The organism is Acidomonas methanolica (genome assembly GCF_004346035.1).
GTDB classification, from domain to species: domain Bacteria; phylum Pseudomonadota; class Alphaproteobacteria; order Acetobacterales; family Acetobacteraceae; genus Acidomonas; species Acidomonas methanolica.
Genome location: NZ_SLZN01000015.1, coordinates 1 through 55,592 on the forward strand (window position 1 = coordinate 1; position 55,592 = coordinate 55,592).

The window sequence follows — 55,592 nt, forward strand, 5'->3', positions numbered from 1 at the left end:
CCGAGGCCGAGGCCAACTACTATGCAGCCCTTCAGATCATCAATATGGCTGCGTGACTCAAACCAATTAGCCTCCGGGAAACCCGGGACGCTTCAATATGAATTCATTTGCCAGCAGTGGGAAAAAGAACCATCACGGTTCATACATAATCCGCACCATCAAATCATGGGACTAAACATCAATCGGTCGGAGATCAAAGGCGACCTCGTCGCCCCGGCATCAGCGATGGGGCTCAGTGCCGACGGCGCTTTCCAGATAAAGCCTCAGCACTGTACCCGCTTCTCCGTCCTGGGCGGATTGAGGGGACGATCCGTCCTGCGGCAGGGCGAAGATCGCCTTGACCAGATGCAGCAGCATCACCGCCCGTTCGTCATGCGGCCCCGGCATGCCGCCGAGCCGTGACAGTAGCCGGCTCATGCGCGCGATCAGCGCCGCGCGGAGTGGTTCCACCCCGCTCTGCCATACGATTCCTCTGTCGATAAGAGAGAGGACGACCGACCGTTCCGTCCGCAGACGCTGAATGATGCCCAGCAACCCGTTTGCCGCGTCTGCCGGCGACAGCGGCGGATCACGGTCGATCAACGCGTCCAGAGCGGCCAGCAACCGTTCCCCGTAGCGTTCGAGCAACGCGGCGGCCAGGACCTCCTTGGTCGGGAAGAAGCGGTAGAGCGAACCGATCGCGGTGTTGGAGCGGGCGGCGATCTCGGTCATCGTCGCCGCCTCGTAAGACTTCTCGGCGAAAAGCGCCGTCGCCGCCTCGAAGATCGCCGTGACGCGATCTCGTCCGCGCTGCCGTTTGGGGGTGAGCGGCGAGGAACGGGGAGGGCTTGACATAATGCGAGGATATCCTCAACTTGTAGTTATGCGAGACCATCCTCGTATAACCGATTTTGCGCGGCCGGTCGATGTTCGATCTGGCCGTGCCATTGTTCCCTCTATCCAGTGAGGTTCCGTTCCATGACCGCATTCGATCCGCGCACCACCGCGCTCGTCCTCATCGACCTGCAAAGTGGTATTCTTGCCTTGCCGACCGCCCCGAAACCATCCTCCCAGGTGCTGGAGGGCGGCAGATCCCTGGCCAGCCGCTTCCGCGCCGCGGGCGCGGCGGTGGTTCTGGTTCGCGTCGCGTTCGCACCCGATTACGCCGACGCCCCGCCGGGTGCCGTCGATCAGCCCCTCGGAGGCTCGAATGGCGGCCTTCCGGCGGATTGGGCGCGCCTCGCGGAGGGGCTGGAGGCGCCTGGCGATATCGTCATCACCAAGCGTCAGTGGGGCGCGTTCACCGGCACCGAACTGGACCTGCAACTTCACAGGCGGGGTATCCGGACGATCGTTCTTGGCGGCATCGCCACCAATTTCGGGGTGGAATCCACGGCGCGACATGCGTGGGAACTCGGCTACAACGTCGTCATCGCCGAGGATCTTTGCACCAGCCTGTCGGCAGAGCTTCACGACGTCGCCATCCGTTCCATCTTCCCGCGGATCGCCCGCGTGTTGGATTCGGACGCCATTGCGTTCGATTGCTGAGGCGTGTCGAGGGCCGAACGATCCGCATGACCGCTGGGGCGTAGTGGTGCGGCTTTCTTTGGTCTTCGCTACTCTACTGCTGGCCTTCCACCTGCCGATCGAGCGACCCCATTTTCTGCTGGTCGTTGCCGATGCCGTAAAGCGAATTTCGTTACGCAGATAACAGCTTAGTGCGATGTGGGAGTCTGGACTGTCTCTTCGCCTTTGGGGGAAGCAAGGGCGAAGGAAAGCACGGGAGGTCCCCAATACTTAATCGCGCGGGGCTGGAAATACATTGAGTGTGCCCACATACCCGTAACAAAAGGTAATCTCCTTACCTGGGCTTTCCCTCCACAAGAACGAAAGCTGTGGATCATGTCATTCTCATCTTCTACAAGAAAATGATCATCGTCATCGACGTTAAGCCAAAGTACTTCGGATTCATTGATTCGCCCCAGTCTGCAGAACGCATATAATAGACTCGTTTTGTCCATAAGGTGATATGTCTGATCGAATGAGGTTGAAATTGTTGATCCCATGCCAGGGGAAAGGACCACCTTACGAACAGTCATATCCTTTTCAATATTTCTGAATCGCAATACCTCAGGCCCTCCACCTGAGTGTCCGATAAGAAGCACGCGTGAGCGATCAATGTTTGAGTGTTTGGTATAATAATCCAATACGACTGCGATCTGAGCGGCCGCATTGGACGTCATGGACCAGAAATCGGTTAACCCGGTATGAGAATCCGTCAAATGTGGATCGGCGGCCACTCCGCCGCTATTTCCATACCCGCTTTTGAGGAACGACACTGCTTCATAGCCGTGATCAAGGAACCAACGGATCCAGGAACTGTTGCATAGCTGCAATTTTTGTCTGGAGCGCCCGTATGTGGACGTGGTGTATCCGTGCACGAAAAGCATCAAGGGCAGCGGACCCCTCGTATTTGCGGGGCGGCACATCCTTGCATGTAATTCGATGTGATCTCCTGCCGGATCTATGGCCGGTATAAAGTCTTCGGATATTTTTACAGGATCACTCTCGGCACATCCCGATAGAAAGAGAAACATGAACAATATAAATTTAATGATATGCTTTCCTGGCGGAAGAATCAGAAATTCTGTATTTTTTTGAATGCATGCCATCAGCATAAATCCGACAGATATATATATGATATTAAATTATATAGGGCACGACTTTGACTGTTTAAGTGATATTAACTCACAACATAAACATAAAGGTATGCGCCAATACGCAAGGCATCGATATGTTTCTAAAAAATATAAATAAATCTATATAGATATGTATATCAATATTTTATATTGGGATTGGAAGTGGAAGAAAACTCATATACGGTATTGTTATTTCCGAACAATGTGGCTTTCTGCTGTGTATTGCCTCCATCTATTCCTGTGAAGTAAATATCATCCGAATTTGATGTAATTGATTGATTTTGACCGGAATAGGAAATTGACGACATCACGATGATCAAATCATAAATATTATGAAACGCCACAACGTGGTATTACGATATAATTCCTAAATAGGATAATATATTAAATATTGTTTTAATTTATTTAGCTATGATTGACCCGCTTTGAGATACGCACAGGCGCTGGATCGACTTCATTCTGATCGCCAGGTAACTGAAATCACTCGCGCGCGGTATCGCCCGGACGATCTGGAGGCAAAACCGCCGTGGCCTGAATGGTCGTCAGGCAGTGGCGCAACGCGGACCGGAATGGAAGACGAAGGGGCCCGTCGATCGGTGTGAGCAGGCGGGACCGGACGGGAAAAAGGCGTTTCGCTACAAAAATGGTGTTCGGCGGCCCGCGTAGCCTTGCCAGACTGGGCGCTTTCGCATTTGCTGGCGTCAATCGGCACGATCATCGCGTGCCCTCTCACCGAGTCCGGAGCATCGTACCCCGTGTCCAGCCTTCGCCTTCATGCCCTGTTTGCGTTCGTCCTCGCGAGCGCGCCCGCCTTAGCGGCCCAGCCGCATCCCGAAGCGTCGCCCCTCCCCGTCCCCTTGCCGAAGCCGCTGGACAAGCCGTTTCCCGGCGTGGTGCGGCTGGATGTGGACGCCACGGATCTGCACCGTCATGTCATGACGGTGCATGAGACCATCCCGATCCCGCCCGAGGCGCGAAAAGCGGGCGATTTCGTGGTGCTCTACCCGAAATGGCTTCCCGGCAACCATTCCCCCAGCGGCCCGCTTCCGCAACTGGCTGGGATCATGATCAAATCGGGGGACCGCACGTTGGACTGGCTGCGCGATCCCGTGGATGTCTATGCGTTCCACATCCCCGTCGGAAAGGACGACAAGAGCGTCGATCTCACCTTCCAGTTCCTCTCCGCCGTCACGGATACGGAGGGGCGCGTGGTGATGACGCCTCATATCGTCAATGTGCAGTGGAATGCCGTCTCGCTCTACCCGGCGGGATATTATTCGCACGATATCGCAGTGAACGCATCCGTCACCTTGCCCACGGGCTGGCAGATCGGCACCGCACTGCGTCCCGTTGGGCCGCCTTCAAACTCGGCGACCGGCACGACGACCCGTTTCGGCCTCGTGACCTACAACACGCTGGTGGATTCACCGCTCTTCGCGGGCGCGTATTTCAAGCGGGTGACTCTCTCCAAACCCGGCGCGACGCCCGTCTCGCTGAACATGGTGGCCGACAAGCCGAGCGATCTCGTCTATACGGATGAAGAGATGCAGGCGCATCGCAATCTGGTGGCGCAGGCGATCAAGACTTTCGGCTCGCAGCATTACGATCATTACGATTTCCTGCTGGCCCTGAGCGATGAACTGGGTGGCATCGGGCTCGAACATCACCGCTCCAGCGAGGACGGCGTCAGCCAGGATTATTTCACCGACTGGGCGCATTCCTACCCGCAGCGCGACCTGCTGGCGCATGAATACACCCATTCCTGGAACGGCAAATACCGCCGCCCCGCCGACCTCTACGGCCCCACCTTCAACGACGTCCAGCGCGGCTCCCTGCTCTGGGTCTATGAGGGCCAGACCCAGTACTGGGGCAATGTACTGGCTGCGCGCTCCGGGCTCGTGACCAAGGCGCAGGGCTTCGAGGCGCTCGCCCTTCAGGCCGCGAGCTACGCGCAGCAGGCGGGGCGCGTCTGGCGTCCGGTCGAGGACACCACCAACGATCCCACCATCGCCCAGCGCCGCCCCAAATCCTGGCGCGACTATCAGCGCTCGGAAGACTATTACGTGGAGGGTCAGCTCGTCTGGCTCGACGCCGACACGCTGATCCGCAAGCTGACCGGAGAAAAGAAATCGCTCGACGATTTCGCCCGTGCCTTCTTCGGCACCAATGACGGCAGCTTCGTCACCAGCACCTATGAGTTCGACGACGTCGTCAAGACGCTCAACAGCGTCGTCCCCTATGACTGGGCGCGCTTCCTGCGCGACCGCATCTATACGGTGCGTCCGCAGGCGCCGCTCGACGGGCTGGCGACCGGCGGCTATCGCCTCGTCTTCAACGACAAGCCCAACGAGTTCATGGTGCTGGGCGCCAAGCACCGGCATTACGTGAATTTCCTCTTCTCGCTGGGGTTCGACATCTCGGAGAAGGGTGAACTCAAGCTGGTTCACTGGGGCGGCCCGGCCTGGAACGCCGGACTGGCGATTCATGACGAGATCGTGGCCGTGAACGGGGACGCCTTCTCAATCGAGGGGCTGACCGAGGCGATCAAGGCGGCGGCGATGCCCGGCGCCGAGCCGATCGTCCTGATCGTCAAGAGCGGCGGCCATCTGCGGACCGTGACGGTTCCCTATGGCGGCGGAATGCGCTTCCCTCATCTGGAGCGCGTCGACGGCACGCCAGACCGGCTGAGCGCCATCTACGCGCCGCGTTGATCCGCGAGAACCGTCCCGGCATGCGCGCTTCTCCTCCCTTGCCCCCGGCGCGCGCGAAAACGCGCTGCGACGCGCTCGGCGTCGCCCCGTTCAGCGATCGCGCCGGGAGCCTGTTCCGTCCCTGGCTCGGTCCCGCCCATCGCGCGACGCTGGAGCAGGTGGCCGTCTGGATGCGAGAGGCGGGGATGACCGTGGCCGTCGATCAGGCCGCGAACATCGTCGGGCATTATCCCGGCCTGACGCGGGACGCGCCGGTGCTGCTGCTCGGCTCGCATCTGGACAGCGTGGAGAATGCGGGGCGCTATGACGGGGCACTCGGCGTCATGCTGGGGATCGAGGCGGTGGCGCATTTCCACGCGGCGGGCCGGCGCTTCCCCTTCGCCATCGACGTGATCGGCTTCGGCGACGAGGAGGGCTCGCGCTTTCCGACGTATATGATCGGCTCGCGCGCCGTGGCCGGATGCCTGCTGCCCGTCGATCCCTCGTTGCGGGACGCGGCGGGCGTCACCCTCGCCGAGGCGCTGGCGGAATGGGGGCAGACGATCGAGACGCTGCCCCTCGCGCGGCGGGGGCGCATCGCCGCCTATGTCGAGGCGCATATCGAGCAGGCGCCGCATCTCGAACGCGCGGGGCAGGCCCTCGGCGTCGTGCGCGGCATCGCCTCGCAATTGCGGTACCGCGTGCGCGTCACAGGGCAGGCCGCTCATGCGGGCACCGCGATGGGGGAGCGGCAGGATGCGCTCGCGGCGTCGGCGGAGGGGATTCTGGCGATCGAGCGCATCGGCGCGTCCGGGCCGCCCGATCTCGTCACCACGGTCGGCGTGCTGACCGTGGCCGGCGGCGCGCCGAACGTCGTGGCGGGAGACGCCGTGTTCAGCCTCGATATCCGCGCGCTCGACCCCACCATACGGGACGGCGCGGCGCGGGAGATCGTCGAGGCGCTCGACGGCGTCGCGGTCAGGCGCGGGGTGACGGTGACGTTCGAGCGGGAGCAGGATCTGTCCGGCGCGCGCTGCGACGCGGCGCTCGCGGCGGCGCTCGCCGAGGCGGCGGAGCGTGTCACGGGACAGATCCCGCCGTCCCTTGTCAGCCAGGCGGGGCATGACGCCATGGTCATGGCCCATGCCGCGCCCATGGTCATGCTCTTCATCCGCTGTGCGGGCGGCATCAGCCACAATCCGGCGGAATCGGTCGCGCCGGAGGATGTGGACGCCGCCCGCGACACGTTGATCGGATTTATCGAGCGTTTCGGAGTTCCGGCATGAGCGCCCTTCCGGCGGATTTCTTCGGCGAGATCGACCCGCCCCAGCGCCTGCTGATGGGGCCGGGCCCCGCCAACGTGCATCCCCGCGTCCTGCGCGCGATGAGCGCCGACGTGCTTGGGCAGTTCGATCCGGAAATGACCGCATACATGAACCAGACCATGGCGCTCTATCGCCGGGTGTTCATGACGGAGAACCGCTGGACCTTCCTGATCGACGGCACCGCGCGCGCGGGGATCGAGGCGGCGCTGGCCTCGCTGATCGAGCCCGGCGCGCGGGTGCTGATCCTGCGCGCCGGGCGGTTCGGCATGCTGCTCTCCGAAATCGCGGAGCGGCTGGACGCCGATATCCGCGTCATCGATGTCGAATGGGGGCAGATCGCGACGCTCGGACAGATCGAGGCGGGGCTCGCGGCGCATCGTCCTGCCGTCTTCGCGGCCATTCACGGCGACACCTCGACCACCACCGCCCAGCCGCTGGACGGTGTGGGCGCGCTCTGCGCCAGATATGGCGCGCTTTCCTATATCGACGCGACGGCGACGCTCGGCGGCATGCCGGTCAGGACGGATGAATGGGGCGTGGACGTCGTCTCGGGCGGGTTGCAGAAATGCATGGGCGGGCCGCCCGGCTGCGCGCCGATCACGATTTCCGATCGCGCGGCCGCGTTCATCTTCTCCCGGCGCAAGGTCGAATCCGGCATCAGGCGCGACGACCTCGCCGATGGGGCGCGTCCGGCGATCCGCTCGAATTATTTCGATCTCTCCATGATCATGGAATACTGGTCGGAGAAGCGCCTCAACCATCATACCGAGGCGACGTCGATGCTCTACGCCGCGCGGGAATGCGCGCGCGTGATGTTGCAGGAAGGGCTCGACGCCCGCTTCGCTCGCCATGAGGCCGCCGGGCGCGCGATGGTCGAGGGGCTGCGGGCGATGGGGCTGACCGTCTATGGGCAGGACGCTTATCGCATGACCAACGTCACCGGCGTCCATATTCCGGACGGGGTGGATGGCGAGCGCGTGCGGCGGCGGATGCGCGAGGAGCATCAGATCGAGATCGGCTCCGCCTTTGGCCCGCTCGCCGGGAAGATCTGGCGCATCGGCGCGATGGGCTACAATGCGGAGCCCGACAAGGTGCGCCGCACGCTCGCCGCGCTGCGCGATGTGCTGGACGGGGCGTAATGCGGGGTTGATTGGGGGTCTTCTTCTGAAGAAAAAGAAGCAAAAAGACTTTTGATCGCTGGGCCGCGGAGTTTCCCGATAAGACTCCGCGGCTCTGGCGAGGTGAAACGGCCGTGCCTGTTTATTCCGGCGCGTGAATCAATTTGTGGTTGATGAATTCCTCGATGCCGTAGGTCGAGAGTTCGCGGCCATAGCCCGAATTCTTGACGCCGCCGAAGGGCAGGTCCGGGGCTGTGCCGGTCACGTCGTTGATGTAGACCATGCCCGTCTCGATGCGTTCCGCCAGCCTGCGTCCGCGCGCAACGTCGCTCGTATGCACCGAACCGCCGAGGCCGAAGGGGGAATCGTTGGCCAGAGCGACCGCCGAATCCTCATCCTTCACCGGATAGATGATGGCGGCGGGGCCGAATATTTCTTCATAGAAGATAGGGTTGGTCTTGGTCACGTCGGTCAGGATCGCGGCTTCCATGAAGAAGCCGTCACGCGCGAGGCGCTGCCCGCCCGTGACGAGCGTGGCCCCGTGATCGACGGCTTTGCGAATCTGCCCCAGCGCGCGCGTCATCGCATCCTCGCTGCTCATCGGGCCGTGCGTAACGCCCTGCTCCAGCGGGTCGCCATAACGGAACGCCCCGATCGCCTCCTTGAGACGGGCGGTGAAGTCGGCGGCCAGGGAGTCATGCACGATCATGCGCTTCGCCGCCGTGCAGACCTGCCCGTTATTGGACATGCGCCCGGCGACCGCGCGGGGAATGACCTCGTCGAGATCGGCGTCGTCCAGCACGATGAACGCGTCGGAGCCGCCGAGTTCCAGCGTGCTCTTCTTGAGCGCCTTGCCCGCCTGCGCCGCCACGATGGACCCCGCGCGCTCGCTGCCCGTCAGCGCCACGCCGCGCACTTCGGAGCGGGCGATCAGTTTTTCCGAAACGTCGTTGTCGATGAAGAGATTGGTGTAAGCGCCTTCCGGCGCGCCGGCCTCGCGAAACAGCGCCTCGAAGGCCAGCGCGCATTGCGGCACGCCCGGCGCATGCTTGGCCAGCACGACATTGCCCGCCATGAGATTCGGACCGGCCACGCGGGCGAGCTGATAATAGGGGAAATTCCAGGGCTCAATGCAATAGATCACGCCCAGAGGCTGGCTGAGCACGGTGGCGCGGCCCGACGCGATCTTCAGTTCCCGCGGGGCGAGGAACGTCTCGGCATGATCGGCGTAATAGGCGAGGATATCAGCGGCCAGCGCCGTCTCCCCGATGGCCTCGGGGAGAATCTTGCCCATCTCGATCGAGATCAGGCGGGCATATTTCTCCTTGTTGTCGCGCAGGATCTGCGCCGCCTTGCCGATGACGGCGCGGCGTTGGGCGAAGCTGCGATGCCGCCAGTCGTCCTGATAGAGCCGGTGCGCGGTCGCCAGCTTGGCCAGCATCTGGGGCTCGGTTTCAAGGTCGAAGACCTTCTCCGTTTTCCCGGTGCTGGGATTGACGGTGCGATAGCTGCTCAAACCGCTCATTGGCGCGATCTCCCTGTTCGAATGTGACGCACCCGCCGCAATGGAAGCGGCAGCGGTCGGTATTCGGGAGAAAAAAGGGAAGAAGCCGGGAAGAGTTTCGGTTTTTTCCGCTTCATGGGCTGTTTGTCACGCGAATAACGTCGCCAGACCATCCTCCAACGAACGCGGCGTGACGCCGAGCACTGTCCGCATGGGGGTGATGTCGAACGCCTTGTCCTCCATCAGGCGGCGGATTTCCTCCCGTCCGATGCGTGGCAGGCCGGGCAGGCGCGCGGCGAGCGGGGCGACCGCCATCAGCAGCGCGGCGGGCAGGGGCAGGACCGGGCGCGGACGCAGTCGCGCCGCGCGGGCGACGGCGGCCGCGAAATCGCGGTAGCGGATCGCCTCGGGCCCGGCGACGACCAGCGCGCGCGGCGTGGCGAGCGCGCCGCCGCGGGCCAGATCGAGCGCCGCGAGCAGGGCGTCCGTCACATCCGCCTGATGGATCGGCTGCACCAGCGTCCGTCCGCCGCCGGGCAGGGGAATGACGGGCAGGCGCTTCAGCAGGGCGGCGAGACGCTGCACGTTGTCCTCGCCCTGTGCGCCGTAGATCATCGTCGGGTGCAGGATCATCCCGGCGCGTCCGGACTCCAGCAGGGCGCGTTCTCCCGCCAGTACGCCGTTGCCGTGATCGTCCGGCCAGCGGGTGAATTTCCGCGTCGAGCCCAGTCCGATCAGCGTGGCGGCGGGGTCGGCCGCAGAGAGAATCGCGGGAAGATGACGCGCATGAGCGGTGGTGACGATGTGACGCGCATCCGCGAGCGCCCCGGCCAGCGCCGATTCCGGCCCCGTCAGATCGGCGAGTCGGGCGGGTCTGGCCGCCGCGGCGATATCGGCGGCGAGGCGCGACGGATCGCGCAAAACGGGCACGACGGGGATGCCGCGCGCGAGCAGGGCGCGGCACAATGCCGCGCCGGAACGTCCGCTCGCGCCGATGACATGAACGGCTGGGCCGAGGTTCATCTGTGTCCTCCCTCTGATTGCGGGAAGAAATAGATACGCGAGGCAGGCGCGCGCGTCATGAGCCGCAGTCTCTATTAAAGCAAAGGGTTTCCAAAGGGCGACCGTCCTTTGGCGGGTGCGAGGCGGAGCCCTGCATGGCTGCGTCGAAACGCGAGCCGGACACGCGGCCCCCGCGTCACGGTCACAATGTGGTATTATAATACCGACATCCGGAAAGCGGCGGATTTCCGGGCCGGATGCAAGGTCAACGCACGCAGAAACCGCTTGACGCGCCCGCGCGCACCCCTCATAAGGCGCCCCCACACGCCAACACTCGTTGCTGGAAATTGTCCACCATGAAGACCACAGTTTCGTTGAAGCCCGCCGAGGTGACGAAAGGCTGGGTGCTGATCGACGCCGAAGGGCTCGTTCTCGGCCGCCTCGCCGTCATCATCGCCAATCGTCTGCGCGGCAAGCACAAGCCTCAGTTCACCCCGCATGTCGATTGCGGTGACAATGTCGTTGTCATCAATGCGGAGAAGATCGCCCTGACCGGCAACAAGGTCGGCCAGAAGCTCTTCCATTACCACACCGGTCATCCCGGCGGGATCAAGGAGCGCACCATCACGCAGCGCCTGGAGGGCAAGAACCCGGGCAGCGTGGTCGAGAAGGCGGTCGAGCGCATGATCACGCGCGGTCCGTTGCAGCGCCGGCAGATGAAGCATCTGTACGTCTACGCGGGCGACAAGCATCCGCATGAGGGGCAGCAGCCGGTCAAGCTCGACATCGCCGCCATGAACCGCAAGAACGCCACCACTTCGATCGGGGCCTGAGATCCATGTCTGAAACCCAAGAGCGCACGGGCTCGTTGCAGGATTTGGCGGCACTCGCCCCCGTCACGCAGGACGCCCCCGTCCATGAGGTCAAGCGCGACGCGCAGGGCCGTTCCTACGCGACCGGCCGCCGCAAGGATGCCGTGGCCCGCGTCTGGATTAAGCCCGGCAAGGGTGAGATCGTCGTGAACGGCCGTCCGGTCGGCCAGTATTTCGCGCGCCCCGTGCTGCGGATGCTGATCACCCAGCCGTTCCTGATCACGGACCGCTACAACAGCTTCGACGTGTTCTGCACGGTGAAGGGCGGCGGTCTCTCCGGTCAGGCCGGCGCAGTGCGTCACGGCATCTCGCGTGCGCTGACCCATTACGAGCCCACCCTGCGCGGCATCCTCAAGGTGGCCGGCTTCCTCACCCGCGACAGCCGCGTGGTCGAGCGCAAGAAATACGGTCGCGCCAAGGCCCGTCGCTCCTTCCAGTTCTCCAAGCGCTGATCCCGTACGCGGCTCCGGCCGCGTCACATCGGCAAGACAAACCCCGGTCCGCTCTCAGCGGCCGGGGTTTTTTGTGTTTGCGCTATGTTTTGACTTTTGGGGGAGCAGTTGGTCGGTTCTTTTTTGAAAAAAAGAAGAGCGGCACGCTCACCGAGCCACCATGACTGATGCCCTCAACCCCCCTGCTTTCCCAGCCCCAGCACCGGGAGCGTCTGGCTCCCGAGAATCGTCGCGGGCAATTGGCCGTTCCAGCGGCGGGCCTGCTCGTACTGCACGTAGTTCGGCGACGCGCCCAGTGACGATGCCTGGGCGCGGATCGCATCCGCCTCGGCCTCGCCCTTGACGCGGGTGGCGGCGGCCTCGGCCTCGGCCTGGAGGCGGAGCGCCTCGGCCTTGCCGCGCGCCTCGGCGATCGCGGCATCGGAATTGCCCTTGGCGGCGATCTGCTGCCGTTCGGCATCCTTCACGGCCTGCTGGCGCAACTGCTCCGCCTTCGTCACCTCGGCCTTCGCGCGCGTCATCTGGTCGATCGCCTCACGGAAGGCGCGGGAATAATCGAGATCGGTGATCTGGATCTCGGTCACATGCACGCCGTAGAGGTGCAGCGCGTTCGCCGCGACGGCCTGGAGAATCTCCGCCTCGATCTGCGAGCGGTTGCTCGGCACATCGGCCACCAGCCGCGTGCCGAACGCGATCTTCATCCGGTCATTGGCGAGGGTGTAAATCCGCTGCTGATAGGACGGGAAACGCTCATAGAGCAATTTCACATCCTCGGGCGGCACGTCGTACTGCACCAGCATCGTGACGCCGATGGCCTGATTATCGGCCGTGAAGACTTCCGACTTGCGGATTTCGAGCTGCTGGGTCGCCGTGGGGAAGGTCGTCACGCTCTCGATATAAGGCAGCTTGAAGTTCAGCCCCGGCGTGGCGATGCGGGAAAACGCGCCGAAACGCGAAATCACCGCGACTTCCTGCTGTTCCACCTGCACGTAGCAGCCGAACACGACTCCGAGCACCAGCAAAGCCAGCACGCCCAGCGCGACGGCCTGCATCATGAAGCGGGGCGTCAGACGGTGGATATCGGGGAGTTTCTTGTCGTTCCACATAAGCATGACTTTCAGGACGGACCGAAGGGCAGACGATACCCGTCGAAGCAGAATGTCTCCCACAGGTTCAATGTCGGGCGGGTCAGCGTCACGCGCCCGGAGTCGTTGCGATCACAGCACAGATACGCGCCGTCGCGAAACAGCCCGAATCCTGCGCCCGGCGCGCTGACCAGGGTAAAGGCCGTTGCGTCGTCGAACGCGGCCACGGGCGCGAAACCCGTCGCCGAGACCAGTCTCAGCCATGCGCCGTCCTCGCCCGTCGCGCGCAGGCGCACCTCCGTCCCGCGCACACGCAGCGCGATGCGCGGGAGATGCGTCACGTCGGCGCGCCCGAGCACGTGCCCCGCCGCGGCGTCGAAGCGGAGCGCGAAAGCCTGCGCCGCCCGGCACTGCCAGTCCGGGCCGCATGACAGGCCCGGCCGTTCATCCTGCCTCAGCGCCGCCAGCTCGGCACGCAGAAGGGCCAGTTCCTCATCATTGCGCGCGGCCGGGCGGAAGAGCGGCTCATGCTTCACACGATCGAAAATCTGCTTGTTTTCGAGCAGCGCCTGCTCGTCGACGGGTTTCTCGATCTCATGGATGGTCAGCGGGCTGCGGATCAGGAAGGGGCGCAATTCCTGATGCGCCGCATCCACCACCCCGCCGAAGCCCGCCGTGATCATCCGCCGCGTGTGTTCGATATGCTCGAACCCGTATTTGCGGAACCGCGTGTCCATGAAGCCCACCAGATCCAGCGCCGCGCCGGAAAACGCGCTGCACTGCCCGGTGAGCAGCGAGGAAACGAACGGATTTTCCACCGTGCCTGTCCCGTCATGAGCGGCGGCGTCCCAGTGATCCGGCCAGACATTGACGTGCCCGTAGCGCAATGCGGCTTCGATCCAGGGTTCCTCCCACCGCGCTTGCGTCGGGATCGTATCGTCCTCGATCAGGATCACCACATCGCATTGCCGGACGCAGCGCAACTGGAACAGCGCGCGGTTCTTGTTCCAGGCGATGCCGCGATTCGACGCGCTGACATGCGGAATGTCGAGCCGGGTCAGCAGGGCCGGCGTATCGTCCGTCGAGCCGTCATCCGCCACGAAATACTCGACGGGCCGTGCCGTGTAGGACCGGAGCACCGGGATCAGCGTCTCAAGGAACGCCGCGCGATTATAGGTCGTCACGCCGATCCCGACCCTTGTTTCCGTCACGATGCGCCCCTTGCCGTTGAGGACGGAAGTCTAGCTGAAACATTCGGGCAACGGAAATGAGCCTCGGCCGGGTTGCGGCATGCGGGGCGTCGCCCGCGACCGGCCAGAAGGGGATCAGCCTTGCGTGACGCCGATCTGCTTGATGGCGTGGAACGCGAGATCGGGCGTCATCTCCGTCGTCCGCCGCATCATGAAGGCGGAGCTTGCGAGAAAGACCGGATCGCCGTCCAGATCGTCCGCCATGGCGGAGCGGTTGGCCATGCAGAACGCCTCGATCTTCGCCCTGTCCCCCGTGATCCAGCGCGCCAGCGAAAAGGGCGTGGATTCGAAACCGATCGCCACGCCGTATTCGCCCTGAAGCCGCGATTGCAGCACGTCGAGCTGGAGCGTGCCGACCACGCCGACGATGGGGGGCAGCCCGTCCTGCGGGCGGAACAGCTGCACCACGCCTTCCTCGGCCAGTTCGACCAACGCCTGGCGCAACTTCTTGGCCTTCATGGCGTCGTCCAGCCGCACGCGGCGCAGGATTTCCGGCGCGAAATGCGGCACGCCGGTGAAGCGCAGATCCTCGTTTTCCGTCAGCGTGTCGCCGATGCGCAGCGTGCCGTGATTCGGAATGCCCACCACGTCGCCGCCGAACGCCTCCTCGGCCAGCTGGCGGTCCCGCGCGAAGAAGAATTGCGGCGTGTGCAGCGCGAACGGCTTGCCCGTCCGCACGTGTTTCAGCCGCATCCCGCGCGTCAGCCGCCCGGAGCAGACGCGCGCGAAAGCCATGCGGTCGCGGTGATTCGGGTCCATATTCGCCTGGATCTTGAAGATCAGCGCCGTCACCTGATCCTCGTCCGCCCTGACGGCGCGTGACTCCGAGGGCTGCGCGCGCGGGGCCGGACCATAGGCCACCAGCGCGTCCAGCAGATCGGTCACGCCGATCTCTTTCATCGCGCTGCCGAAGAAGACGGGTGTCAGATGCCCGGCATCGAAGGACTCGCGCTCGAATTCCGGCAGTGCCGCCTGCACGAGTTCCAACTCCTCGGAAAGCTGGACCATCCGCGCATCCGATTGCGGCAACTCCGCCGCCGCGCCATGCAGCGCCTTCGTCCGCAGGTCGTAGGTTCCCGCGAACTGCGCCGCGCGCCCCACCGGCCATGTGGCGGGCGAGGTGTCGAGCGCCAGGGTCGAGGAAATCTCGTCGAGCAGGGCGAAGCAGTCCTGCGCCTCGCGGTCCATCTTGTTGATGAAGGTGACGATCGGGATGTCGCGCAGGCGGCAGATCTCGAAGAGCTTGCGCGTGCGGTCCTCGATGCCCTTCGCCGCGTCGATCACCATGACGGCGCAATCGACGGCCGTCAGCGTGCGATACGTGTCCTCGGAGAAATCCTCATGGCCCGGCGTGTCGAGAAGGTTGAAGACGCAACCGCCATATTCGAACGTCATGACCGAGGTGACGACCGAGATGCCGCGATCGCGCTCGATGCCCATCCAGTCCGAGCGCGTGCGCCGGCGCTCGCCCTTGGCGCGCACGTTGCCCGCCATCTGGATCGCGCCGCCCGCGCGCAGGATACGCTCGGTCAGCGTGGTCTTGCCGGCGTCCGGATGGGAGATGATCGCGAATGTCCGCCGCCGCGCGATCTCGCCCGTGATCCGTGCGGTGTCGGACATTCGTCATCATCTCCCGGAAAGACAAAATGCGGGGCGCCGCCCCGCATGGCCGTCAGGGAGTCGTGCTCCCTGCTCCCTATACTCATCGGCCGCCGAAAACCGCCGGCCTTTGGCGAAGGGGTCGGGGGGCGGCAGCCCCCCGAGGCGATATCAGCGCGAGTAGAACTCGACCACGAGGTTCGGTTCCATCTGCACCGGATAGGGCACGTCCGACAGACGCGCGGTGCGCAGGTACTTGCCCTTCATGTGCCGATGATCGACTTCCATGTATTCCGGAACGTCACGCTCGCCGCTCTGCGCGGCGTCGAGGACGACGGCGAGCTGCTTGGACTTCTCGCGGACCTCGATCACGTCGCCGTCCCGCACGAGGAAGGACGGGATGTTGACCTTGTGGCCATTGACCGTGACATGGCCATGGCTGACGAACTGGCGGGCGGCGAACGGCGTGATCGCGAACTTCATGCGGTAGATCACCGCGTCGAGGCGGCGCTCCAGCAGGTCGATCAGGTTCTCCGAGGTGTCGCCCTTGCGGCGGACGGCTTCCTCGTAATATTTGCGGAACTGCTTCTCGCTGATATTGCCGTAATAGCCCTTCAGCTTCTGCTTGGCCATGAGCTGGACCGAGAAGTCGGACGGCTTCTGCTTGCGGCGCTGGCCATGCTGGCCGGGGCCATATTCGCGGCGGTTGACCGGGGACTTCGCACGGCCCCACAAATTCACGCCCAGACGGCGATTGATCTTGTACTTGCTTTCCTGGCGCTTGCTCATTGCAAGAACACACCTTACGAATCCGCTCCGCCCGATGCTGCATGGCGATGCGTCTGTGGCACCGGTAGGCCACTCTCCGGATTGAGAGCGACGGGCGCGCACCCGAAACCGCGGCCCCGGGGCGCAGAACCCGCCTTCGGCCACGGCCGGTACGTCCACGTTCCCGGCAATGGCGCGCCTCCTACCGCCACGTGCGGCGAATGTCAATGTAAACCGCGCTCCGGTCGTGTTCCGCCTGGACGTTCGGAGCCGAGTTTCGGCGCTCCGCCCTGTCGTTCAATCGACCTGAAGAGCGCCGAACCGCGCCACGGCGCTGGCCGCGGCCGCATCGTCGACGCTGTCTCCGGCCAGAGCGGCGGACAAATCGGCGATCAGCTTCTGGTGCCGCGCCGTCAACGGCGCGTCGGGGGTGAGGTGAATCCTTTCCCACACGTCGAGTCTCTCGGCGTTGACATGGGCGGTGCCCCCTGTCTCGGCGGGAGGCAGGCAGAGATACGTGCCTTTCACCGGGTGCCGCAAGGCGACCATGCCCTGTGCGACTGGCACCAGATCGAAAGACAGGACGGGAGACGGAATGGGTTCGCCCTGTATGGACATCGCCGGGCTGTCAGGATGATCGGTCGCCAGAAACGCTCGCGAACCGCTGACCAGCAGCAAGACGGGCGCATGCCAGCGGAAATCGCAGGTCGTGACATGCAGACGTCCGTCGAACATGTCGATGCGGATGTCCTGGTTCGAGGCGCTGCGGAGCGAATAGGCGCGGAACGGCTTCGGGCGCGACGCTGGACGCGGGAAGGCCGTGGTCGCCGCCCCGGCGCTCCGGGCGATCTTGCGGTCGATCTCCCGCAGGATCGCTTCCCCGACCCGCACGGGATCGTCGAGATGAAACGATGCGTTGAAATGGTCGCGCCCGTCGCCGCGACGCGCGTTTTTCATCCAGAGATAGTCGATCCGGGCGTCATGAACCGCATCCATCAGATGATAGGTGCGGCGGACCTGGACGTCCGGCGAAAAACAGAGACCATGGGTCGAGCGGCTGAAGATCGTCGTGTGGAAGGCGGAGCCGACCATGCCGGTGATGAGGCGGCCTGATCTGTGGAGAGAGAGCTGACTGTCCAGATCCATGGTCTCCGGCGTCAGAATGCCGACTCCATGACGCTCCAGAACGGATTCGATCTCCTTTTCGCCTTCAAACGCGTAATTTCCGGATGTGAGGGCCGATTTGGACAGCCAGTAGACCTCCCGGTCCCAGAGGGACTCCGGGGCGGCGTCCCCCATTTCCGCACAGAAGGTGGCGAATTCGGAAAAAATGAAATCGTCTTCACTCAACGCCTGTCCGGGAATCACAAGCTCCTCGAACACGGTTTCGAATTCCGGGATGACGACCTGGTCCCGCCCGATGCCGGCATGGTTCAGAAGCCTGCTCATCCATGGATTGGAAAAGATTTCATCGACGGATTTGTTCGTGAGAAACACGACCGGATCGTCAGGACGCTCCCTCTTGCGGTAATACCAGAGCGCATTGAGACATTCCGTGATGAAATGCCCGAAGTGATCGGCGATGACGCCGCCGAAGACCGCGCGCCCACTGCGAGGGAGGAAAACCGGGTTGAGCGGGCGCGTCAGCGGCGTGCCGAATTTCAGCGCCGCGGGATGGCCCGCGAACTGGGCGCTTCCCAGAATGAGGCGCCCTGCCCGGTCATAGAGCGCGGAGTCTTTCCGATTGGGCCAGAATCCCTTGGGGATATAAAGGACGTCACGATGGAGATGGACGTCCGGCGCGCCCTGATGCACGTCGCCCGTGAGATCCTGATTTCCGCAGGGCGCGAACTCTTCCATCATTTCCCCGCCATTTCCTTCGGCATTCGGCTGTCACATGCACCGTATCGCCGCCGACTCTGCACGCGGGGGCATGAAGAGACAAGAGAGCCGGGTCTGGCGGCCAGCCGGTGGAACCGCCCCGCGCCCGCCGAAGGGCGGTCGCCCTTCGAACAGCCGCGACGGGAACCGCCTTCGCCGCTCAGAACGTCATCGTCACCGAGGCGTTGACCGAACGCCCCATGAGCCCGACCGGCAGGAGCGCGCCCTTTCTGCCCGCATAGATGTAATTGCCGAGCGCCACGCCGCCGAGGGGCAGGTAGGCGGCCTGGTTCAGCACATTGTCCAGCCCGAGCTGGAACACCGCCTTCTTCCACCTGTAGGAGGCGGTGAGGTTGAGCAGCGCATAGCCGGGCGTGCGCGGCTCGGAGCGGAGCACATCCACCGTGCTCTTGCGCTTGACCAGGATGACCTCCGCGCGGCCCGACCAGTTGCCGTAGGTCTCGTCCAGCGCGACGAAGCCGTTGGTCGGCATCTGGTGATACAGGCTCGTATGCGTCACCAGATCCTGAGCCCGCACCCAGTCCACCTTGGCGCTGATCACGCCCGTGCCCCATTTCGGCGAGGACCAGGCGGTATAATGGCCCGAGGCGTTGACGCCATAGCTCTGGGCGTTGTGATTGGCGAATTGCAGCAGCGCGAAGCCGTCGGAGAAGGTCTTCAGCCGGTTCACGTTGATGTAGTTCTCCGTATAGATGAAATAGGGCTGGACCTTCAGCTCCCACAGCTTCCTGGCCTGATCGTGCCAGTCCGCCGTCACGGAGACGTTATGGGCGATGGCCGATTGCAGGTGGTTGTTGCCGACATAGCCGTTTCCGTCCCCGAACCAGCCGATCATGGTGCTGGCCATCTCCGAACGGCCCCAGCTGTAGAGTTCGAAGAGGTTCGGCGCGCGCGACTTGCGGGCGTACCCCCCTTCGATCGACAGGCGATCCGTCGCATCCCAGTGCATGAGGGCGGTCAGGTCGAAATTCACATAGGTATGGTGATGGTTCTGGGCATTGAAGGCGTCGGCGGCGTTCGAATCCGTGACGGCCATGCCCGACATGCCACCCATGCCACTCATGCCTGACATGCCCGTGGACATGCCACTCATCCCCCGCGCGACGTAGTCATAGGGCTGCACATTGCCGGTATTCATCATCACCACGTCGCTGCGGACGCCCAGCAGCGTTTGCACATGCGGCGCGGGATGCGCTTCCCACTCGACGAAATTGCCGAGCCGGTCGCGTCGTCCGTCGTCGATGTTCTGGTAGGTGTTCGGCCCCATCATCATCGAGCCCGGCAGCGGCGGCCACCAGTCCGCCAGCCACTGGTGATCGAAGCTGTCGCCGATTCGCAGGGTGTCGTGACGGCCGAACGGGATCGTCGCCTTGATCTGGTATCCCGCGATCCGGTTCCTGTCATTCATGGGCATGCCGGTGTCCCAGCTATGGCCGCCCTTGTCGGCGAGATCGTTCATCACGTGATCGACCCGCTGCCAGTAGCCGCGCGCTTCCAGCGTGCCCCAGTCGAACGCGCCGGTATATTTGCCGTTCACGAAGGTGGAGCGGTTATTGGTCATGTCCATCCAGGCGTTCGGGAACCCTTCATAGGGCGTGTCCGACTGCCCGGCCGTGACGGCGAGGAGATGGTTGCCCTTGTGATACCCCAGCGTGACGCTGTGCGAGACGTTCTTGTAGAGCGAGGAGCGCACGACGCCTTCGCCGCCGCCCATATGGTAATCGCCGCGCGCCTGATAGGAGGCGCTGTAGTTCAGGCTCCAGGTATCGTTCGCGACCGTAGCACTGGCCGATCCCTCCCAGCCGCCGCCATTGCTGTGATAGGCGCCGCGCGCCCAGCCGGTGACGAGAACCTTGCCGCGCCGCGCGAATTGCGGATCGCGCCGCTCCACGCTCACCGTGCCGCCGAGGCTGTCGCCCCCGAGGCTGACGGGCGTGATCCCGGCGATCACCGTCGCATTCGCCACCATGTCCGGCGTGATATAGGACAGGGCGGGGTTCATGTGGTTCGGGCAGGCGGGCTGGATGCGCACGCCGTCCACCATCGTCGCCACATTGTCGTCGGCCATGCCGTTGATGACGGGCAGGGCGGAAATGCCGCCCGCATTCCACATGCTGAATCCCGGCACACGGGAAAACAGCCCGGTCGTGTCGGCGGTGCCGCGGCTCAACTGTCGCAGGTCTTTCGACGAGACGCGCGTCGCCATCAGGCTCCTGTCGGTCAGCGAGGGCGCGTCCGCCGCATAGACATCGACTTCCGGCAGGGTGATGACCGGCGATGCGCCGGCGGCGCGAGAAGGGGGCAAATGAACGGCGCAGGCGGCGAGCAGGAGGGCGCGCGTCATGCCGCGCCTTTTCGGAGCGAACTTCATGATTGAGGTCTCTTCGGTGTGAATGACGCCGGACCGCCGCGCGGTTCTCGCGCGGCGGCAGTTTGTTCACGAAGAGACGGAGGGCGGTCCCCGCGCGAGGACAGGCGTCCAGGGCGCGGGCGGCGCACGGGGGGGCGCGGCCTTGCGCTGCACATGCAGCACCAGCGTCGAGGGGGCGGGCAAGACGGGCGCGGCATGGAAGACGACCGGGCCGAGCGTCAGCAGCGGGCAAAGGAAGCAGCCTGCATCCGCGTCATGCCCGGGCCGGGGCGCCTGATGCGAGTCCCGGTCATGATCCGCCATCATGTCGCAGCCGGTCGTCATGACCGGCGCGGTGGTGATGACGAGTCCCGTCAGCCGTTCGAGCGTGGCGCGCGGCATTTCGCCGGGGCGCGCCGCGCCCATGATCACGAGCTGTCCCAGCAGCCCGAGCAGCAGCACCCCCACCCACAGGCGCGGGCGGAGCGCGACGCGGCGGGAGGAAAGGGCGACGCGACCGGCCATGGCCGCCTTCTCCGCCCAATATCCTGTCTTGTCAAACCCGCGCGCGAGGCACATTCCTGCGGGTCATGGATCACGCGCGCCCCATAGTTCCCCTGATGGCGCCGGCTCCGCCTCGCGCGGACCGGTCCTCGCGCCTGCTGCTCATCGCGCTGGCCGTTGCGCTGGCCGCTCATCTGGGCGTGCTGTCATTGCTGCGCAGCCCGGCCCACCTGCCGCGCCCGGCCGAGCCGCAAGCTCCCGTCATCTTCGAACGCGCGCCGGAGCCGTCGCTGCGGTCCTTCGCGCCGCCCGCAGCCCCCGCCCTGCCGTCGGACGCCGCCGAAATCCCCGCGCCACTCACCACGCCGGAGGCTCTTCCGGTGCCCATGCCCCTGGCGCATCTTTCGGCCGGACGCCGCTCCGTCATATCGCATTCCACCAGCGCGTCGGCGTCGACGAGGACCGTGCCCACTCCGGCATCCGTTCCCGCCGCCGCGTCGCCCGCCGCCGGTCCTTCCGCCGCCGCGCCCGCCGTCATCGCGCCGTCCTGCGGGATTCAGACGCCGCCCTATCCGCCGGAAGCGCGCCTTCTGCATCAATCCGGCGTGGTGGGCATCCTGCTGACCGTCGCGCCTGGCGGGGCGGTGACGGACGCATCGCTGGCCGTCAGCAGCGGCAGCGATGCGCTCGATGACGCGGCGCTCGCCGCCGCCCGCGAGGCGCGCTGCGTCAATAACGGGCCGCGCGCCGCCACTCTCCGCCTGCCGGTGGGGTTCCGGCTGGAGTGAGACGTCTTCGTCCGGAGACGGAGAACAGCCTTACCGGCCGTCCAGAACCTGCCGCGCGACCGCCGCGTCCCGGGCAATCTGTTCTTTCAGCGCGTCCAGCCCGCTGAAGCGCTGTTCCTCGCGGAGCATCGTGTGGAGGGAGACTTCGAGCCTCTGGCCATAAAGATCGCCGTCGAAATCGAAGATATGCAGTTCGAGACGGCTTTCTTGTCCGTCATTGATGGTGGGACGCCGCCCGATATTGGCGACGCCCTTGCGGATCACGCCATCCGGCATCCGCACCGTGGCCGCATACACCCCGCGCGCGGGCTCGATATGGGAGCCGAGCGGAATATTCGCCGTCGGGAAGCCGAGCAATCGGCCGCGCTTGTCGCCATGTGCCACCGTGCCGGGAATGGTCCAGGGGCGGCCCAGCTCCTCTTCGGCGCGCTCCAGATAGCCCGCCTGGAGGAGTCTGCGGACGCGCGAGGACGAAAACGGCCCACCAATATCAGCCAGAGGGGGGACGATCGTCAGCCCGATGCCGAACGGCTCCAGATGGCGTTCGAGAAAGGCGACATCGCCGCTGCGCCGATGCCCGAAGGCGAAATCCGGCCCGCACGCGACATGGCGCACGCCCAGCCCCCGATGCAGCACCTCCTCGATGAAGTTCTCGGGCGAGAGCCAGGAGAAATCATGATCGAACGGAAGCTGGAACACATGCCGCGCGCCGTTTTCGGCAAGATAGCGCGCCCGCATGTCCGGCAGGGTGAGGCGGAGCGGCGGGTCCTGCGGGCGGAAGAATTCGCGCGGATGCGGCTCGAAGGTGACGGCGGCGAGGGGCAGGTCGGGGCGCGCCGCATGCAGCGTATGCAGCAGATGGACATGGCCGCGATGAACGCCGTCGAAATTGCCCAGCGCCGCCGCCGTGCCGCGCGCCTCTTCCGGGATCGTCCAGCCCGTATGAACCGTCATGCGGTCGCCGGAACGGCAAGGGTGGGGGTGAAGGCCGCGGCGGCTTCGCGAAGATCGGCGGCGTGCGGCACGCCCGGGGCGGCGACCGTTCCGTCTTCCGGACGCACGATCTGGCAGATCTGACATCCCGCGGCGCGCGCGGCCTCGAGTTCCCCCGCCACGTCGGACAGGAACAGGATCGCCCCGGGCAGGACACCGGCGCGCTGCGCGATCTCCGCATAGCTCTCGGCGATCTTCTTTCCGCCGATGCCGAGATCGTAGAACGCCTCGAAGAAGCCGGTCGCGTCGCCTTCCTGCGTATGGCCGTAAAGCAGGCGCTGGGCCTGGGCCGCGCCGGAGGAATAGACCGCCAGCCGCATCCCGGCGTCATGCCAGCCGCGCAGGATCGGCAGCACATCGGGATAGAGCGTCGCGCGCAGGTCGCCGTCATGGAAGCCCGCCTCCCAGGCGATGCCCTGAAGGGTCTTGAGCGGCGCGGTCTTTTCATCCCGCGCCATCCAGTCGCGGATCACGTCGAGCGGGGCGCGGGCGGGGAATTCGCGGGCGATGTCGCCCAGCGCGACCTTGACGCGCGCATCCTCCGCCTTCGTCCGCAACAGATCCGGCAGGGCCCGCGCGGCATAGGGAAACAGCACGTCACGCACGAACGCGATGGGAAGCGTCGTGCCTTCGATATCCAGCAGGATGAGGCGGATGGCGCTCATGCCGGAAGCTCCGCCGGGAAACGCCGCGCGATCCCGTCGCCGGTATAGTGCGCGATCCATCCCGTCATGTCCGTGAACACCCGCAGCGCGACGACGTCAGGCGACAGCCCGGCGTCGAACCAGTGCGGCACGCCGGCCGGAACGGAGATCAGATCGCCCTGCGTGCAGAGCACGGAATAGACCCTGCCGCCGAGATGTAGCACGAACGTGCCCCGGCCATGGACGAAGAAGCGCACCTCGTCCTCGTCATGCGTGTGCTCGGAGAGGAATTTCTCGCGAATCGCCGGAAGATCCGGCGTCTGCGCATTCAGCCGCACCACGTCGGCGGAGCCCGCGCCCGTCTCGCCCATCAGCCCGTCGAGATAGGGGCGATAGGCGTCCAGAACCGCCTCGGCCCCGGCTTCTTTCGACGGCGTGACCGGCGCGTCCCAGCGTTCGAAGCGGACGCCCAGCGGGCGCAGGGCCTCCGCGATCGCGGAGGGCACCCCGGTGTCGAGCAGTTTCGTGTCCGGCGCGTCGTCCGGATAGATGATCAGGCGGCTCATGGTTCAGCCCTTCCCCTCGTTCACGCCCGCTTTCGCCAGTTCGCAGGACAACAGGAATTCCAGTCCTTCCTGCCGCGCCAGCGCCGTGTCCATGTCCTTGCCCCAGACATACACGCCATGCCCCCGGATCACATAGCCCGCGGGCATGTTGCCCAGATGCGGCGCGACGACGCCCGCCAGGCGCGCGATGTCCTGGTCGTTGTCGAAGAGCGGCACGTCCACGCTGGTCTCGTGCGTCGTCTGCCCCTCGAACACCTTCAGCACCTCGTAACCCTCCAGCCGGAGGAAGGGCGCGCGGCGCATCATGGAGAGCACGGTGGAGGCCACGGAATGGCCATGCACCACCGCGCCGATCATGGGATCATGTGCGTACAGCTGGGTGTGCAGCAGCGTTTCCGCCGAGGCGCGCGTCCCGGTGAGGGCGGGGGTTCCATCCGGCGTCACTTCGATCACGTCCGACTCGTCGAGGAAGCCCTTGTGGCCGCCGGAGCGGGTGATCGCGATGCGACCGTCGGGCAGGCGGCGGCTGATGTTCCCCGCCGTGGCGGGCACCCAGCCGCGCTGGTCCATCCGCCGCCCGGCGCGTACGATATCGCGCGCCGCCTGTGTCCAGGCGGAGTCGTGATCGCTCATGCCCATCCGGCCTTACGGATGGGGCGTGCCGGACGGGGGCGCGGCCGGCGTTGCGGGCTGGGCCGTATAATTCGGCTGCTGGGCATAGCCCTGGGGCGGCTGGATGTGACCCGTCGGCGCGGAGGAGGCGTTGCTCTGCTCCAGCGATTCGTCATCGGCCATGTTCTTCTTGAACGCCTTGATTCCCTTGGCGAAATCACCCATCAGGCCGCTGATCTTACTGCCGCCGCCGAACAGGATCAGCACCACGGCGAGCACGATCAGCCAATGCAGGGGGCTCATGCTACCCATAACAAGACACTCCTTAAACAGCGGCGGCGGGCATTCCGGCCCGGGATCATCCTCTCACATGGCGCGACGGCGCGCGTCTTGCAAGCTTTCCCCCGACTCCCCGTTCGTCGATTCCATGTCGAGGGCCGCGACATCGTCCAGCCCGCGCGGGACGATGAAGCCGTAGGTCGGATAGTTCCGCCGTCCGAGCGTATGGATAGGCGTCCAATAGACGCGAACGAGCGACCAGTCATTCTCCGGCGACACATCGACGACCGGCACGCCCCGGTCGATCCGGCCCGGCTCCCAGTTCGCGTGCTCGACGAGGATCTCCCGCGACGCCACGACACGGCGGACGATGGAGACATGCCCGTCCGGCAATCGCCCGGTGGAGCGGAATACCAGGATTTCCCCGGCGGCCGGACTCCTCGTCCGGCGGTAGCGTCCGGCGGCCTCGCTCCACCAGCGATAGGCGGAGCCGGAGAGCGCCACGCCGGTCTTCGATCGCGCATAGGGCGCGCATTGCAGCCTGCCGTTGAAGGCCGAGCGCGGATATTCGTAGCGCGGCGTGCCTCCGCAGGCGGCGAGGCTCAGCACGCCGGAGAGCGCGAGGGCAAGGCGCAGCATTACAGCGTGCGAAGTGCGTTCACCCATTCTTCCGCCTCCGTCGGGTCCATCGCCAGCACCTTTTCCGCCACGTCGCGGGAGAATCCATTGCGTGCGAACACGCCCAGCGTCTTCTCCCGCGCCGCGTCATCCGCCGCGTCCGGCGCGAACGGCCCCAGCCGCCGCTTCCGCGCCAGCATCAGCGCCGCGCCGATCTCATGATCCCGGGCCGCCTCGCCATGCCGGTCCCCCAGCGCGTCGTCGAGCGCATCGGCCAGGACCGGCGCCTCGACGCCCTTTTGCATCAGATGCGCCGTCACGGCCCGGCGCGAACGGCCCGTCCGCGTCAGGCCCAGCGCGCGGGAGCGTGCGAAGGCGGCGTCATCCACGGCGCCGAGTTCCGCCATTTCCTTCAGGATCGTCCTGATGACCGGCTGGAGCCCGGCAAGAGCCTCCGCGGCTGCGTCGCTCTCCATCCCCGCCCGCGTCGCCCGTTCGGCCCAGCGGCGGAGCCGGCGATCCAGCACCTGCTCCAGCCCCCGCCGCGTGGTGGCGAAACGCGCCAGATGCGCCACCGCCGCTTCGCGCAAGGCGGCGGCATCGGGCGGCGGCGGTGCTGATTCGGACATCATGCGGGTTTTCTGCCTCCTCATCATGGCGGAACCATGGCTTTCCCCACTCTTCTCCGCAGCAGGACTCCAAAGAGCACAATGTCAGACCGAGACACCGCGTCAATGCGAGGCGGAAAGCACGGTTCCGGACAAAAAAAAGGGCCGGAAGCGAGCGCTTCCGACCCCTTCGCCGTCTGATCCGCAGAAGGATCAGAAGCGGTATCCGATACCCATCCCGACCACCGTCGGGTCGAGCGAATCATGCGCCCGGACGTAAGCGCCCGATCCGCTGTCATTCGCCCAGGCATGCGCCCGGAGGAACATCTGCTTGGCGTCCACATTGAAGAACCAGTTGCCGACCACCTGATAGTCGAAGCCGATATCGACGGCCGGGCCGCCCGTGAAGCCGAAATTCGCCTTCTGGACGATGCCGCCCGCCGGCTGCGTGTTGTAGAACCACGCCATCGTCGCGCCGACGCCGACATAGGGGTTGAAGCGCTTGTGCGGCCGGAAATGCCAGGCGAAGGTGACGGTGGGCGGGAGAACCCATGTGCTGGCGACGTCGATCTTGCCCAGCGGCGTTCCGTCGAGCGACACTTCGTGCCGTGTGCTGGCCGCGATCAGATCGACCGAGATATTATCCGTCAGGAAATATTCGAACGTCAGTTCGGGCGAAACGCCGTTCGTCGTGCCGACATGCCCCGGCAGATGCTGGCCGTTCAGCCAGATCTTGCTGTCGAGATTTTCCGGTAGCACGCCGATCGCCGAGAGGCGGACGATGAAGTCGCCCTTTCCGAGCCCGATCCGCGTGTTGGCGCAGGTCTGGAAGAGCCCGCAGGACGAGCCGCCGGACGGCGGCAGGACCGGATGGGGCGTCGGCGCCGCCTGCATGTTCACGATCGGCCGGGAGGACTGGGCGCGGGCGGGAGCGCCCGTCGCCGCCAGCATGACTGCGAGGCCGGCGCCCGTTGCCGCGGAGAGAAGACGCTTGAGCGAGATATTCATTGATGACTGTCCGTGAAACACTGGGTACGTCCTCAATCAGCATGCCCCGGCGCGTATTGCTTTGACCTAGGTCAAACGCGCGCCCTATAAGAAATTAAATGAGCTTAAGTATCGACGCATGGGCGGCCGTGAGTCAGGACGGGCGTGACCGGTTACGGGGGCGCGTCCGGAATGAAATGAAGGGATGAAACATGCTGGGGCGTCCCCATGACGCCGCCGCATTGTTGCGCGAATGCGCCCAGTGCGGGGCCCGTAAGCAAAGTGTCTGTTCGGTCGTCGAGGACGAGGATCTGGCCCGGCTGGCCGTCCACTCCCAGCATATGGTGGTCCAGCCCGGCCAGGCATTCATCGCGCAGGATGAGCCGGCGGATGAATTCTTCATCGTGACCGGCGGCCAGGTGAAGCTGTTCACCCTGATGGCGGATGGCCGGCGGCAGATCACGGGATTCGCGCGGCAAGGGAGCTTCCTCGGGCTGGCGGCGCAGGAACGCTATGCCTTCACGGCCGAGGCGCTGACCGAGGTGCATCTCTGCCGCTTCACCCATGTCGGGATGAAGCTGCTCATCGCGCAGTTTCCCGCTCTTGAGCAGCGGCTCCTCCTGGAAGCCGCCCGCGAGTTGATTCTGGCGCAGGAGCATATGGTGCTTCTCGGCCGCAAGACGGCCCTGGAACGTCTCGCCAGCTTCATCATGCAGCGCGTGGAGGATTGCGGCGGTCAGCCGGAGATCACATTGCCCATGACGCGGACGGACATCGCCGATTATCTCGGCCTGACGATCGAGACGGTGAGCCGCATGCTCAACATGCTGCGGCGCGACGGGCTGATCGAGGTCAAGCATATCACCCGCATCCGTGTGATCGACCGCCCGGCGCTCGCGATCCGCGCGGCGGGGGAGCGGTCTGGCGTCTTGATGTAGCGGGGATCAGCCCAGGCGCCACATGCCCAGCGCCTCGGAGACCAGCGTCAGGAGATCGGGCGCGTCGGCCATCTCGCGCAACCGTTCCAGACGGCCGTCCACCGCCAGCGTCGCAAGACCATGGACCGCGCCCCAGGCGGCCGTCGCGCGCAAGGCCCGTTCGTGCTCCGACCCTTCGGCGGCGAGCATGCCCAGCGCCGCGAAGGCGCGTTCCGTCGCGGCGCGCAAGGCGGGATTCGATCTGTCGAGCCGGTCATTGCGGAACATCAGCTCGAACATCGCCGGGCGGGCGAGAGCGAAGCGCAGATAGGCCAAGCCGCGTGCGCGCGCGTCCGCTCCCGCCCGGTCCAGAGCCTCGGCGAGTGCGTCGTAGCCTTCAGCGGCCAGTGCAGCCAGCACGCCCGCGTGATTGCCGAAATACGGATCGCCCGAGGTCGCCGAAACACCCGCGCGCCGGGTGATGGCGCGCAATCCGAGGGCGGACATCCCGCCTTCGTCGAGAAGGGCATGGGCGGCGTCGAGCATGGCCCGGCGGATGTCGGGCGGTGGAGAGCGGCGGGTCATGCCTCTAACTTACAATGTAAGTTTCTGCTTGCAAAGCACGTTGCCGCGCGCGATGACTTACATTGTAAGTTAGAGGGGCTTCCATGAACGCTCGTGTCCTCCTGTCTGAAATTCTTCCGCTCGCGGCAGCCTGGCTGCTGGCGCCGGTCGTGCCGCCGCTCTGGTGCCTTCTCGCCACGGCCGGGCTGGCGGCGTTCGGCGCGCTGCGGCAGAGGGGGCGCGTCTCGCGGGCCTGGCGTCTGATGAACGGGCTGGCTGTGGCTGTGACCGCCGTGGGGGTGCTCATGGCCGATCAGCCGGAGGCGGCGCGGGCAGGCGTGCAGAACATGATCTGCGCCGCCGTCTTTCTTCTCGGCGCGGGAGGACGCGTTCCGCTCCTGAGGGAACTGGCGGAACAACGGGCGGGCAGGGCGCTGCCTGACGCGCCGGGGCTGGCGGGCTTCCTGCGCGGTTATACGGTGGTCTGGGCCGTGTTCTTCGCCTTGCGCTCCCTTGTCTGGGGTGCGGCGCTCGCGTATCGGCTCGACGACACCCTGTTGCATCGCGGGATGATGCTGTCCCTGGCTGCCATGATCGCCCTGAGCCTCGCCGGCCGCCGGATCTTTCGCCTGAGCCGCCGGATGTTCAGAAACGAAACACGACGTTCGACTGATAGTAGTTTCCGCTTTGTGCCCCTGCGCGGCTCATGCCGTTCGAGGCGATGAAGCGCGCGGCATATTGTGTCCAGGAGAGATGCTGCCCGAACTGGAGCGTGAGCGCGGTTTGCGGGATGACGCCGACGAATCCGCCGGAGGGCGTGAACCCGTACGCGCCGCTGGAGCTGTAGATGCGATCGTTCACGTCGTCGCGCCAGAGGAAGGGCGACTTGAGCTGAAAGCTCAGATAGCTCAGCGGCGTGACGCGCAGGACGGGAGAGACGGTGATGAGATTGCTGGGCGCGATGTAGGCCGTGGTGTCGAGATAGTTCGTCTGGGGGTTGAACGGCGCGATATAGGTGCCGATCGTCCCGGTCCTGCTTCGCGAGTCGCCGCCTGAATACAGGTTGAACTGTCCGCCGATGAAAGGGTGCCAGTGAGAGCGGGGATTGCGGTAGCCGGCCGTCGTGTTGACCGAATAGGCCGCCACGTCGCGGATCGCGCCGCTTTTTGCATCCTGGAAGGTGCCCGACTGATAAAGTCCGCCGACCGAGAATTCGAAAGACGGGGAACCGCCATACCAGCGGAAGCCGCCATTCTGCCGCGTCGTGCTGCCGGACAGAGTGGAGGCACGGTAAGGTACGGCGGCCCCGGCCCCGGCGAGGCGGAAGCCGATGGCGAACAGGTCCAGATAGGTCTTCAGCTCCTCCCGCCCCAGCCGGATCGGCCCGGGGGCGAAGGTCATGTCCAGCCCGTGCAGCCGTGTTCCCCAGTCTTCGTCATCGTGGAACATCTTCGACTCGTTGATGTTCGTGCCGACGAAATCGTAGAGGTCCACGCGCACTCGCTGCCAGATCGCATAGCCGCGCACGCCGTTCCAGGAAAGCGGCACGTTGGGGGTGTTGCGGTTGTAGAGCACGTAGGAGGGCGCATCGAGGAATTGCTGGCGGCCGACGAGCAGCCCCGTGCGTGCGCCGAGCATCCCGCCGGTGACTTCGACGAAGCCCTGTTGCAGGTCGAGTCGCTTGCGGTAGGTGCCGTTGTAGCCGTAGCCTGCCCATCCGGCGGCATCGCCGTTGATCAGTTGGCCGAACAGCCGGACATGCGCGCCGAGATGCAGATCCGCGCCATAGAGATTGCGGACGGCGAACCGCCCCGCGCCGGGCGTTCCCCGCGTGCCCAGATAGGGCCGGCCCTCATACCAGTTGCGCAGGCGCGTCTCGCCTGAAAGGGTCAGCCAGATCGTGCGCGCCTTATTCAGCGCGATGAATTTCAGCGGATCGAACGGATCTTTCGCAAGGGAGCGGTCGCGGAGGAAGCTCCAGTCCTCCGCCCATGGCGCGTCACCGTAAATCCCGACGGGGCCGAACCCCGCCGCCTCGCCGTCGCCGCGCGTGAACGCGCCCCATGGACCCTGTCGTCCACTGGGGACGGTGTTCTGCCCTGACGTCACCCGGCGCGGCTGGTCAATGACGCCGGCGTGCGGATAGGTCTGCACCGTGGGGCGCGGCGGCTGGCGAACGGTGACGGTTTCGACGCGGTTTGTGATGGCGCTTCGGTCAGTGGTCGCGGACCGGCCCGGCGTGGCGGCGAGGGCGGCCATAAGCGGAGCCGTGAGTGGCAGCAGAGATAAAGCGCGATTTTTCACCGTTAATATACACCGAATCCCCTATATCAACTCAAAATACACGTTTATTTTTTTAAATGCCATACAGAATCGTTTTTTGCACTGTCTCAATTCAGACGTTCACGAAAATGCGCCTGCGGCAAGTGGGTGCGGTTGTACTGAAGCTGCGCGCGGGTGAGCTGGAAGCCGACCACCATGTGATAGTCCGTGTCCTCGATGCTGTCCGAAGCCGGGAGATCGATGATGCGGATCGGCGTGTTCAGCGCCGTGAGCGAGGTGTTCGGCTCGAAGGCGGCGGTCGCGTGAAACACCTTCTTGTCGAGAATCTTCCCGTTGCGCACGACCGCGACGAAATAGGGCAGGTCGAGCGCCTCGCTTGCGGCGGCGGGCCCGCGCTGGATGGTCATGGCGAGGGAGATTCGCGTGCGGACGGTCTTCTGGTGGTGCGCGCCGGTGGGGCCCGCCTCGCAGGCGCCGGTCATGCCGGTCAGGCTGGCATGGGCGACGAGATCGCCCACATCCAGGCCGCGCCCGTCATAGGCGAAGAGGTCCGACGCGTCGCCGAGCATGTCCATGTGGGGACAGGCGGGGGCGAAGGCGCTCTGCTGCTCCTCGCAGGCGGTCAGCGCCAGCGGGGCGGTCAGGAAAAAGGGAGCGAAACGGGCGATCATGCGGAGGCGGGACATGGGCTTGATTCTCGAACCTTCTGTATCCAGGAGAGGCCGGGTCCGCCATCGCGGAACGATGACGGGGGTTGCGCGGCGGCGTCGGGTTGCGTAACGCCCTCTGGGACGGTGCATTTCGCTGCGCCATGTGTCAAAAGAGTCTGCTTCGCGTGCGTCGCGCGCCAGATCGCTATACTGCCTGCCGTCTGATTGGGGAACACCATGGCCGACACGCTCACACTCGACCCAGCCCGCCAGAACGAGGTTCCCTCCGGCTCGGGAAAGGGGACGCTCCGCGTTCTGCTCGCCGGGCCGCGCGGCTTCTGCGCCGGTGTGGACCGCGCCATCCGTGTGGTGGAGGAGGCCATCAAGCGTTTCGGCGCGCCGGTCTATGTCCGCCATGAAATCGTGCATAACCGCACCGTCGTCGAGGATCTGGAGCGCAAGGGTGCGATCTTCGTCGAGGAACTCGACGAGGTGCCGCCGGACGGGCATGTGGTGTTCTCCGCCCATGGCGTGCCGAAATCCGTTCCCGTCGAGGCCCAGCGCCGCAACCTGCTTTATCTCGACGCCACCTGCCCGCTGGTCTCCAAGGTGCATCGTGAGGCGGAACGCCATTTCGCCGAGGGGGGGCCGGACAGTCGTCACATTCTGATGATCGGCCATGCCGGGCATCCGGAAGTCGTCGGCACGATGGGCCAGTTGCCGGCCGGCGCGATGACGCTGATCCAGGACGCCGACGAGGCGCGCCGGGTGCAGCCGGACGATCCCCATCGCCTCGCCTTCATCACTCAGACGACGCTCTCGGTCGATGACACGGCGGAGATCGTGGCGATCCTGCGCGAGCGTTTCCCCGATATCGAGGGGCCGAAGCGCGAGGATATCTGCTACGCGACGACCAATCGCCAGGAGGCGGTGAAGGCCATCGCGCCGGAGAGTGATCTGGTCATCGTCATCGGTTCGCCCAATTCCTCCAACTCCCAGCGTCTGCGCGAGGTCGCCGAGCGCTCCGGGGCGAAGCGCGCCCTCCTGGTGCCGAAGCTCGCCGATCTGGACTGGAACGTGCTCGACGGCGTGGAGACCATCGGCATCACCGCCGGCGCGTCGGCGCCCGAGGCGCTGGTTCAGGAAATGGTCAAGGCGCTCTCGGAGCGTTACACGCTGCGGATCGAGGAGCGGATCGTCAAGGAAGAGAGCGTCACCTTCCGCCTGCCCAGCCCGCTCGGCCCCTGAAACACCGCGCCCCGGATCATCATGGCGGTCTACACGACGTTCGACGACGCGGCGCTGGCCGCGTTCCTGACGCAGTACGATATCGGCGCGGCCCTCGCGTGTGAGGGGATCGCCGAGGGCGTGGAGAACAGCAATTACCTGCTGGACACGGCGAGCGGGCGTTACATTCTCACGCTCTACGAACGCCGGGTGCGCGAGGCCGATCTGCCTTGGTTCCTCGGCTATATGCGCCATCTGGCCGCGCGCGGCGTCGTGTGTCCCACTCCCGTCGCCATGCGGGACGGAACGCTGCTCGGTCGTCTCGGCGGCCGTCCGGCGGCGCTCACCACCTTCCTGCCGGGGCGGCCCGTCACGGTCATCGACGCCGAATCGTGTCATCAGCTCGGCGCGACGCTGGCACGGCTGCACGCGGCGGGAGGCGATTTCAGCCCCGCGCGGGAGAATGAATTCGGACATCGCGCCTGGGGATCGCTGCTGGACGCCTGTCACGGCGCGGGAGACGCGCTGCAAGCGGGGTTGACCGATCGCGTCAGCGCCGCGATCGCGGCGGTGGAGGCGGCTTGGCCGCGGGACTTGCCTGCCGGTCAGATTCACGCCGATCTCTTCCCGGATAATGCCTTCTTTCGCGACGGGCGGCTATCGGGCGTCATTGACTTCTATTTCGCATGCACGGACGCGTTCGCCTATGATGTGGCGATCTGTCTCAACGCCTGGTGCTTTCCGGATGAGGCGACGCTCGATCCGGTTCTCATGCGCGCCGTGCTCGCCGGATACGAATCCGTCCGTCCCCTCGATGCGGCGGAGCGTGGCGCGATGCTCCTGCTTTGTCGCGGTGCGGCGCTGCGCTTCCTGCTGACGCGACTCTATGACTGGGTGAATACGCCGCCGGATGCGGTGGTTACGCGCAAGGACCCGCTCGCCTATGAGAGGCGGCTTGCGGCATGGGAGCGGCGCGATGGACTCTGAGGACGAGGCGCAGCCCGGCCTTGATGGCCTGCCTTATGTCGCGATCTGGACGGATGGCGGCTGCAAGCCCAATCCCGGTCCCGGCGGCTGGGCGGCGTTGCTGCGTTTCGGCGGGCATGAGCGGGAATTGTCCGGCGGCGAGCGTGCGACCACCAATAACCGCATGGAACTCACCGCCGCCGCGGAGGCGCTGGAGGCGTTGAAAAAACCGTGCCGCGTCGATCTTCATACGGACAGCGAATATCTGCGGAACGGCGTCACGCGCTGGCACACGGGCTGGGTGCGCCGCAACTGGCGCAACGCGGCGGGCGATCCGGTCGCGAACATGGATCTCTGGCAGCGCGTGCTGGCGGCGGAGAAGCGCCACACGGTCGACTGGCATTGGGTGCGCGGCCATAGCGGCCATGCCGAAAACGAGCGGGTGGACCGGCTGGCGACACGGGCGCGGGAGGATATCGAGCGGGCGCAAGGAGCCTCTTCCTTGTCTGAAGAAGAGGCAGGACGTCGTCCGATCGTTTAATGAGGCGGCTCGCCGGAAGACTCCTGTCGGCAGGCAGGTGATCCGGCCTCCCGACAGGCGCTAGCCCGCGCCCGGCGTGCGGTGGCAAAGCCGGTGGGCGAGGACCGATGAACGCTCGCCATCGGGAATGGACCCGATCAGCTTCATCTCGTCGATGGATTCAGCCATTTCGACGATCAGGTCGTGGCCCGTCACGATATGCGGCGGGACTTCCTGCGCGAGCATCTTCTCGGGCTGGGGCACCGGATCGGGGAGGTCGGAAAGCATCGAGGCGAGAGCGGCCTTCTGTTCCGGCCAGGCCGCAGCGGCCTCCTGCATGGCGAGGATGAGCATGGCGGCGAGGTCCGGATCGGCGGCGAGCCGCGCGGCAGAGAGGGTCAGCACGAGATTGGTGCGCTCGCGATCGGCGCCGGTGAGACTGCTGATGACGGTCGTGCTCATTCCCTTGGTCGCCTGCATGACCTCCCAGGCCAGCGGATCATGCGCGACCAGTGCGTCCACGCGTCCGTTACGCAGGGCGTCGTCGAAATCGGCCTCCTGAAGAACGACCCAGCGGACGCCCGTCACCGGATTGATGCCGCGCCGTCGCAGACGGATCGCCGCGAATCGCTGGTCCAGCCCGTCGAGGCGCTGAACGCCGATGGATTTCCCCGCCAGATCGACGACGCGATGGATTTCGGTACCGCGAGTGGCCGCCAGAAGGCGGAAGCTGCCGCCGCCCAGCCCGCAGAGCACCAGCCCGGGCAACTCGGGGGTGGGCGTGGCGTGCAGCCGGGGGAGGAGATCAAGCAACGGCACGGCTGCGGCATCGACCGAGCCGTTCGTCAGAGCGTCCAGCGCGGAATCGCCATTGGCCGCGTTGATGACCGTGACGTCCAGCCCGTAACGATCGAAAGTGGTCATCCGGGCGAGATGCAGCAGCGTATTCGTGTCCGCATCCGGCCAGATCAGCTTCAGTTCGCGTCGGCGCCCGTCGCTCGCCAGCTTCCCGTGGCGGGGGCGCATCAGAAACGGTCCTTCGACGAGGGCGAAAACCGCGAGCGCCGCGCCGCCGACCATCCAGCCGCGTCGCATTTTTCCGCGATGTGTCAGTGACATGGCCGGGAATGTTCCAAAAATGCGAAAGGGGGGTTTACCCTCGCGATCGGTTTCGCTAGAAGCGGCGTCGCCGGTCCCGAATAGCTCAGTTGGTAGAGCAAGCGACTGTTAATCGCTGGGTCGTAGGTTCGAGTCCTACTTCGGGAGCCAGGCCCTGTTTTTCTTCGCAATGCGGTTTATTCCTCGGGCTTCACGTCTTCCAGACGGTCGAGATGCCACAGGCGCGGGAAAAGCGCGATCCACACTCCCGTGACGACGAGCGTGCCGACGCCACCCAACACGACAGCCGCTTCCGGCCCGGTCAGGCTGGCCAGCATGCCGCTCTCGAACTCGCCGAGCTGGTTGCTGGAGCCGATGAAGAGCATGTTCACCGCCGAGACGCGCCCGCGCATCGCGTCCGGCGTGGCGAGCTGGGTCAGCGCGCCACGCACCACGACGCTGACGACATCCGCCGCCCCAAGGATCGCCAATGCGGTCACGGACAGCCAGAGCGTATGGGCGACGCCGAAGACGATGGTGGCGACGCCGAACACCGCGACCGAGAGGAACATGATCGGCCCGCAGCGCCCCTTGAGCGGATGGCGTGCGAGATAGATGGAGATGCACAGCGCGCCCGCCCCCGGCGCCGACCGCAGGATTCCGAGGCCGACCGGCCCGAGATGGAGAATATCGCTGGCATAGACCGGCAACATCGCCGTCGCCCCGCCGAGCAGCACGGCGAAGAGATCGAGCGAGATCGCGCCCAGCAGATCGCGTCGCCGCCGCAGGAAGGCGATTCCGCCGAAGACGGACTCCAGACTCATGGGCGAACGGCTCGTCTGGGCCCGCGGCAGCCGCAGCATGCTGGTGGCGCAAAGGGCGCTGCCGAAGCCGATCCCGCAGATCAGATAGCAGAACCCCGCGCCCAGGCCGTAGAGCAGACCGCCCAGCGACGGGCCGATGATGCACGCGGCCTGGAACAGCGAGGAGGAGAGGGCGGCGGCGCGCGGGAACTGCGCGGCCGAGGCGATGGCGGGCAGGAAAGTTTGCTGCGCGGGCTGCTCGAAGGATCGCAGCGCGCCGTACAGCGCCACCAATACGTAGATCGCGGCCGGGGCGAGATGATTGGTAAAGGAGGCGAGGCTCATGAGGAGCGCCGCCAGCACCTCGATGCTCTGGCAGATCTGCACGATGCGCTGGCGGTTGAACTGGTCCGCCACATGGCCGGAGGCGAACACCAGCGCCAGCATCGGCAGGAACTGGGTGAGGCCGACGAGGCCCAGCGCCGCCACGCTATGGGTCAGCGCATAGATCTGCCAGCCCACCGCGACGGCCAGCACCTGCGACGAGAGCGCCGACATGGCGCGCGCGAAAAGCAGCGGCCTCAGCCCTTTCAACCCGCGCAGCGAATCCGGTGAAGGAATGAATTCGGTCGTATCCGTGAGAGGGGCGTTCGATGAATCGGCCATGACCGCCGGAGTATAGGGGCAGGGTGCGGCCGACGGAATGCCGGGGAATTGCAAAAAACTGTCTCTTTGGGCAGCATCCCGCGATGGATGGCGCAGTCATGAATCGGCCCGACTCGCTTTCGTCCACGACGTGGCGAGCGGCGGGGCCTGATATTCGGGTCGGAAGCGTTGCCCGCGTCGAGGCGGGGAGTGCGTTCTGGCAATTATGGATCACTTTCGGCGCGGGTTTCGGACTGCGTCGCGCCGTCGTGCGGCCTGCCGCCCGCTATCGTCCGGATGCGCTTCCGGGCAGCCGGGTCTGTGCCGTGGTCAATCCGCCGCTCCCGCCTTCGTCCCCAACCGACGTGATCGTCCTCGGCATGACAGAGCCGGGCGGCGGAATGATATTGATTTGCCCCGACCAGTGTGTCGCGGATGGAGGAAAACTGTTCTGATGGCCGCCAATTACGCCACCGTCACCTGGGACCAGTTGCATCGCGACGCCCGCACTCTCGCCTCGGCGCTCATGCCGCGCGGCCCGTTCAAGGGCATCGTCGCCGTGACGCGCGGCGGCCTCATCCCGGCCGCGATCATCGCGAGGGAACTCGATTGCCGGCTGATCGAATCCATCTCCGTCGTGAGCTATGCGGGGGAAAGCGCCGAGGAGCAGTCCGAGCCGGTCATCGTGAAGCCCGCCACGGCGGCGGAGGACGGGGAGGGATTCCTGATCATCGACGATCTGGTGGATTCGGGCGAGACGGCGAAAATTGTCCGCGAAGCATTGCCCAAGGCCCACTTCGCCTGTCTTTATGCCAAGCCCTCCGGTCGGCCGCACACGGATCAGTATGTGATGGAGGTGTCGCAGGATACCTGGGTGCTGTTTCCGTGGGATACGGCCCCGCTCTTCGTGCCGCCGCTGGCGCGCCAGTCGGCCTGACCGGAGAAGGGCAGCGCCGTTTCCCGCGCAAGCGTCAGTCTGGCGACGGATTTCCGCCGATCGCCTTGTTGCATGGGTTTTGCCGTGGCGTTTTTTTCCGTCGCGTGTTTCGCTTTCGGCTGCGATGCGATAGGGTCCGCCCGTTCGGGGCGTGGCGCAGCCTGGTAGCGCGCTTGTTTTGGGTACAAGAGGCCCCCGGTTCGAATCCGGGCGCCCCGACCAGTGCCGTTCGCGGCGCTGCGCCCTTAGCTCAGTTGGATAGAGCAACAGCCTTCTAAGCTGTGGGTCGCTGGTTCGAATCCAGCAGGGCGCGCCAGTTATTTCATGCCCGACGGCGTCGGGGATGTCGCGGGCGCGAAGCCGGCCACCATCTCCGCGAGACCGGTCTGGCGTGTCGTTTTGAGGCGGCTGGCGACGAGAATGGCGCGTGCCTCGCCGATGGCGCGGTCGAGCTCGGCATTGACGATGACGTGGTCGAACTCCGCCCAATGCGAGATTTCGCTGAGTGCGGCGGCCATACGGCGCTCGATTTCCGCCGGGTCGTCCGAGGCGCGGCCGCGCAGGCGGCGTTCGAGTTCGGCGACGGAGGGCGGGAGGACGAAGAGGCTGACCACATCGCCGGGCAGGGCGTCGCGAAGTTGCCGATGGCCCTGCCAGTCGATGTCGAAGACCATATCCATCCCGTCTGCGAGGGCGGTCTCGACGGGCGCGCGGGGGGTGCCGTAGCCGCGACCGAACACTTCGGCCCATTCGATCAGTTCGCCCGCCGCCGCCATGGCGCGGAAACTGTCCAGATCGCGGAAATGATAATGAACGCCATCGCGCTCGCCCGGGCGGGGGGCGCGGGTGGTGACGGAGACGGAATGGGTGAGCAGAGGATCGGCGGCGCGCAGGGCGTTCGCGATTGTCGATTTCCCGGCGCCCGAGGGGGCCGAAATGACGAGGCATACGCCGCGTCGCGCGATCTTGATGGAAGAAACCGTCATGGGGCGGATCTGTCCTGCGGCAACGTCTTGTCCTCTCGCTCGTCTCCGGCGTCGAAGCCTGATCTGACCGTCACCGGCTGGCGGACGCCGGGGAGCAGGCATAGCCAATAATCCGCCATCCGTCACGCCGTTCCGCGAAAGTGCGGATCGGGAGGCGGCGTAAAAATCAGGGTCGGGCGTTTACCGTATGGTAACTTTCTTCATATATAGACACAGGCATCTCATGGAGATGGGGGTCGAAGATACGCAATGCAGAATAAATATTCCGCTTATGACAGTCGCCGTAGCATGATCTGCGGCGCAGAGGCGCGAGAGGGTGCGCTTTCCTCCTCCCCGGGGCCGCGGGCATGGCAGGTCGAGCGGCTGCGAACCTGTTCTGGTCGAAGGCCGCAGGGTCACATATGATCGTCCCGCGACGTGACGGACAAGAGGACCGCGCCGAGTCTCTGGTTCGAGGCGTCGACGTCACGACGAGCCGGGTCGCGGGACAGGCGATGGAGCGGCAGATGCAACCTGAGCCGATTATAGGCCTTCTCGACCGGGAAGGTTTCCTGCAACGCGTCGATCAGCTTCTCGAGGCGGCGCGAGGGGACCGCACGCGGTTCATCCTCGTTCTGGCCGACCTCGACAGGTTTCGTGACACGACGAAATATTACGGGCCGGATCTCGCGGAAGAATTGCTGAAAGCCATGGCCCTGCGGGTTCTCGTGGCCGGAGGGGCCGATGCGGTCACGGGGCGCTGCGGAAACGATGCTTTTGCCCTGTTCTATGCTTCCCCGATCGCCGAAATGCCCTTGCGGGCCGAGATGGAGCGTCTGAGGAATTCGCTGAGCCGTCTTGTGGTGGTGGTGGATGTGGGCGTCGATGTGTCGGTGAGCATCGGATATGTCGTGGCCGAGAAGGAGGGAGAATACGCCGAGCGTCTTCTGCGCCGGGCGGAACTCGCGGCCCATGCCGCGAAAACGGCCGGCGGCCGCCGTGTTGTTGGATTTTCCGCCGTATTCGAGGAGACGATCCGGATCCGCCAGACGCTGCTCGCTTCCGTTCGCCGGGCGATGGCGACCAATGAATTCACCGTTCACTATCAGCCGCTCATTCCTCTGACGGCGGACCGGGAGACGGGGTGCGAGGCGCTGGTGCGCTGGAACCATCCGATTCGCGGCCTCCTCACGCCTGCGGCCTTTCTCGATATTTTCCAGGATTTTTCCCTGATGCTCGAACTCGGGCACCGGATTCGCGGCATCGTGCTGGCCGATCTGGCGCGCTGGCGGCGGGAGGGGAGTTACATGGGAAAGGTCGCGATCAATCTGGGCCCCGCCGATCTGGCGCTGGGCAATCTCGCGGTCGATCTGGCCCGGTCGCTGGAAGCAATAGGCGCGAGCCCGCGCGACATGATCGTCGAGGTGAGCGAAACGCTTCTGCTCCGGGGCGCGGAGGGCGGGATGATGTTGCACCGCCTGCATGAATTCGCGCGGCGCGGCTTCTCCATAGGATTCGACGATTTCGGTACCGGGCATGCCTCCCTGACGCATCTGCGGGAACTGCCGCTGGACATCATCAAGATCGACCGCAGCTTCATCGCGGGAATCGAGGACAATACGCGTGACGCCGCCCTCGTCTCGGGCATGATAGATCTTGCTCACCGTCTCGGCCTCACGACGATCGCCGAAGGTGTCGAAACGATGGAACAGGCGCGCCTCCTGCGGCGCGTGGGGTGCGATGTGGTCCAGGGTTTTCTCCTGGCGCGCCCGGTGGATGCGGATTCTCTGCCCGACGCCGTGCGCCGCGCGGAAGAGCTGGTGGCGGCGCTGGAATACGACGACCAGGCGCAGCCGGGCTGTCCGGCCGCTTCCCCGTGACGGGAGGAAACATGTCGTCCCGCACCGTTCTCATCACGGGCGCATCCTCCGGAATCGGGCGTGGCCTGGCCTTGAGCCTGGCGGCGCCGGGCGTCGTCCTGCATCTGGGCGGCCGGGATCTTCCGCGGCTGGAGGCGGTGGCCTCAGCCTGTCGCGCGAAAGGGGCGGCGACGGAAATCCGCGCGCTGGACGTGACATGCGCCGAGGCAATGGCGGCGTGGATCGGCGAGGCCGCGCATCCCCGGCTTGATCGGGTCTTTGCCTGCGCGGGCGTTACGGGAGGCGTGGATGCGCCGGACACCGACGGCGCCGCATTCGAAAGCGCCGCGCAGGTCCGCCGGATGTTCGCCGTCGATCTGGACGGCGCGCTCAACACGATTCTGCCCGCTCTCGACATCATGCGCCGGCAACCGCGTGATGGCCGGGGCGATCGGGGACGCATCTGCGTCATCGCGTCGGTGGCCGGGGTGGTGAGCTATCCCGGCACGCCCTCCTATTGCGCGGCCAAGGCGGCGGTGGATCGTTTCATGGTCGCCAGCGGCGCGTATTCCCGACGGGCGGGCATTCACCTCACCAGTGTCTGCTGCGGATTCGTCGATACCCCGATGGTGGCGGGCCATCGTTTCCCCATGCCCGGCCTCGTCAGCACGGAGGCGGCCGTGCGCTCCATCCTGAGAGGCGTGGAGAGACGAAAGCGGCGGGTGGTGTTTCCTCTCTGGCTGGTGCTGGGCTCGCGCTTCATGGACATGCTGCCGATTCGGCTCGCGGAACTCTATTACACGCGCCAGCCGACCGGCCGCCCCGGCGCGTTCACGCCGCTGGACGAGAGATCATGATCATCGTCAATCGGAAATTCTGACAAAACATGTCGCTATCGTCATGACAAGTTACGCCGCCGAATACGCTATGGTGGCGGCATGAACCTGTGTCGCTTCTTCATCCTGCGTCCCGTCATGACTACGCTGCTGGCCCTGTCGCTCCTGGCAGCAGGCGCGGTCTGTTATCCACATATGCCGGTGGCGGACATGCCGAATGTCGGCGCCTCCACCATCAGCGTCAGCGTCAGGGAACCGGGCGCCACGCCGCAGCAGATGGCCACGAACATCGTCTCCGTGCTCGAACGCCATCTGACGAGCATCGCCGGCGTCAAGCTGATGGAATCGGAGAGCGACAGCGGCGAAGGATTTATCCGGATCGATTTCGTCGCTTCCCGCAACATCGACGGCGCGCTCCGCGACGTGCAGGCGGCCCTGCGCGCGGCCCGGACCGACCTGCCGAACGGCATGTTGCAGTCCGATCCCGAGGCGTTCAAGGAAGATCCCACGGCCAGTCCCGTCTATATCGTCTCCCTGACGTCCAGGGTCCTGCCGATCGCCAAGGTGTTCGACATTGCGGAAACGCGGGTGAAGCCGCTGCTCTCGGAGGTTTCCGGCGTCGGGCAGGTCGAGGTGTTCGGCGCCTCCCACCCGGCGGTCCGGGTTGAGATCAATCCCCATGCGCTGTTCAAATGGGGCATCGGCTTCGAGGATGTGCGTCAGGCGCTGGCCTCCGCCAATGCCAATACGCCCAAGGGGTTCATCGACGCGGGCGGTCAGCGCCTGACGCTCGCGGTGAACGACCAGGCGGACAGGGCCGAGCAGTATCGCGATCTGATCATCGGGTATCGGCAGAATGCGCCGGTGCGGCTGGCGGATGTCGCGACGGTGTATGACGGTGTCCAGAACCCTTACGCGGGGGGGTATTACAACACGCATCGGGCGATCACGCTGCTGGTTCATGCCCAGCCCAAGGCGAATACGGTCGCCATCGTGGACGGGTTGAGGAAGCATATGGACTTCCTGCGCGCCGCCTTGCCGCCCGGCGTGGAACTGCATGTCATGATGGACCTGTCCAACTCCATCCGCGCGTCCCTGGCCGATACGCAGGTGACGCTCCTGATCTCGATCATTCTGGTGATCGGCGTCATCTTCGCTTTCCTGCGCCGTGCGCGCTCCACCGTCATCCCGGCCGTCACCGTGCCGATCGCCCTCGTCGGCGCGATCGCCCTGATGAAAATGTGCGGCTTCTCGCTCGATATTCTCTCGCTGATGGCGCTGACGATCGCGGTCGGGTTCGTGGTGGATGACGCTATCGTCGTGGTGGAGAACATCGCCCGCCATATGGAACAGGGCATGAGTCGGCGGGAGGCCGCGCTGAAGGGTTCTGGCGAAATCGGCTTCACCATCCTGTCCATCACCGCCTCCCTCGCCGCCGTTCTGATGCCGCTCATGTTTCTGCCGGGGGAGGTCGGGGCGATCTTCTTCGAATTTTCCATGACGATTGTGGGGACAATCGCCATCTCTCTTTTCCTGTCGCTCACGCTCACGCCGATGATGTGCGCCAACTGGCTGGAGATCGATGACGGGCATGAAAAACGCGGTCGCGTTTCCGCTGCGGTCGCCCATGTGATCGACGGGGCGCTGGCGCGGGTGCACCGCGTCTACGATCGCACGCTGAGCTGGGGATTGCGGAACCATGTGCTCATCGCATTGACCCTGCCGCTGAGTCTCGTCGTGCTGGTGACGGCTATCGTGCTCATGCCCAAGGCGGGTGTGCCGGCGGAGGACATCTCCCTGCTGCTGGGGTCGCTCGGCGTCGATGAGGTGTCCTCCTTCAAGGTGATCTCCACACGCTTGCGGCAGGTGGACGCGGCGATGATGAGCGATCCGGATATCGTCGGGATCGAGAGCTGGAACAATTCCGATTCGGACGCGGAGGTTTTCGCTGTCCTGCGTGACAAATGGCTGCGCCCGCCGGACAAGGTCGTCGCCGAGCGCATCAAGAAAATGGTGGCGGATCTTCCCGGGGTCAGGTTCTCGCTTTTCTCGGCCGGCGATCCGAATGGCGGTGGCGGACAGCGTCGGACCGGCACGTATCGCTATGTCCTGCACGGTCAGGACGAGCAGGAGCTTTATGCGTATATCCCGAGGCTCGTGACGGCGCTCCGCAAGGACAGGTCGGTCATCACCGACGTGACGACGAATTTCGAGGGGCATGGGGCTGCGGTTCACGTGCGCTTCGACCGCGATCTGGCCGCGCGCTATCTCGTCACGCCCCAGCTTGTCGCCAACGCCTTGTATGACGCTTATGGCCAGACCATCGTCTCGCGAATCCACACCGAGATCTCCACCCATCCCGTGGTGATGGTGGTCGCGCCGCCCTATCGCCAGTCGCCGGAGTCGTTGCGGAGTCTGTGGATTTCCACGGCGGCCGGCACGCCGTCGGGCGCCGCGCGGTCCAACCAGATCCGTGTCGTGACGAAGAATTCCGCCAGCCTGACCGGCATTGCGGCGTTGAGTGCCGCGTCTCTGCGGAATGCGATCGCCAATCAGATCACCGGCAACGGGTCGAACGGCGCGGCGGTCGCGTCGAGCGTGGAGACCATGGTGCCGCTGCTCAACGTGTCGACTCTGGAGATGCGGCCCACGCCGACGGAGATCGATCATCGCGACGGCTATATCTCGGCGGCGATCAGTTTCGATGTCGCGCCGGGCAAGACCTATGACGACGCGGCGAAATTCATCAATGCGACACTGGCGCGCACCGGAGCGCCGCTGGGCGTGACCGGCAGGCTCTCCGGTCTGGCAGGAGACACGAAGGACCTCCTGATCAACGAGTTGCTGGCTTTCGTGGCGGCCATCGCGACGATGTATATCGTGCTGGGCATTCTCTATGAGAGCCTGATCCATCCCGTCACGATTCTCTCCACATTGCCTTCCGCCGGCATAGGAGGAATTCTCGCCCTCTGGGTCTGTGGCGAGCAGTTCAGCATGATCGCCATGATCGCCATGATCCTGCTGACTGGCATGGTGAAGAAGAATGCCATTCTGGTGATCGACTTCGCGCTTCATGCCGAGAAGGATCTTGGTCTTGCCCCCAGGGACGCCATTCATCTCGCCAGCCTGACGCGCTTCCGCCCGATCCTCATGACGACGCTGGCGGCCGCCTTCGGCGCGATTCCGCTGGTGGTGAGTCATGGATACGGGTCGGAGCTGCGGCGTCCGCTCGGAATCGCCATTATCGGCGGCATGGCGGTCAGTCAGTTGCTGACCCTCTATACAACGCCGGTGATCTATCTCTACATGGACGCGGTGGGGCGGTTCGGGCTGCGTCTCTGGCGGCGTTTCGTACCCGAGACGCGCGGGCCGCGCCCGATGCCGCCAGTCATCGCCCATTGATGTCATCGCCCAGTGAAGCGCATCCGAGGATTCATGATTCGCCTGTCCCCGCACCTGTCTCTCCTCCCCGCTCTGCTGCTTTCCCCCCTGCTGCTTTTTCCCTTGACCGCGCGGGCCGATGCGCCGCTCCTGCGCGATTTTTCCGCGGTCAGCCTGTCGCCGGACGGGCATGTGCTGGCCGCGCTGGAGGGGAATGAAAGCGCCGTTCCTGGGCGTCGCGTGATCAGGCATCTGGTGCTGAGGGCGGTGTCGGGCGGAAGGGCGGTGACGGTCGCGACACCGGATTGCCCTGAGTGCGACGCGACGTCGCCCGCCTGGAGCCGGGACGGGACGCATGTGGCTTTCGTGTTGCGCAAGCATGGGGACAGTCTGCGGCGGATCATGCAGGTCGACGCGTTCGGCGGGGCGCTCACGACGCTTCTGAGCTTCGACGGAGCGGTGCAGGATCTCCGGTTCGGTCCGGACGGAACGCTCGCGGTGCTGGCCATCGCCGGGGCCAGGCGCGATCCCGGCGCGCTGGAAGCGGGCGCGCCGCAGACGGGGGAAATCGACGCGCAGGTGGATGAGCAGCGCATCGCGCTCGTGCGGAACGGGCGGCTGGACTGGCAGTCGCCCGCGGATCTTTACGTTTACGAATATGACTGGCGGCCGGGCGGCGTTGTGCCGCGTTTCGTCGGTACCGCGGCGCATGGCAACGGCGACGAGAATTGGTGGCGGGCGCGGCTTTACGGTTTCGCGAACGGCGCGGCGACCGAGCTTTACGCGCCGCCGTTGGACAAGCAGCTCGGGGAGCCGCGCGTTGCGCCGGACGGGCGGTCGGTCGCCTTTATCGGCGGGTTGATGAGCGATTTCGGCTTCTTCGGCGGCGACGTCTTCAGCCTCGACCTTGAGGCGCCCGGCGCGACGCCGCGCGATCTCACGCGTGGCCTGCCCGCGACGGTGACGGGGTTGTCCTGGTGCGGGTCCGATCTGGTAGGCGCGGGGATCGCGGGTGCGCGGACGGCGTTCTGGACGGTGGGCCGGGGTGCGCCGAAGCTGCTGGACGCGGAGGACGATCTTCTGTCCACGGGCGGGGGCGAGCCCAATTTCTCCTGCGCCGGCGCGCGGATGGCCGCGGTGCGGCAGAGCTTCACCCGGGCGCCCGCCCTCGTCGTCGGCGCGCCGGGCGCCTGGACGGTGCTCACGCATGACAATGACGCGATGCCCGCCAACGCCGTCGCGCGGAGTGTCGCCTGGCGCAGTGACGGATTTGACGTGCAGGGCTGGCTGCTGTCGCCCGTCACGCGCAAGCCGGGTGTGGAGCGGAACGGCAAGGTGCCGATGATCGTCGATATTCACGGCGGCCCGTCCAGCGCCGTGACCCCGCGCTATCTCAGGGCGCGGTCATTCAACAAATCTGTGCTCGATGCGGGGTATGATCTTTTCCTGCCCAATCCGCGCGGCAGCTACGGGCAGGGCGAGGCGTTCACCCACGCCAATCGCCGGGATTTCGGCCATGGCGACCTGCGTGACATCCTGCGCGGCGTGGACGCGGTGGAGAAGATCGCGCCCGTCGATGACTCACGCCTCGGCGTGACCGGATATTCCTATGGCGGGTTCATGACGATGTGGGCCGTCACCCAGACCGACCGCTTCAAGGCCGCCGTCGCCGGAGGCGGAATAGCGAACTGGCAGTCCTATTATGGGCAGAACGGGATCGACGGCTGGATGCCGCCCTTCTTCGGCGCGACGGTCTATGACGATCCGGCGGCGTATGCGAAATCCTCGCCCATCGTCTTCATCAAGCATGTGCGTACGCCGACCTTCATCTATGTCGGCGCGAATGACGAGGAGTGTCCGCCTGCGCAGAGCCTCGAATTCTACCATGCGCTTCGTACGTTGGGCGTCCCGACCCGACTGGTGATCTATCCGGGCGAGGGGCATGGGATTCGCAATCCCCAGCATGCGGAAGACGCGGCGGCGCGGTCGGTGGCGTGGTTCAACCAGTATTTGTCGCCATGATCGCGCGGGCTTCATGTGCTGGCGCCGTTTAATGTTTCAGCGTCATGACGTAAGGATCGTCGGGCGCGAAGGATGAGAAATGCGCCGCCTGGGGGCAGGCACGCACCACGCCGGCGACGACTTTCTGGCGGTAGGCGATGAAATCCGTCATGCGGAAGGGCTCGCGCCGCAGGCGATCCACCTCGGCTGCGTCATAGGGCCGCGCATCCTTCGGCGCGCTGCTTCCGCCGAGATTGAACACCATGTAATTGACGAGCGCCGCGAGCTGGTCGGACGGCAGATGCGCGAAGGCCACGTTGGGCAGGCGCACGAGATAGGCCCGTCCTTCCGGCGTGCAGAGGAAGTAGCCGATCTGCCCGGTCAGGTCTGGCACGATGGCGGGGCTGCTATGGCCGTGCTCGCCATGGCAGCCGCCGCACCCGAGAAGATAGCCGGTGCGTGCGGAGGCCCAATGCGTCGCCTCTCCGGGCGGAATGGCCGCGCGAACGTCCGGTGTCGGCGTCACGAGGACGCCTGCGACCGCGACGACGCCGAGCAGGGCGTGGAGGCGCGTGCGATTCCGCATCAATCCGCCGAGCCGATCAGCGCGGCCGTCGAACAATGATAACGCTGGGACGCCGTGCCGAAGCACCAGATGATGTCATTGCTGTTCTGCGGGCGATAGATCGGCAACGCCCGATCCGCCGTGTTGCATTCGCACTCGTCCGGAGCCGAGCAGGTCGTCCGGCCGCAGCAGTCGCGATAGGCGATGACATAGGACTTGCCGTCATCCGGATTGCGACAGGTGCCGATCCATGAAACGGGCGAAGGTTGCGAACCGGGCGGGCAGGAATGAATGCCGCCGCCGCAACAGCCGCAGATCACGCCGTCAATGGCGCAATGGCGCCAGTAATCGCAGCGCGTCGGGTCCTTCGTCTGGGACTTGAGTTCGAATTCCGTCAGGGGTTTCTCCGCCGCGCGGGCGACCGGGAGCGCCGGGACACTCTGCGCGACCGCCGTGGCCCCCACCGCGCCGAGCACGCTCCGGCGGGAAGAGAACCGGGCCAGGCCACGTGTGACGCTTTCGCTGAACAAATCGAAAGGGGAAGGAGATTTCATCTTGCAGGGTACCTTTCTCAAGAAGGGCGGATCAGGCGGCGGAGCGGGTCGGCGGCTCCGACAGATAGGATTGCAGCGACGCGACCTTGAGTTCTCCGGAGATCACGAGGCTTTCGAGATGTTCGCGACTGTTGACGAGCCCGCGCGCGACCAGCGTCCCGTCTTTCCCGTCAAGCAGGAAGGCGTAGGGCAGCTTGTCCACGCCGAGGATTCGGCCCAGCTCGCCGTCATTGAGGAAGGCGTCCTTCGGCTGGCCGATGCGCGCGGCGAAACGTTCCTGCCGTCCGGCGTCCTCCTCGCCCGCGAGCACCAGCGTCAGCTTCTCGGCGCGCGCGAGAGTGCGCGCGATCGGAATCAGCTTGCGGCTGATCGGGCAGCTGTCCGATACGAAGAGCAGAAGCAACGGCATGGGCCAGGAGGCGAGCGAGCGCGCCTGTCCGTCGAGCGCGTTCGCCGTCAGCGTGCCGAGCACGGCTCCCCGGGGCGGTCCGCCGGAGGTGGTCAGCGCGCCCGCCGGAATCACCCGCCGGCCGAAAGCGCGCAACCTCCGGCGCAGCATCAGCATCACCCCTCCCAGCGCCGCCGTCGCGGCATAGAGGGCGATTTCACCGGCAAGAAGAGAGGAGGGCGGGGGAGCTATCATCGCGGCCATCATCACATCCCGGCGACGACCGTCATGGGCAGGGCTGAAGCGTCGACCTCGTGCTTCACCTTGCCGCTCCCGGCGTCGAGGATCAGCAGCTTGCCGGGCGCGTGTTTCACATGGCTGACCGCGTAGATCAGCGGCGAGGCGTCCTGGGTGACGGAAATCGCCGCGACGGGCATGGGGAGGGGAAGTCGCGCGACGCGCTTGTGCGTCTGGGTGTCGAAGACCCAGATCTCCTGTCCGGGATCTTTGTGCGTCCAGTAATGACCGACATGCATCAGGACGTAGAGTTTGTGCGTCCCCGCATGGACGGCGAACGGTTCCGATCCGCCCGGCCGCCAGCCCAGCTCCTGCACGCCCCGGCCAGCGGCTTTCATTCCGGCCGCCTCGTCGAGATCCCAGGGAGACTCCGGCTTCGCGTCCGGACCGAGCTTCGTTTCGAAGACCTTGCCGTCATAGGTGATGAAATAGGCGGTGCCGCTGACGGGATCGACCGGGCTCTGCTCGAAGACCGGCGCTTCGTCGGCGTCGAAGAAGCGCGGCGTGTGCGTGACCTTCGGCGTGCCGCCGTTGAACGACACATTGGCGAGGCCGCCATCGCCGCACAGCGAGGAGAAGCCGCCCTTCGCCCATTCGAACTCCAGCGCACAGCCCGGAATATCGACATTCGTGGCGACCTTCCCGGCGTGCAGATCGACAACCGTGACGCGCGTCGTGGGCGTCATGTCGAAGATATAGGCCCAATGCCCGTCATTGCTCAGGCCGAGATCCTGATTCTTGAACACCGACAGCGCCCGGGCCGGGATCGAGATTTCCTTGGTGAGAGCCAGGGTGGAGGCGTCATAGGCCTGGAGGAAATCCTCGCGATCGCCATGATCGCCGCGTGTCCACATGGTGGTCGTGACGTAATAGGTCTTGCGATCCGGCGCGATGGCGAGGTTGGCCTCGAAGTCGCCCGGCAATGTGCCGAGAATCTTCGCCTTGTCGCCGTCATAAAGGGTGAAGGAGCCGTTCGTGGTGACGAGCGCCCAGTGTTCGCCCATGGTGGGAGGCAGTTTCTCGGTATATTCCTGCTCCGGTTCGAGCGTGTCCGCCGCGCGGGCCGGTGTCGCAAGTCCGGCCAGACAGGGCAGGACCGCGGTGAGGAGCGGCACGACGAAATTCTTCCGGTACTGACGATGCATCGAGATGGCCCTTTCCTGTTTCCTCAAACCTGACCCCGCCATGCGCGGGCCGTTACGATAGTCATGCGGCATCCCGAAGCAGGGCTTCGAGATGCGCGCCGTTATTCACGAGGCCGCGCGCCGCCAGCGTGCCGCGATCGTCGATGACGGCGGCATAGGGAAGGCGATCGATCTGCAACACGAGCCCCAGCTCCGCCGCGGCTGTGAGCGGCGCGCGGCCGCGAATCTGGGTCTTGGCGAATTCCGCGAGTTCGGGCGCCGGGCCGTCCCCCACCACGACCAGCTCCGCCGCGCCCGATTCGCCGAGATCCAGCGCCGAGGGCAGAACCCGCTTGCAGATCGGGCAATCCGGGGCGACGAACAGCAGCAACTGCCGGCGTCCGGGGGCAAGCGGCTCGCCGATCCGCACGGGCGGGCCGCCGATGCCTTGCAGCGTCATGCGCGGCAAGGCATGGCCGGGCTTCACCGCCGGCTCCTTGTCGCTCGTGTCGAGCGGCATGAGGCGTTCGTGCAGCACGCCGACCTGGCGCGCGAGCGCCAGCAGCACGACGCCGAATCCCAGCAGGATCACCACCAGCACGCATTGCGAAATCAGAAGCGCAAGAAACATTCAGGTCATTTCCTCAACGAAACGATGCGCCCGCAGCCGCAAGGCGGCCAGAACGATCAGCCAGAGCGCCGCGCCGGCCATGCGAGGCACGAAGGCGGCGTGATCGGGGTGGTGCCAGGCCGTCAGATCGAGAAGGCCTGCGACCACGGCGAGCAGGGCGGCGCGCCCCGCGACGGTCCAGGACAGGCGCTCCTCGCTGCCGTTCAGGCCACAGCCGCATTTGATGTGGCGCCGTCCGCGCAGGAGGTTCGTCACGATGGCGAGGGTGAACAGCGTGAACAGCGCGCAGCCGCCCCAGCCTGCGCCAAAGCAGCCGGACAGCAGGCCTAGCCCGAGCAGGATCTCGCCGGCCGTCAGAAGCCACGCCGCCGCCGCGAAGACGGGATAGGGCGCGTTGCGCGGCAGAATCCGATAGGCCGCGATGGTGCCGAGAAGATCCCGCTGGCTGAATGCCTTGCCGAGACCGCTGGTCAGCAGCAACGCGCCGAGCACGCCTTCCGCCACGGCGTGGAATGAGGTAACGCCGGTATCAAGCACCTGGACGCTCTCCCTGTTCATCGTTCATTCGAAACATTCCACAGTCGTGAAGTATGGCCATCATGCCTCGTGGGTTGTCGCGCATCAATAGGATGCCTTGATCGTGCCGAAATATTCACGCGGGGAGCCGCGTTCCGTGGATTGGTAATCGCCGATCGCAGCGAAGCCGTTTTCGCCCATCATCGCAATATATTTCGCGTTGAAGAGGTTATAGACCATGAACGTCGCCTTGACGCCCTTCAGGGGCCCGACATCGCCGAAGATGTAGCTGGCGCCCAGATTGGCCAGCCAGTAGGACGGTACGTAGAGGTCGTTCATCTGGGTGAACGGGCGTTTGGCGTAATAATTCACGTCCAGCCAGGTCGAGGCGTGGCGCCACGAATAGGTCAGGTTCATCTTGTACATCACCGACGGATAGCCCGTCAGCTTCTTGCCCCTGAGGCTGCCGCATCCCGCGGCGATCGGGTTGCCGTCGGGATCGACCGTGTCGCCCCAGCAGAGTTGCGCGTTCGAATCATAGACAAAATGATTGTAGCTGACGGAATTCGTGAAGGAGAGGCCGCGGATCGGCACGATCGTCGCAACCGCGTCCATGCCCCACATCGTCGCCCGATGGGTGTTGAGAGTCGTGGCGCCGCTCGCGCCGCTGCCGATGGAGCCCGAGGACAGTGAAAGCAGGCGGTTGTGATCGTCGACGTGATAGCCGTCGATACCAGCCGTCAGGAAGTGAGACGCATAGCGGTAGCCCAGCACATAGGCGAATGTCCGCTCCGGAACCGTGTTCTTCTTGAAGGCGTCGAAGAGTTGCTGGTTCTGGACGCCCCAGGGGGAGGCGCTTCCGTGCGCGCCGCCGATGAAGGGGCGATAGTTCTCCGCGAAGTCGAAATAAAGTTCATGGTGCGGCAGGAAGTGCCAGTCGAGATTGACGGCGGGGAGGAACCCTTCGCCGACTGTGATCGAGCCATAAGGCCCCTGATTCGTCTGTGCCGAATAATCTGAATTGGTATTGTAATACGTGTTGCCGCCGGACGTTTGCTGCAATATCGACTTGAAGCCGTAGGTTGCGGTCAGTGTGTCCAGAATGCGCCAGCGGTCCTGAAGATGGAACTGGAAGCTGTTGGTGTGATAGGCGTAGGCCCAGGCGGTGGCGAATGCTTTCCCGTAGATATCGTACGGGCCGACGGTCGGGACGGGCTCTCCCTGTCCGAGTTGTGGCTCGTTGTAATACACATTGCTCAGGCTGTAGACATTGTGTTGGTACCATATTCCCGCCGAAATATCATGGCGATGCATCTTGTAATCGAGGGAGGTGGTGAAACCCTCCCGCATCTCATGACTCGGCCAGACTTCTTCCGACAGCGGCACCTGGCCCGAGACGTAATTATAGTTTCCGGAACCGTCGGCCGGACAGGTTCCGGCGGCGCTGGTGCCGGGCGAGCAAATTCCCGGCGCGTTGTAGGTGCCGAAGGAAATATCGCGGTGAGCATAGAGAATGGTCTGCCATTTCAGGCGGTCGGTCAGTGTGATGTCGAAATTGAGGCCGCCGAGATCGTCGGTCGTGTTCTGGCCGCCGTCATAGATCTGCGTATAGCTCCCGCTTTGCAGATTGCTCCAGTTGGCGGGATAATTCCCCTCCGCATATTGGAAGGCGAGCGGATAGTTCGGCGCCAGCCATTCCGTGCGCCAGCCGTTGAGCTTGTATTGGCCGAGCGTCCTGTCCGAGTAACCGTACACCGCCGCATCGTTCCATGAAAAGAACGCCGTCATCCTGCTCTGCTCGCGGATGGGCTGGACGAGCTTGGCGTTGACGGACTGCATGAAGCCCGGCGTGGAGGAATCGAATTTCTTTTCGTAGGAACGTCCATAGGCGACATAGAAGCGCGTGCCGGTGCTGTTGAGTTCCCCGCTGTCAAGCCGGACATAGGTGCGTTTCATCGCATAGCTGCCGAATCCCTGTGAAACGGTGGCGCCCGCTTTCTTCCTGGGGTCGGAGGTGAAGAACTGCATCGAACCGCCGAGATTGGTGTTCGACGCCTGGTCGAGCGCGCCGCCGCCCTGTGAAACGCTGACGCGTGTGATGTCTTCGGACATCCAGGCGTTGTTGATGTTCAGACCATTGGGGTTGTTATAGGTCTGGTCGTTCAGGGGAACGCCGTCGATCGACATGGCAAGCTGGTCCATGAAGAAGCCGCGCATGTAGACGCTCGCTCCCCAGGTATCCACGCCCAGCGGGTCGGTGGAACTGTAGCTGACGCCCGGAAGCTGGCCGACCGCCTTCAGCACGTTCTGGCCGGAAACCTGCTGGGCGAGTTCCCTGATGCCGATGGTCGTTTCACTGTTCTGTGACACCGTCCGCCGCGTCGCGATCACATCCATGGATTCCGAGCCGCCGGCGACGCTCTTTTTCCGCGCGGGAGGGTGATTTCGGGCCTGCGCCGTCGGGTTCGCCGTGGCGGCCGGCGCTGTCCTGGCGTGGCCTTTCGCCGTCCCGCTATTATGGGGCCTTCTGTGCGTTTGGGCGTCGGACGGGGAGGCCATAATGATGGCCGGCCCCACGACGAAGGAGAGCAACAGGGCATTTCTGCGATGCCCGGCGGCCGTTGCGGAGCGGGAGGATGAAATGACTGGTTTCAATCAAAAACGCTCCCTGGCCAAGGTCAGAAACGATTCGCAATCAGAATGATACATCATGAATATTATAACGCAATAGAAATAATATGGCGCGCGGTTCCGGGGAAAGTCTGACGGTCTGGAATGCGATTTCAGGGATGCCGCCGGAGGGGGGATGCCGTTCCCGATGTTCACGCCGGCATGATGCTGCCGCGAGGCGCAGTTCGCCCGCGGCGCTACGAATGCGCGCGCGGGAGCCTTCGTTCAGGCGGTGGAGTTTCGGGAGTTCTACAGCTTGGCTGGGGCGGGAGGATTCGAACCTCCGCATGGCGGAATCAAAATCCGCTGCCTTGCCGCTTGGCTACGCCCCAACTGTGGGAATGGCTTTTAGAGATGTGCGGCGCGTGCGTAAAGCGGCCTTGTGACGGTCATGCGCGTCACGTCACTTCATCGCAAGATCGGGAAGCGGGGCGGATGCGGTGGGATGGTCGGCACGCGAGGGCTTCAGCATCCCCAGCCGCTCGGCGCGGTCGAGTCCGCGATCCAGCGCGGACATGGTCGCGGCGAGGTCGTCGCTTTCGTCCTTCTCCCAGGCGCGCAGCGTGCCGGCCCAGAGGGCGGCCAGCGCGTGGAGGCGCAGGAGCCCCGCCGGACCATCGAGATCGAGCCCCGCGGCCTCGGCCAGCCAGCGCAGGGCGTTCATCGTCGTGCCGGCCAGCAGCGCGGCCAAAGGGAGATCGAAAGGCAGCGCATGCAGCGCGGCGCGCACGCCCTCGCGATATTGCTGAAACACGTCGAGGCGACGCATCAGCATGTCGAAAAGTCGCTCACGGACCGAACTGCCCATGCCGTCGTCGCGCAGGGCGGAATCGTCGGCGATTCGGCCGAGATGGAACAACACGCTGTGACGGAAGGGAAAACGCGCACGCACTGCGTCGACCGGCAGTCCCGCCTCGCGCGCGGCCTCGACGAGAGAAAGCCGGCTCCATCCGTCCCGGGCGGCCAGGGTCATCGCACTCTGGAGGAGGGCCGTGTCGAAGGCTTCCTGATCCGGTTCGGAGGAAAAATCGAAGGACGGTTGGGTCACGCCGGGATTCCGATCAAAGAGGGTTCCGATCTAGCGAGCGAGTTCCGCGGCGCGCGCGGTGGCGGCGGCGATGGCACGGGCGAGGCTGTCCGGCCATGCGTCCGGCTGCATCAGGACGTTCAACGCCGCAGCCGTCGTGCCGTTCGGGCTGGTGACGTTCCGGCGCAATGTGGCGGCATCGGTCGCCGAGGCGTCGAGGACCGCGCCCGCGCCCGCAACCGTGCCGCGCGCGAGCAATCGGGCCGTGTCGGGCGGCAGGCCGTGCGTGACGCCGATCTGTTCCAGCAGCTCGGCCAGCAGATAGACATAGGCCGGGCCGGAACCCGAGAGAGCGGTGACGAGATCGAGTTGCTCTTCCCGCTCCACCCAGGCGACCTGGCCGACCGCGCGCATCAATGCTTCGGCCTGCATGGTCCGGACGAGGCCGATCTCCGGCTCGGCATAGACGCCGGTCACGCCGCGTCCGATGGATGACGGCATGTTGGGCATGGCGCGGATGACCGGCGCGTCGTGCCCGGCGGCCCGGGCGGCGGCACGCAGCCCCCCGCAGCGGCGTCCTGCCATGACGGAGAGGAGTGTCGCGCCTTCCAGCCAGGGGGCGACGGCGGCGACGGCCTGCTCCGCTCCTCCCGGCTTGACCGCGAGCACGACGAATTCCGGGCGGAACCCGGCCGGAATCTCCTCGGGCGTGCGGGCGACCCGGTGAGGCGGCGCGGGCGATGCACAGTGCCGGTCCAGAATGACCGAGGGCGCGATATCCGACCGTTCCCACCCCGACCAGAGCGCGCCGCCCATGTTCCCGCATCCGACGAGAAGGACCTGGGGGAGGAGAGTCTCGCTCATGCCGTCCGCCTAGGCCTCCCCCGCGCAATCGAGCATGGCGGCCTCCAGCGCCTCGGCGGGCGTCTTGCCGCCCCAGAGCGTGAACTGGAAGGCGGGATAGAAGCGCTCGC

Annotated in this window: 53 protein-coding genes and 4 tRNA genes (1 of these 57 running past the window's edge); 21 read left to right on the forward strand and 36 right to left on the reverse strand. The window is 65.2% G+C overall.

What is annotated here, in order from left to right; genetic code table 11:
* Positions 1-219: 219 nt before the first annotated feature.
* Complete coding sequence (locus EDC31_RS11140; protein WP_042056793.1) at positions 220-834, reverse strand: TetR/AcrR family transcriptional regulator; 615 nt, start codon at positions 832-834, stop codon at positions 220-222.
* 123 nt (positions 835-957) lie between these two features.
* Here EDC31_RS11140 and EDC31_RS11145 point away from each other — a divergent pair, with 123 nt between their 5' ends.
* The gene (locus EDC31_RS11145) at positions 958-1,527 is read left to right on the forward strand and encodes a hydrolase (protein ID WP_042056792.1); all 570 of its coding nucleotides are present in this window, start codon (positions 958-960) and stop codon (positions 1,525-1,527) included.
* A 167-nt stretch (positions 1,528-1,694) separates the two neighbouring features.
* Here EDC31_RS11145 and EDC31_RS11150 read toward each other — a convergent pair whose 3' ends face one another.
* On the reverse strand, positions 1,695-2,651 hold the full coding sequence (locus EDC31_RS11150) for an alpha/beta hydrolase family protein (RefSeq protein WP_132127053.1): 957 nt from the start codon (positions 2,649-2,651) through the stop codon (positions 1,695-1,697).
* A 782-nt stretch (positions 2,652-3,433) separates the two neighbouring features.
* On the opposite strand from EDC31_RS11150, the gene EDC31_RS11155 reads away from it, so the two are divergent.
* From EDC31_RS11155 to EDC31_RS11165, 3 genes are read left to right on the forward strand one after another with little or no spacing between them, the layout of a single operon-like run.
* The gene (locus EDC31_RS11155; protein WP_042056791.1) at positions 3,434-5,389 is read left to right on the forward strand and encodes a M61 family metallopeptidase; all 1,956 of its coding nucleotides are present in this window, start codon (positions 3,434-3,436) and stop codon (positions 5,387-5,389) included.
* Positions 5,390-5,409: 20 nt separating this feature from the next.
* The gene (locus tag EDC31_RS11160) at positions 5,410-6,654 is read left to right on the forward strand and encodes an allantoate amidohydrolase (protein WP_042056797.1); all 1,245 of its coding nucleotides are present in this window, start codon (positions 5,410-5,412) and stop codon (positions 6,652-6,654) included.
* On the forward strand, positions 6,651-7,832 hold the full coding sequence (locus EDC31_RS11165; RefSeq protein WP_042056789.1) for a pyridoxal-phosphate-dependent aminotransferase family protein: 1,182 nt from the start codon (positions 6,651-6,653) through the stop codon (positions 7,830-7,832). Before EDC31_RS11160 ends, EDC31_RS11165 begins: the two co-directional genes overlap by 4 nt.
* A gap of 121 nt (positions 7,833-7,953) precedes the next feature.
* Here EDC31_RS11165 and EDC31_RS11170 read toward each other — a convergent pair whose 3' ends face one another.
* Together EDC31_RS11170 and EDC31_RS11175 are read right to left on the reverse strand one after the other, a co-directional pair.
* Positions 7,954-9,336 carry an NAD-dependent succinate-semialdehyde dehydrogenase gene (locus tag EDC31_RS11170; RefSeq protein WP_081797447.1) on the reverse strand — a complete coding sequence of 461 codons (1,383 nt, stop codon included), beginning with the start codon at positions 9,334-9,336 and terminating at the stop codon, positions 7,954-7,956.
* A 126-nt stretch (positions 9,337-9,462) separates the two neighbouring features.
* Entirely contained in the window at positions 9,463-10,338 is an 876-nt protein-coding gene (locus EDC31_RS11175) for an SDR family oxidoreductase (protein WP_132127054.1), read from the reverse strand.
* A 335-nt stretch (positions 10,339-10,673) separates the two neighbouring features.
* Between EDC31_RS11175 and rplM the strand changes: the two genes are divergently transcribed.
* Entirely contained in the window at positions 10,674-11,150 is a 477-nt protein-coding gene (gene rplM, locus EDC31_RS11180) for a 50S ribosomal protein L13 (protein WP_042055591.1), read from the forward strand.
* A gap of 5 nt (positions 11,151-11,155) precedes the next feature.
* Entirely contained in the window at positions 11,156-11,641 is a 486-nt protein-coding gene (gene rpsI / locus EDC31_RS11185) for a 30S ribosomal protein S9 (RefSeq protein WP_042055593.1), read from the forward strand.
* A gap of 173 nt (positions 11,642-11,814) precedes the next feature.
* Here rpsI and EDC31_RS11190 read toward each other — a convergent pair whose 3' ends face one another.
* From EDC31_RS11190 to EDC31_RS11220, 7 genes are all read right to left on the reverse strand, one after another.
* The gene (locus EDC31_RS11190) at positions 11,815-12,753 is read right to left on the reverse strand and encodes an SPFH domain-containing protein (RefSeq protein ID WP_239641519.1); all 939 of its coding nucleotides are present in this window, start codon (positions 12,751-12,753) and stop codon (positions 11,815-11,817) included.
* 5 nt (positions 12,754-12,758) lie between these two features.
* Positions 12,759-13,937, reverse strand: a complete 1,179-nt coding sequence (locus EDC31_RS11195; RefSeq protein WP_158310289.1) for a glycosyltransferase — start codon at positions 13,935-13,937, stop codon at positions 12,759-12,761.
* 114 nt (positions 13,938-14,051) lie between these two features.
* On the reverse strand, positions 14,052-15,596 hold the full coding sequence (gene prfC, locus EDC31_RS11200; protein WP_042055597.1) for a peptide chain release factor 3: 1,545 nt from the start codon (positions 15,594-15,596) through the stop codon (positions 14,052-14,054).
* Positions 15,597-15,746: 150 nt separating this feature from the next.
* Positions 15,747-16,364, reverse strand: coding sequence for a 30S ribosomal protein S4 (gene rpsD / locus EDC31_RS11205; RefSeq protein WP_042055600.1), 618 nt, complete (start codon positions 16,362-16,364; stop codon positions 15,747-15,749).
* Positions 16,365-16,640: 276 nt separating this feature from the next.
* Entirely contained in the window at positions 16,641-18,206 is a 1,566-nt protein-coding gene (locus EDC31_RS11210; protein WP_042055601.1) for a glycosyltransferase family 61 protein, read from the reverse strand.
* A 178-nt stretch (positions 18,207-18,384) separates the two neighbouring features.
* Positions 18,385-20,589: a TonB-dependent receptor plug domain-containing protein gene (locus tag EDC31_RS11215; RefSeq protein ID WP_042055684.1), complete on the reverse strand. Its 2,205-nt coding sequence runs from the start codon at positions 20,587-20,589 to the stop codon at positions 18,385-18,387.
* 93 nt (positions 20,590-20,682) lie between these two features.
* A complete protein-coding gene (locus tag EDC31_RS11220) occupies positions 20,683-21,120 on the reverse strand; it encodes a DUF2946 family protein (protein ID WP_042055685.1) in 438 nt (145 codons plus the stop codon).
* A 65-nt stretch (positions 21,121-21,185) separates the two neighbouring features.
* Between EDC31_RS11220 and EDC31_RS11225 the strand changes: the two genes are divergently transcribed.
* Positions 21,186-21,887, forward strand: coding sequence for a TonB family protein (locus EDC31_RS11225; protein ID WP_132127055.1), 702 nt, complete (start codon positions 21,186-21,188; stop codon positions 21,885-21,887).
* A 30-nt stretch (positions 21,888-21,917) separates the two neighbouring features.
* On the opposite strand, the gene EDC31_RS11230 is transcribed toward EDC31_RS11225, so the two are convergent.
* The 8 genes from EDC31_RS11230 to EDC31_RS11265 all read right to left on the reverse strand — a co-directional run bounded on the left by EDC31_RS11230 (position 21,918) and on the right by EDC31_RS11265 (position 27,215).
* Positions 21,918-22,841: a bifunctional riboflavin kinase/FAD synthetase gene (locus tag EDC31_RS11230; protein ID WP_042055605.1), complete on the reverse strand. Its 924-nt coding sequence runs from the start codon at positions 22,839-22,841 to the stop codon at positions 21,918-21,920.
* On the reverse strand, positions 22,838-23,545 hold the full coding sequence (mtnC, locus tag EDC31_RS11235; RefSeq protein ID WP_042055607.1) for an acireductone synthase: 708 nt from the start codon (positions 23,543-23,545) through the stop codon (positions 22,838-22,840). The genes EDC31_RS11230 and mtnC overlap by 4 nt, the downstream gene beginning before the upstream one ends.
* Entirely contained in the window at positions 23,542-24,090 is a 549-nt protein-coding gene (locus EDC31_RS11240) for a 1,2-dihydroxy-3-keto-5-methylthiopentene dioxygenase (RefSeq protein WP_042055609.1), read from the reverse strand. Before EDC31_RS11240 ends, mtnC begins: the two co-directional genes overlap by 4 nt.
* A gap of 3 nt (positions 24,091-24,093) precedes the next feature.
* Entirely contained in the window at positions 24,094-24,723 is a 630-nt protein-coding gene (locus EDC31_RS11245; RefSeq protein WP_132127056.1) for a methylthioribulose 1-phosphate dehydratase, read from the reverse strand.
* Positions 24,724-24,735: 12 nt separating this feature from the next.
* Positions 24,736-25,014, reverse strand: a complete 279-nt coding sequence (locus EDC31_RS18525; RefSeq protein ID WP_042055614.1) for a twin-arginine translocase TatA/TatE family subunit — start codon at positions 25,012-25,014, stop codon at positions 24,736-24,738.
* 54 nt (positions 25,015-25,068) lie between these two features.
* Positions 25,069-25,620 (reverse strand): CHAP domain-containing protein, encoded by a 552-nt coding sequence (locus EDC31_RS11255; protein ID WP_042055616.1) that lies wholly within the window; start codon positions 25,618-25,620, stop codon positions 25,069-25,071.
* Positions 25,620-26,231 carry a regulatory protein RecX gene (locus EDC31_RS11260; protein WP_042055617.1) on the reverse strand — a complete coding sequence of 204 codons (612 nt, stop codon included), beginning with the start codon at positions 26,229-26,231 and terminating at the stop codon, positions 25,620-25,622. Before EDC31_RS11260 ends, EDC31_RS11255 begins: the two co-directional genes overlap by 1 nt.
* A gap of 189 nt (positions 26,232-26,420) precedes the next feature.
* Complete coding sequence (locus EDC31_RS11265; protein ID WP_081797379.1) at positions 26,421-27,215, reverse strand: OmpW/AlkL family protein; 795 nt, start codon at positions 27,213-27,215, stop codon at positions 26,421-26,423.
* A 191-nt stretch (positions 27,216-27,406) separates the two neighbouring features.
* On the opposite strand from EDC31_RS11265, the gene EDC31_RS11270 reads away from it, so the two are divergent.
* On the forward strand, positions 27,407-28,132 hold the full coding sequence (locus EDC31_RS11270; protein ID WP_042055619.1) for a Crp/Fnr family transcriptional regulator: 726 nt from the start codon (positions 27,407-27,409) through the stop codon (positions 28,130-28,132).
* 6 nt (positions 28,133-28,138) lie between these two features.
* On the opposite strand, the gene EDC31_RS11275 is transcribed toward EDC31_RS11270, so the two are convergent.
* Positions 28,139-28,696: a TetR/AcrR family transcriptional regulator gene (locus EDC31_RS11275; protein ID WP_042055622.1), complete on the reverse strand. Its 558-nt coding sequence runs from the start codon at positions 28,694-28,696 to the stop codon at positions 28,139-28,141.
* Between the two features lie 83 nt (positions 28,697-28,779).
* On the opposite strand from EDC31_RS11275, the gene EDC31_RS11280 reads away from it, so the two are divergent.
* Positions 28,780-29,400 (forward strand): hypothetical protein, encoded by a 621-nt coding sequence (locus EDC31_RS11280; protein ID WP_042055624.1) that lies wholly within the window; start codon positions 28,780-28,782, stop codon positions 29,398-29,400.
* On the opposite strand, the gene EDC31_RS11285 is transcribed toward EDC31_RS11280, so the two are convergent.
* On the reverse strand, positions 29,321-30,934 hold the full coding sequence (locus EDC31_RS11285) for an alginate export family protein (RefSeq protein ID WP_081797380.1): 1,614 nt from the start codon (positions 30,932-30,934) through the stop codon (positions 29,321-29,323). The genes EDC31_RS11280 and EDC31_RS11285 overlap by 80 nt on opposite strands.
* Before the next feature lie 131 nt (positions 30,935-31,065).
* Positions 31,066-31,644: a hypothetical protein gene (locus EDC31_RS11290; protein WP_042055629.1), complete on the reverse strand. Its 579-nt coding sequence runs from the start codon at positions 31,642-31,644 to the stop codon at positions 31,066-31,068.
* 201 nt (positions 31,645-31,845) lie between these two features.
* Here EDC31_RS11290 and ispH point away from each other — a divergent pair, with 201 nt between their 5' ends.
* From ispH to rnhA, 3 genes are read left to right on the forward strand one after another with little or no spacing between them, the layout of a single operon-like run.
* Positions 31,846-32,856: a 4-hydroxy-3-methylbut-2-enyl diphosphate reductase gene (ispH, locus tag EDC31_RS11295; RefSeq protein WP_042055630.1), complete on the forward strand. Its 1,011-nt coding sequence runs from the start codon at positions 31,846-31,848 to the stop codon at positions 32,854-32,856.
* Between the two features lie 21 nt (positions 32,857-32,877).
* Entirely contained in the window at positions 32,878-33,822 is a 945-nt protein-coding gene (thrB, locus tag EDC31_RS11300) for a homoserine kinase (protein WP_042055632.1), read from the forward strand.
* Positions 33,812-34,342 carry a ribonuclease HI gene (rnhA, locus tag EDC31_RS11305; protein ID WP_042055634.1) on the forward strand — a complete coding sequence of 177 codons (531 nt, stop codon included), beginning with the start codon at positions 33,812-33,814 and terminating at the stop codon, positions 34,340-34,342. Before thrB ends, rnhA begins: the two co-directional genes overlap by 11 nt.
* A gap of 60 nt (positions 34,343-34,402) precedes the next feature.
* On the opposite strand, the gene EDC31_RS11310 is transcribed toward rnhA, so the two are convergent.
* Positions 34,403-35,440 (reverse strand): ABC transporter substrate-binding protein, encoded by a 1,038-nt coding sequence (locus EDC31_RS11310; protein WP_081797381.1) that lies wholly within the window; start codon positions 35,438-35,440, stop codon positions 34,403-34,405.
* A gap of 74 nt (positions 35,441-35,514) precedes the next feature.
* Between EDC31_RS11310 and EDC31_RS11315 the strand changes: the two genes are divergently transcribed.
* Positions 35,515-35,590, forward strand: a tRNA-Asn gene (locus tag EDC31_RS11315).
* A 26-nt stretch (positions 35,591-35,616) separates the two neighbouring features.
* Here EDC31_RS11315 and EDC31_RS11320 read toward each other — a convergent pair.
* Complete coding sequence (locus tag EDC31_RS11320; protein ID WP_042055689.1) at positions 35,617-36,888, reverse strand: MFS transporter; 1,272 nt, start codon at positions 36,886-36,888, stop codon at positions 35,617-35,619.
* Positions 36,889-36,986: 98 nt separating this feature from the next.
* Here EDC31_RS11320 and EDC31_RS11325 point away from each other — a divergent pair, with 98 nt between their 5' ends.
* From EDC31_RS11325 to EDC31_RS11340, 4 genes are all read left to right on the forward strand, one after another.
* Positions 36,987-37,322: a hypothetical protein gene (locus EDC31_RS11325; RefSeq protein ID WP_042055691.1), complete on the forward strand. Its 336-nt coding sequence runs from the start codon at positions 36,987-36,989 to the stop codon at positions 37,320-37,322.
* Positions 37,322-37,804 (forward strand): xanthine phosphoribosyltransferase, encoded by a 483-nt coding sequence (gpt, locus tag EDC31_RS11330; RefSeq protein WP_042055638.1) that lies wholly within the window; start codon positions 37,322-37,324, stop codon positions 37,802-37,804. The genes EDC31_RS11325 and gpt overlap by 1 nt, the downstream gene beginning before the upstream one ends.
* A 145-nt stretch (positions 37,805-37,949) precedes the next feature.
* Positions 37,950-38,026, forward strand: a tRNA-Pro gene (locus EDC31_RS11335).
* Between the two features lie 17 nt (positions 38,027-38,043).
* A tRNA-Arg gene (locus tag EDC31_RS11340) sits at positions 38,044-38,120 on the forward strand.
* 1 nt (position 38,121) lies between these two features.
* Here EDC31_RS11340 and gmk read toward each other — a convergent pair.
* Entirely contained in the window at positions 38,122-38,790 is a 669-nt protein-coding gene (gene gmk, locus EDC31_RS11345) for a guanylate kinase (RefSeq protein ID WP_042055640.1), read from the reverse strand.
* 401 nt (positions 38,791-39,191) lie between these two features.
* On the opposite strand from gmk, the gene EDC31_RS11350 reads away from it, so the two are divergent.
* The 4 genes from EDC31_RS11350 to EDC31_RS11365 all read left to right on the forward strand — a co-directional run bounded on the left by EDC31_RS11350 (position 39,192) and on the right by EDC31_RS11365 (position 46,867).
* Positions 39,192-40,649 (forward strand): putative bifunctional diguanylate cyclase/phosphodiesterase, encoded by a 1,458-nt coding sequence (locus tag EDC31_RS11350; RefSeq protein WP_042055641.1) that lies wholly within the window; start codon positions 39,192-39,194, stop codon positions 40,647-40,649.
* 11 nt (positions 40,650-40,660) lie between these two features.
* Positions 40,661-41,485: an SDR family NAD(P)-dependent oxidoreductase gene (locus tag EDC31_RS11355; protein ID WP_042055643.1), complete on the forward strand. Its 825-nt coding sequence runs from the start codon at positions 40,661-40,663 to the stop codon at positions 41,483-41,485.
* A gap of 81 nt (positions 41,486-41,566) precedes the next feature.
* Entirely contained in the window at positions 41,567-44,866 is a 3,300-nt protein-coding gene (locus EDC31_RS11360; protein WP_042055646.1) for an efflux RND transporter permease subunit, read from the forward strand.
* Positions 44,867-44,899: 33 nt separating this feature from the next.
* The gene (locus EDC31_RS11365; protein ID WP_081797383.1) at positions 44,900-46,867 is read left to right on the forward strand and encodes an alpha/beta hydrolase family protein; all 1,968 of its coding nucleotides are present in this window, start codon (positions 44,900-44,902) and stop codon (positions 46,865-46,867) included.
* A 28-nt stretch (positions 46,868-46,895) separates the two neighbouring features.
* Here the strand turns inward: EDC31_RS11365 and EDC31_RS11370 are convergent, their stop codons facing one another.
* The 11 genes from EDC31_RS11370 to EDC31_RS11420 form a co-directional block, all read right to left on the reverse strand.
* A complete protein-coding gene (locus EDC31_RS11370) occupies positions 46,896-47,432 on the reverse strand; it encodes a hypothetical protein (protein ID WP_052511552.1) in 537 nt (178 codons plus the stop codon).
* Positions 47,432-47,965, reverse strand: a complete 534-nt coding sequence (locus EDC31_RS11375; RefSeq protein WP_042055648.1) for a methylamine dehydrogenase light chain — start codon at positions 47,963-47,965, stop codon at positions 47,432-47,434. Before EDC31_RS11375 ends, EDC31_RS11370 begins: the two co-directional genes overlap by 1 nt.
* Before the next feature lie 31 nt (positions 47,966-47,996).
* Positions 47,997-48,608, reverse strand: a complete 612-nt coding sequence (locus EDC31_RS11380) for a thioredoxin domain-containing protein (protein ID WP_042055698.1) — start codon at positions 48,606-48,608, stop codon at positions 47,997-47,999.
* Positions 48,609-48,619: 11 nt separating this feature from the next.
* Positions 48,620-49,795: an amine dehydrogenase large subunit gene (locus tag EDC31_RS11385; protein WP_042055650.1), complete on the reverse strand. Its 1,176-nt coding sequence runs from the start codon at positions 49,793-49,795 to the stop codon at positions 48,620-48,622.
* A gap of 61 nt (positions 49,796-49,856) precedes the next feature.
* On the reverse strand, positions 49,857-50,405 hold the full coding sequence (locus EDC31_RS11390) for a thioredoxin domain-containing protein (protein WP_042055653.1): 549 nt from the start codon (positions 50,403-50,405) through the stop codon (positions 49,857-49,859).
* Positions 50,406-50,942 carry a MauE/DoxX family redox-associated membrane protein gene (locus EDC31_RS11395; RefSeq protein WP_158310290.1) on the reverse strand — a complete coding sequence of 179 codons (537 nt, stop codon included), beginning with the start codon at positions 50,940-50,942 and terminating at the stop codon, positions 50,406-50,408. It abuts the gene before it with no gap.
* An 84-nt stretch (positions 50,943-51,026) separates the two neighbouring features.
* On the reverse strand, positions 51,027-53,318 hold the full coding sequence (locus EDC31_RS11400; RefSeq protein ID WP_132127058.1) for a TonB-dependent receptor: 2,292 nt from the start codon (positions 53,316-53,318) through the stop codon (positions 51,027-51,029).
* A 530-nt stretch (positions 53,319-53,848) separates the two neighbouring features.
* Positions 53,849-53,923, reverse strand: a tRNA-Gln gene (locus EDC31_RS11405).
* 71 nt (positions 53,924-53,994) lie between these two features.
* Positions 53,995-54,564, reverse strand: a complete 570-nt coding sequence (locus EDC31_RS11410; RefSeq protein ID WP_042055705.1) for a TetR family transcriptional regulator — start codon at positions 54,562-54,564, stop codon at positions 53,995-53,997.
* Between the two features lie 105 nt (positions 54,565-54,669).
* Positions 54,670-55,482 carry a pyrroline-5-carboxylate reductase gene (gene proC, locus EDC31_RS11415; RefSeq protein WP_042055657.1) on the reverse strand — a complete coding sequence of 271 codons (813 nt, stop codon included), beginning with the start codon at positions 55,480-55,482 and terminating at the stop codon, positions 54,670-54,672.
* A 9-nt stretch (positions 55,483-55,491) separates the two neighbouring features.
* On the reverse strand, positions 55,492-55,592 hold the 3' end of the coding sequence (locus EDC31_RS11420) for a type III secretion system chaperone family protein (RefSeq protein WP_042055659.1). 406 nt of this gene lie beyond the right edge of the window; the window shows 101 of its 507 coding nt (coding positions 407-507); the start codon falls outside the window, past its right edge; the stop codon is at positions 55,492-55,494.

Coding starts and splice junctions, on each gene's coding strand:
- EDC31_RS11140 (WP_042056793.1), bottom strand. CDS start 834: ATGTCAAGCCCTCCCCGTTCCTCGCCGCTCACCCCCAAACGGCAGCGC.
- EDC31_RS11145 (WP_042056792.1), top strand. CDS start 958: ATGACCGCATTCGATCCGCGCACCACCGCGCTCGTCCTCATCGACCTG.
- EDC31_RS11150 (WP_132127053.1), bottom strand. CDS start 2,651: ATGGCATGCATTCAAAAAAATACAGAATTTCTGATTCTTCCGCCAGGA.
- EDC31_RS11160 (WP_042056797.1), top strand. CDS start 5,410: ATGCGCGCTTCTCCTCCCTTGCCCCCGGCGCGCGCGAAAACGCGCTGC.
- EDC31_RS11165 (WP_042056789.1), top strand. CDS start 6,651: ATGAGCGCCCTTCCGGCGGATTTCTTCGGCGAGATCGACCCGCCCCAG.
- EDC31_RS11170 (WP_081797447.1), bottom strand. CDS start 9,336: ATGAGCGGTTTGAGCAGCTATCGCACCGTCAATCCCAGCACCGGGAAA.
- EDC31_RS11175 (WP_132127054.1), bottom strand. CDS start 10,338: ATGAACCTCGGCCCAGCCGTTCATGTCATCGGCGCGAGCGGACGTTCC.
- rplM (WP_042055591.1), top strand. CDS start 10,674: ATGAAGACCACAGTTTCGTTGAAGCCCGCCGAGGTGACGAAAGGCTGG.
- rpsI (WP_042055593.1), top strand. CDS start 11,156: ATGTCTGAAACCCAAGAGCGCACGGGCTCGTTGCAGGATTTGGCGGCA.
- EDC31_RS11190 (WP_239641519.1), bottom strand. CDS start 12,753: ATGCTTATGTGGAACGACAAGAAACTCCCCGATATCCACCGTCTGACG.
- prfC (WP_042055597.1), bottom strand. CDS start 15,596: ATGTCCGACACCGCACGGATCACGGGCGAGATCGCGCGGCGGCGGACA.
- rpsD (WP_042055600.1), bottom strand. CDS start 16,364: ATGAGCAAGCGCCAGGAAAGCAAGTACAAGATCAATCGCCGTCTGGGC.
- EDC31_RS11210 (WP_042055601.1), bottom strand. CDS start 18,206: ATGATGGAAGAGTTCGCGCCCTGCGGAAATCAGGATCTCACGGGCGAC.
- EDC31_RS11215 (WP_042055684.1), bottom strand. CDS start 20,589: ATGACGCGCGCCCTCCTGCTCGCCGCCTGCGCCGTTCATTTGCCCCCT.
- EDC31_RS11220 (WP_042055685.1), bottom strand. CDS start 21,120: ATGGCCGGTCGCGTCGCCCTTTCCTCCCGCCGCGTCGCGCTCCGCCCG.
- EDC31_RS11225 (WP_132127055.1), top strand. CDS start 21,186: ATGGATCACGCGCGCCCCATAGTTCCCCTGATGGCGCCGGCTCCGCCT.
- EDC31_RS11230 (WP_042055605.1), bottom strand. CDS start 22,841: ATGACGGTTCATACGGGCTGGACGATCCCGGAAGAGGCGCGCGGCACG.
- mtnC (WP_042055607.1), bottom strand. CDS start 23,545: ATGAGCGCCATCCGCCTCATCCTGCTGGATATCGAAGGCACGACGCTT.
- EDC31_RS11240 (WP_042055609.1), bottom strand. CDS start 24,090: ATGAGCCGCCTGATCATCTATCCGGACGACGCGCCGGACACGAAACTG.
- EDC31_RS11245 (WP_132127056.1), bottom strand. CDS start 24,723: ATGAGCGATCACGACTCCGCCTGGACACAGGCGGCGCGCGATATCGTA.
- EDC31_RS18525 (WP_042055614.1), bottom strand. CDS start 25,014: ATGGGTAGCATGAGCCCCCTGCATTGGCTGATCGTGCTCGCCGTGGTG.
- EDC31_RS11255 (WP_042055616.1), bottom strand. CDS start 25,620: ATGCTGCGCCTTGCCCTCGCGCTCTCCGGCGTGCTGAGCCTCGCCGCC.
- EDC31_RS11260 (WP_042055617.1), bottom strand. CDS start 26,231: ATGATGTCCGAATCAGCACCGCCGCCGCCCGATGCCGCCGCCTTGCGC.
- EDC31_RS11265 (WP_081797379.1), bottom strand. CDS start 27,215: ATGAATATCTCGCTCAAGCGTCTTCTCTCCGCGGCAACGGGCGCCGGC.
- EDC31_RS11270 (WP_042055619.1), top strand. CDS start 27,407: ATGCTGGGGCGTCCCCATGACGCCGCCGCATTGTTGCGCGAATGCGCC.
- EDC31_RS11275 (WP_042055622.1), bottom strand. CDS start 28,696: ATGACCCGCCGCTCTCCACCGCCCGACATCCGCCGGGCCATGCTCGAC.
- EDC31_RS11280 (WP_042055624.1), top strand. CDS start 28,780: ATGAACGCTCGTGTCCTCCTGTCTGAAATTCTTCCGCTCGCGGCAGCC.
- EDC31_RS11285 (WP_081797380.1), bottom strand. CDS start 30,934: ATGGCCGCCCTCGCCGCCACGCCGGGCCGGTCCGCGACCACTGACCGA.
- EDC31_RS11290 (WP_042055629.1), bottom strand. CDS start 31,644: ATGTCCCGCCTCCGCATGATCGCCCGTTTCGCTCCCTTTTTCCTGACC.
- ispH (WP_042055630.1), top strand. CDS start 31,846: ATGGCCGACACGCTCACACTCGACCCAGCCCGCCAGAACGAGGTTCCC.
- thrB (WP_042055632.1), top strand. CDS start 32,878: ATGGCGGTCTACACGACGTTCGACGACGCGGCGCTGGCCGCGTTCCTG.
- rnhA (WP_042055634.1), top strand. CDS start 33,812: ATGGACTCTGAGGACGAGGCGCAGCCCGGCCTTGATGGCCTGCCTTAT.
- EDC31_RS11310 (WP_081797381.1), bottom strand. CDS start 35,440: ATGTCACTGACACATCGCGGAAAAATGCGACGCGGCTGGATGGTCGGC.
- EDC31_RS11320 (WP_042055689.1), bottom strand. CDS start 36,888: ATGGCCGATTCATCGAACGCCCCTCTCACGGATACGACCGAATTCATT.
- EDC31_RS11325 (WP_042055691.1), top strand. CDS start 36,987: ATGAATCGGCCCGACTCGCTTTCGTCCACGACGTGGCGAGCGGCGGGG.
- gpt (WP_042055638.1), top strand. CDS start 37,322: ATGGCCGCCAATTACGCCACCGTCACCTGGGACCAGTTGCATCGCGAC.
- gmk (WP_042055640.1), bottom strand. CDS start 38,790: ATGACGGTTTCTTCCATCAAGATCGCGCGACGCGGCGTATGCCTCGTC.
- EDC31_RS11350 (WP_042055641.1), top strand. CDS start 39,192: ATGATCGTCCCGCGACGTGACGGACAAGAGGACCGCGCCGAGTCTCTG.
- EDC31_RS11355 (WP_042055643.1), top strand. CDS start 40,661: ATGTCGTCCCGCACCGTTCTCATCACGGGCGCATCCTCCGGAATCGGG.
- EDC31_RS11360 (WP_042055646.1), top strand. CDS start 41,567: ATGAACCTGTGTCGCTTCTTCATCCTGCGTCCCGTCATGACTACGCTG.
- EDC31_RS11365 (WP_081797383.1), top strand. CDS start 44,900: ATGATTCGCCTGTCCCCGCACCTGTCTCTCCTCCCCGCTCTGCTGCTT.
- EDC31_RS11370 (WP_052511552.1), bottom strand. CDS start 47,432: ATGCGGAATCGCACGCGCCTCCACGCCCTGCTCGGCGTCGTCGCGGTC.
- EDC31_RS11375 (WP_042055648.1), bottom strand. CDS start 47,965: ATGAAATCTCCTTCCCCTTTCGATTTGTTCAGCGAAAGCGTCACACGT.
- EDC31_RS11380 (WP_042055698.1), bottom strand. CDS start 48,608: ATGATAGCTCCCCCGCCCTCCTCTCTTCTTGCCGGTGAAATCGCCCTC.
- EDC31_RS11385 (WP_042055650.1), bottom strand. CDS start 49,795: ATGCATCGTCAGTACCGGAAGAATTTCGTCGTGCCGCTCCTCACCGCG.
- EDC31_RS11390 (WP_042055653.1), bottom strand. CDS start 50,405: ATGTTTCTTGCGCTTCTGATTTCGCAATGCGTGCTGGTGGTGATCCTG.
- EDC31_RS11400 (WP_132127058.1), bottom strand. CDS start 53,318: ATGGATGTGATCGCGACGCGGCGGACGGTGTCACAGAACAGTGAAACG.
- EDC31_RS11410 (WP_042055705.1), bottom strand. CDS start 54,564: ATGACCCTGGCCGCCCGGGACGGATGGAGCCGGCTTTCTCTCGTCGAG.
- proC (WP_042055657.1), bottom strand. CDS start 55,482: ATGAGCGAGACTCTCCTCCCCCAGGTCCTTCTCGTCGGATGCGGGAAC.